The organism is Saccharopolyspora sp. NPDC000359 (genome assembly GCF_040300525.1).
Classification (GTDB): domain Bacteria; phylum Actinomycetota; class Actinomycetes; order Mycobacteriales; family Pseudonocardiaceae; genus Saccharopolyspora.
The window spans coordinates 1-51291 of sequence record NZ_JBEPDU010000051.1 but is presented as its reverse complement, the minus strand read 5'-3'; the positions used below and the strand labels follow the sequence as shown (position 1 = coordinate 51291).

47 protein-coding genes are annotated in these 51291 nt (G+C 71.8%); 22 read left to right on the top strand and 25 right to left on the bottom strand.

Annotation, left to right across the window (positions count from 1 at the left end; genetic code table 11):
* Positions 1–263: 263 nt before the first annotated feature.
* Together ABT324_RS27090 and ABT324_RS27085 are read right to left on the bottom strand one after the other, a co-directional pair.
* The gene (locus ABT324_RS27090) at positions 264–1046 is read right to left on the bottom strand and encodes a DeoR/GlpR family DNA-binding transcription regulator (protein ID WP_351183157.1); all 783 of its coding nucleotides are present in this window, start codon (positions 1044–1046) and stop codon (positions 264–266) included.
* An 85-nt stretch (positions 1047–1131) separates the two neighbouring features.
* Entirely contained in the window at positions 1132–2313 is a 1182-nt protein-coding gene (locus ABT324_RS27085; RefSeq protein WP_351183155.1) for a four-carbon acid sugar kinase family protein, read from the bottom strand.
* 432 nt (positions 2314–2745) lie between these two features.
* Here ABT324_RS27085 and ABT324_RS27080 point away from each other — a divergent pair, with 432 nt between their 5' ends.
* Both ABT324_RS27080 and ABT324_RS27075 read left to right on the top strand, forming a co-directional pair.
* Positions 2746–4314, top strand: coding sequence for a BCCT family transporter (locus ABT324_RS27080; RefSeq protein ID WP_351183153.1), 1569 nt, complete (start codon positions 2746–2748; stop codon positions 4312–4314).
* Between the two features lie 162 nt (positions 4315–4476).
* Positions 4477–4608 carry a hypothetical protein gene (locus ABT324_RS27075; RefSeq protein WP_351183151.1) on the top strand — a complete coding sequence of 44 codons (132 nt, stop codon included), beginning with the start codon at positions 4477–4479 and terminating at the stop codon, positions 4606–4608.
* 4 nt (positions 4609–4612) lie between these two features.
* On the opposite strand, the gene ABT324_RS27070 is transcribed toward ABT324_RS27075, so the two are convergent.
* The 7 genes from ABT324_RS27070 to ABT324_RS27040 all read right to left on the bottom strand — a co-directional run bounded on the left by ABT324_RS27070 (position 4613) and on the right by ABT324_RS27040 (position 13871).
* Positions 4613–8554: a HAMP domain-containing protein gene (locus tag ABT324_RS27070; RefSeq protein WP_351183149.1), complete on the bottom strand. Its 3942-nt coding sequence runs from the start codon at positions 8552–8554 to the stop codon at positions 4613–4615.
* A 24-nt stretch (positions 8555–8578) separates the two neighbouring features.
* Positions 8579–9235 (bottom strand): response regulator, encoded by a 657-nt coding sequence (locus tag ABT324_RS27065; protein ID WP_351183147.1) that lies wholly within the window; start codon positions 9233–9235, stop codon positions 8579–8581.
* Positions 9236–9367: 132 nt separating this feature from the next.
* Complete coding sequence (locus tag ABT324_RS27060; RefSeq protein WP_351183145.1) at positions 9368–9787, bottom strand: CBS domain-containing protein; 420 nt, start codon at positions 9785–9787, stop codon at positions 9368–9370.
* A gap of 68 nt (positions 9788–9855) precedes the next feature.
* Positions 9856–10989: an N-methyl-L-tryptophan oxidase gene (solA, locus tag ABT324_RS27055; RefSeq protein ID WP_351183143.1), complete on the bottom strand. Its 1134-nt coding sequence runs from the start codon at positions 10987–10989 to the stop codon at positions 9856–9858.
* A 101-nt stretch (positions 10990–11090) separates the two neighbouring features.
* Positions 11091–11327, bottom strand: a complete 237-nt coding sequence (locus ABT324_RS27050) for a hypothetical protein (RefSeq protein WP_351183141.1) — start codon at positions 11325–11327, stop codon at positions 11091–11093.
* Between the two features lie 41 nt (positions 11328–11368).
* Positions 11369–13627, bottom strand: coding sequence for a heavy metal translocating P-type ATPase (locus ABT324_RS27045; RefSeq protein WP_351183139.1), 2259 nt, complete (start codon positions 13625–13627; stop codon positions 11369–11371).
* A gap of 37 nt (positions 13628–13664) precedes the next feature.
* Positions 13665–13871, bottom strand: coding sequence for a heavy-metal-associated domain-containing protein (locus tag ABT324_RS27040; RefSeq protein ID WP_351183137.1), 207 nt, complete (start codon positions 13869–13871; stop codon positions 13665–13667).
* 203 nt (positions 13872–14074) lie between these two features.
* Between ABT324_RS27040 and ABT324_RS27035 the strand changes: the two genes are divergently transcribed.
* Entirely contained in the window at positions 14075–14230 is a 156-nt protein-coding gene (locus tag ABT324_RS27035) for a hypothetical protein (protein ID WP_351183135.1), read from the top strand.
* A 49-nt stretch (positions 14231–14279) separates the two neighbouring features.
* Here ABT324_RS27035 and ABT324_RS27030 read toward each other — a convergent pair whose 3' ends face one another.
* Positions 14280–14678: a cold-shock protein gene (locus ABT324_RS27030; protein WP_351183133.1), complete on the bottom strand. Its 399-nt coding sequence runs from the start codon at positions 14676–14678 to the stop codon at positions 14280–14282.
* 191 nt (positions 14679–14869) lie between these two features.
* On the opposite strand from ABT324_RS27030, the gene ABT324_RS27025 reads away from it, so the two are divergent.
* Positions 14870–16171, top strand: coding sequence for a flavin monoamine oxidase family protein (locus ABT324_RS27025; protein WP_351183131.1), 1302 nt, complete (start codon positions 14870–14872; stop codon positions 16169–16171).
* 5 nt (positions 16172–16176) lie between these two features.
* Here the strand turns inward: ABT324_RS27025 and ABT324_RS27020 are convergent, their stop codons facing one another.
* Positions 16177–16371: a hypothetical protein gene (locus ABT324_RS27020; protein ID WP_351183129.1), complete on the bottom strand. Its 195-nt coding sequence runs from the start codon at positions 16369–16371 to the stop codon at positions 16177–16179.
* A 280-nt stretch (positions 16372–16651) separates the two neighbouring features.
* Between ABT324_RS27020 and ABT324_RS27015 the strand changes: the two genes are divergently transcribed.
* From ABT324_RS27015 to ABT324_RS26995, 5 genes are all read left to right on the top strand, one after another.
* The gene (locus ABT324_RS27015) at positions 16652–17419 is read left to right on the top strand and encodes an enoyl-CoA hydratase/isomerase family protein (RefSeq protein WP_351183127.1); all 768 of its coding nucleotides are present in this window, start codon (positions 16652–16654) and stop codon (positions 17417–17419) included.
* 125 nt (positions 17420–17544) lie between these two features.
* On the top strand, positions 17545–18648 hold the full coding sequence (locus ABT324_RS27010) for a histidine kinase (RefSeq protein ID WP_351183125.1): 1104 nt from the start codon (positions 17545–17547) through the stop codon (positions 18646–18648).
* Complete coding sequence (locus tag ABT324_RS27005; RefSeq protein WP_351183123.1) at positions 18645–19298, top strand: response regulator; 654 nt, start codon at positions 18645–18647, stop codon at positions 19296–19298. Before ABT324_RS27010 ends, ABT324_RS27005 begins: the two co-directional genes overlap by 4 nt.
* Before the next feature lie 77 nt (positions 19299–19375).
* The gene (locus ABT324_RS27000) at positions 19376–20776 is read left to right on the top strand and encodes a 3' terminal RNA ribose 2'-O-methyltransferase Hen1 (protein ID WP_351183121.1); all 1401 of its coding nucleotides are present in this window, start codon (positions 19376–19378) and stop codon (positions 20774–20776) included.
* Positions 20776–23319, top strand: coding sequence for a polynucleotide kinase-phosphatase (locus ABT324_RS26995; protein ID WP_351183119.1), 2544 nt, complete (start codon positions 20776–20778; stop codon positions 23317–23319). Before ABT324_RS27000 ends, ABT324_RS26995 begins: the two co-directional genes overlap by 1 nt.
* A 4-nt stretch (positions 23320–23323) precedes the next feature.
* Here the strand turns inward: ABT324_RS26995 and ABT324_RS26990 are convergent, their stop codons facing one another.
* Together ABT324_RS26990 and ABT324_RS26985 are read right to left on the bottom strand one after the other, a co-directional pair.
* Positions 23324–24901 carry a FadD3 family acyl-CoA ligase gene (locus ABT324_RS26990; RefSeq protein ID WP_351183117.1) on the bottom strand — a complete coding sequence of 526 codons (1578 nt, stop codon included), beginning with the start codon at positions 24899–24901 and terminating at the stop codon, positions 23324–23326.
* Positions 24902–24986: 85 nt separating this feature from the next.
* Positions 24987–26384, bottom strand: a complete 1398-nt coding sequence (locus ABT324_RS26985; RefSeq protein ID WP_351183115.1) for a serine/threonine-protein kinase — start codon at positions 26382–26384, stop codon at positions 24987–24989.
* A 204-nt stretch (positions 26385–26588) separates the two neighbouring features.
* Here ABT324_RS26985 and ABT324_RS26980 point away from each other — a divergent pair, with 204 nt between their 5' ends.
* A complete protein-coding gene (locus tag ABT324_RS26980) occupies positions 26589–27767 on the top strand; it encodes a cytochrome P450 (protein ID WP_351183113.1) in 1179 nt (392 codons plus the stop codon).
* 1 nt (position 27768) lies between these two features.
* Here the strand turns inward: ABT324_RS26980 and fahA are convergent, their stop codons facing one another.
* The 4 genes from fahA to ABT324_RS26960 form a co-directional block, all read right to left on the bottom strand.
* Positions 27769–28938: a fumarylacetoacetase gene (fahA, locus tag ABT324_RS26975; protein WP_351183111.1), complete on the bottom strand. Its 1170-nt coding sequence runs from the start codon at positions 28936–28938 to the stop codon at positions 27769–27771.
* Positions 28935–29795, bottom strand: coding sequence for a hypothetical protein (locus ABT324_RS26970; protein WP_351183109.1), 861 nt, complete (start codon positions 29793–29795; stop codon positions 28935–28937). The genes fahA and ABT324_RS26970 overlap by 4 nt, the downstream gene beginning before the upstream one ends.
* Positions 29792–30991: a homogentisate 1,2-dioxygenase gene (locus ABT324_RS26965; RefSeq protein WP_351183107.1), complete on the bottom strand. Its 1200-nt coding sequence runs from the start codon at positions 30989–30991 to the stop codon at positions 29792–29794. The genes ABT324_RS26970 and ABT324_RS26965 overlap by 4 nt, the downstream gene beginning before the upstream one ends.
* Positions 30992–31089: 98 nt before the next feature.
* The gene (locus ABT324_RS26960; protein ID WP_351183105.1) at positions 31090–31614 is read right to left on the bottom strand and encodes a MarR family winged helix-turn-helix transcriptional regulator; all 525 of its coding nucleotides are present in this window, start codon (positions 31612–31614) and stop codon (positions 31090–31092) included.
* Between the two features lie 138 nt (positions 31615–31752).
* On the opposite strand from ABT324_RS26960, the gene ABT324_RS26955 reads away from it, so the two are divergent.
* From ABT324_RS26955 to ABT324_RS26930, 6 genes are all read left to right on the top strand, one after another.
* Positions 31753–32769, top strand: coding sequence for a LolA family protein (locus ABT324_RS26955; protein ID WP_351183103.1), 1017 nt, complete (start codon positions 31753–31755; stop codon positions 32767–32769).
* Positions 32766–33728: an ABC transporter ATP-binding protein gene (locus tag ABT324_RS26950; protein WP_351183101.1), complete on the top strand. Its 963-nt coding sequence runs from the start codon at positions 32766–32768 to the stop codon at positions 33726–33728. Before ABT324_RS26955 ends, ABT324_RS26950 begins: the two co-directional genes overlap by 4 nt.
* Complete coding sequence (locus tag ABT324_RS26945) at positions 33725–34564, top strand: ABC transporter permease subunit (protein WP_351183099.1); 840 nt, start codon at positions 33725–33727, stop codon at positions 34562–34564. The genes ABT324_RS26950 and ABT324_RS26945 overlap by 4 nt, the downstream gene beginning before the upstream one ends.
* Positions 34565–34957: 393 nt before the next feature.
* Positions 34958–36562 carry a flavin-containing monooxygenase gene (locus ABT324_RS26940; RefSeq protein ID WP_351183097.1) on the top strand — a complete coding sequence of 535 codons (1605 nt, stop codon included), beginning with the start codon at positions 34958–34960 and terminating at the stop codon, positions 36560–36562.
* Between the two features lie 50 nt (positions 36563–36612).
* Entirely contained in the window at positions 36613–37329 is a 717-nt protein-coding gene (locus ABT324_RS26935; protein ID WP_351183096.1) for a flavodoxin family protein, read from the top strand.
* Positions 37330–37380: 51 nt separating this feature from the next.
* Entirely contained in the window at positions 37381–38109 is a 729-nt protein-coding gene (locus ABT324_RS26930) for a methyltransferase domain-containing protein (protein ID WP_351183094.1), read from the top strand.
* Between the two features lie 172 nt (positions 38110–38281).
* Here ABT324_RS26930 and ABT324_RS26925 read toward each other — a convergent pair whose 3' ends face one another.
* The 3 genes from ABT324_RS26925 to ABT324_RS26915 are packed head-to-tail and all read right to left on the bottom strand — an operon-like array spanning position 38282 to position 39872.
* Positions 38282–39127 (bottom strand): helix-turn-helix domain-containing protein, encoded by an 846-nt coding sequence (locus ABT324_RS26925; RefSeq protein WP_351183092.1) that lies wholly within the window; start codon positions 39125–39127, stop codon positions 38282–38284.
* Positions 39124–39663 carry a DUF6879 family protein gene (locus tag ABT324_RS26920; protein ID WP_351183090.1) on the bottom strand — a complete coding sequence of 180 codons (540 nt, stop codon included), beginning with the start codon at positions 39661–39663 and terminating at the stop codon, positions 39124–39126. The genes ABT324_RS26925 and ABT324_RS26920 overlap by 4 nt, the downstream gene beginning before the upstream one ends.
* Positions 39660–39872 carry a hypothetical protein gene (locus ABT324_RS26915; RefSeq protein ID WP_235863867.1) on the bottom strand — a complete coding sequence of 71 codons (213 nt, stop codon included), beginning with the start codon at positions 39870–39872 and terminating at the stop codon, positions 39660–39662. Before ABT324_RS26915 ends, ABT324_RS26920 begins: the two co-directional genes overlap by 4 nt.
* A 331-nt stretch (positions 39873–40203) precedes the next feature.
* Between ABT324_RS26915 and ABT324_RS26910 the strand changes: the two genes are divergently transcribed.
* The 3 genes from ABT324_RS26910 (at position 40204) to ABT324_RS26900 (ending at position 42520) form a co-directional block, all read left to right on the top strand.
* On the top strand, positions 40204–40437 hold the full coding sequence (locus ABT324_RS26910) for a hypothetical protein (protein ID WP_351183088.1): 234 nt from the start codon (positions 40204–40206) through the stop codon (positions 40435–40437).
* A gap of 180 nt (positions 40438–40617) precedes the next feature.
* Positions 40618–41727 carry a carboxylate-amine ligase gene (locus ABT324_RS26905; protein ID WP_351183086.1) on the top strand — a complete coding sequence of 370 codons (1110 nt, stop codon included), beginning with the start codon at positions 40618–40620 and terminating at the stop codon, positions 41725–41727.
* A gap of 211 nt (positions 41728–41938) precedes the next feature.
* Positions 41939–42520: a CGNR zinc finger domain-containing protein gene (locus ABT324_RS26900; protein ID WP_351183084.1), complete on the top strand. Its 582-nt coding sequence runs from the start codon at positions 41939–41941 to the stop codon at positions 42518–42520.
* A gap of 31 nt (positions 42521–42551) precedes the next feature.
* Here ABT324_RS26900 and ABT324_RS26895 read toward each other — a convergent pair whose 3' ends face one another.
* Positions 42552–43190, bottom strand: a complete 639-nt coding sequence (locus tag ABT324_RS26895; protein ID WP_502949804.1) for a TetR/AcrR family transcriptional regulator — start codon at positions 43188–43190, stop codon at positions 42552–42554.
* A 102-nt stretch (positions 43191–43292) separates the two neighbouring features.
* Between ABT324_RS26895 and ABT324_RS26890 the strand changes: the two genes are divergently transcribed.
* From ABT324_RS26890 to ABT324_RS26880, 3 genes are read left to right on the top strand one after another with little or no spacing between them, the layout of a single operon-like run.
* Entirely contained in the window at positions 43293–44129 is an 837-nt protein-coding gene (locus tag ABT324_RS26890; RefSeq protein ID WP_351183080.1) for an SDR family NAD(P)-dependent oxidoreductase, read from the top strand.
* A complete protein-coding gene (locus ABT324_RS26885) occupies positions 44126–44545 on the top strand; it encodes a PPOX class F420-dependent oxidoreductase (RefSeq protein WP_351183078.1) in 420 nt (139 codons plus the stop codon). Before ABT324_RS26890 ends, ABT324_RS26885 begins: the two co-directional genes overlap by 4 nt.
* Before the next feature lie 54 nt (positions 44546–44599).
* The gene (locus ABT324_RS26880) at positions 44600–46093 is read left to right on the top strand and encodes a glycosyltransferase family 39 protein (protein WP_351183076.1); all 1494 of its coding nucleotides are present in this window, start codon (positions 44600–44602) and stop codon (positions 46091–46093) included.
* Positions 46094–46097: 4 nt separating this feature from the next.
* On the opposite strand, the gene ABT324_RS26875 is transcribed toward ABT324_RS26880, so the two are convergent.
* The 4 genes from ABT324_RS26875 to ABT324_RS26860 all read right to left on the bottom strand — a co-directional run bounded on the left by ABT324_RS26875 (position 46098) and on the right by ABT324_RS26860 (position 51058).
* Complete coding sequence (locus ABT324_RS26875) at positions 46098–47561, bottom strand: PrsW family intramembrane metalloprotease (protein WP_351183074.1); 1464 nt, start codon at positions 47559–47561, stop codon at positions 46098–46100.
* Between the two features lie 163 nt (positions 47562–47724).
* On the bottom strand, positions 47725–47934 hold the full coding sequence (locus ABT324_RS26870; protein ID WP_351183072.1) for a hypothetical protein: 210 nt from the start codon (positions 47932–47934) through the stop codon (positions 47725–47727).
* Between the two features lie 332 nt (positions 47935–48266).
* The gene (locus tag ABT324_RS26865; RefSeq protein ID WP_351183070.1) at positions 48267–49760 is read right to left on the bottom strand and encodes a CoA-acylating methylmalonate-semialdehyde dehydrogenase; all 1494 of its coding nucleotides are present in this window, start codon (positions 49758–49760) and stop codon (positions 48267–48269) included.
* Complete coding sequence (locus tag ABT324_RS26860) at positions 49757–51058, bottom strand: aspartate aminotransferase family protein (RefSeq protein ID WP_351183068.1); 1302 nt, start codon at positions 51056–51058, stop codon at positions 49757–49759. Before ABT324_RS26860 ends, ABT324_RS26865 begins: the two co-directional genes overlap by 4 nt.
* Positions 51059–51291 lie beyond the last annotated feature (233 nt).

Sequence of the window (51291 nt, the reverse complement as noted above, 5' to 3'; positions counted from 1 at the left end):
CAAACAGGGGCTGGGGCCCGGATGTCAAGCCTGAAACCCCGCAGTGACGGCCGCCAGGCCGGGCTTGACATCCGGGACCCAGCCCCCACAACCCCCCCAAACCACGGGGATGACCACCCCGCACGACACAACCGGCAACAAGCCCCAAGCACCTTGAAAACTCAACAGCGAACAACCCAAAACCAACCCCGAACAGCCACCGCAAAGGGTCCAAGCAGCCAAGTCAAGTGAGTCGAACAACCGGCCCCGAAGCGATGAGACCCTCAGACCACGACGACATCGACACCAGGAAGAGCACGAAACGCCGCAACCTGCTCCTCCGTCGCACCGAGGTCGGTGACAAGGGTCCAACGAGACGGCAAGGGAGCCCAAGCGTTGAACGGAGCAACGCCGAGCTTGCTGCTGTCGGCCAGCACGAACAGTTCCCGCGACTGAACCACCATCTGCTCCTTCAGCCGCGTCTGGCACAGGCTGGCCTCGCAGATGCCAAGGCGAGGGTCCAACCCGTCAGCCCCCAGGAACGCTTTGTCAGCAGTGAGCCGCGAAAGGGTGAGTTCGGCCAGCGGTCCCACGAAACCCTGGCTGATGTGGCGCACTTCCCCCGCCAAGGCGATCAGCCGCACGGCGTCGGCGTCGGCGAGCTCGGTGAGCGTGGTGACTCCGTTGGTGATCACCGTCAGGCCAGCTCGGTCTCGGAGGTGGCGGGCAAGGCGTCCAGTGGTCGTCCCTGCGTCCAAGATCACCGTCTCCGCCGCACCGATCTGCCCGGCTGCCCACCTCGCGATGCGGTCCTTCTCCGCTGTGGCCAGGGCTGTGCGCTGACCGAGGGACTGCTCGGGCGTGGTGGCAGGCATCGCACCTCCGTAGGTGCGGGCCAGCTTGCCCTGCTCCGTCAGCAGCGAGAGGTCCCGCCGAATCGTCGACTGGGTGACCGCCAAGGAATCGGCGAGCTCCTCGACCTGCACCGCGCCGCGTTCAGCCACCAGGCGCTCAATCAGGGCACGACGCTGTCCGGCGGTCATCCGCTGCCCGGTATCCGTGCTCACCTCGGCACCTCCCGCCTCAGCTATGGCGTGCGGCGGCGATCCCCCGTCCCGCATCGGTCACGGCTCCTCCTGCGGGCGGTGGGACTCACCAGTAGTCCCTCTTGGACCGGGCCGCGGTGACCGCCCGGTGCAACGTCTCCGGCGTGCCGAAGCCACCGGCTTTGGTGATCACATACCCGGGCTGCGGTTCGGTGCGCGCCAGCACCACACCTGGTTCGAGCTCGTTCAGCAGCCGCAGACCAGTGACACCGCGTCGGCTCAGCACTGCTCGGGCGGTTTCGCCGCCGGTGAGCACCAGCAGCGCTGCTTCGCTGGTCGCGGGGGCGCACACCTCGGCGAGCGCGGTGTTCAGCCGGCGAGCGACGCTGACGTCGACCGGGCCGTCCACGGTGACCACGACGTCGCCCGTCTCCAGCGCGTCGCGGACCTGTTCGGACATTCGCGCGAGCGCTGCGGCGTTTGCGTCGAGCAGGTTCCGCACCGATAACCGCCGGGTGTGCGGGAAGTGCTCCGACAAGAACTCGGCCTGTTCGCGGGAAACCCCGTTGGCGCTGCCGACCACGGCGAGCGCGTGGCCGTTCACCGGGGGTGGTGGCTCCACCTCGCGCCCCGGGCGCAGTTGCTCGGCCAGCGCATCAGCCAGGCCCGCCGAGCCCACCCAGCAGGGCTGGTCCGGGGCTGCCATGCCCGCCGCCGCCACCGCCCGCAGGTCACTTTCCGCCACCGCGTCGCAGACGACGACGTCGACCTCGGCGAGCAGTTCCGACACGCGGGCTCGCAACGCTGCGCCATCCCCTCGAACCGAGGCCAGCGCCACGTGCTTCACCGAAAGCGGCTTGAGCGCCGAGGCGATGTCCACCGGGGGCTCGTCCGGTTCGGCCGCCCACGCGTCGGTGTGGTGTAAGGGGGTGCCGTTGATGTGGACGACACCACCGAGGACGGTCCGCCCAGTTGCCGGGGACGCCGGGCAGACCAGCACTCCCGCGCCAGCGGCGTGCGCCACGACCGCGCCGATCTCGGCCGCCAGGTTGCCGCGCAGCGTCGAGTCGACCTTCTTGAACACCACCCGCCCGTCCGCGTGGCCGCGCAGCGCCGCCGAGACCCGCTCCGCCGCCTGTTCAGGAGTCACGTGCCTGCTGTCCGTGTCGGCAACGAAGACCTCGGCGTCCCCGGCGTCATCCAGCGCCAACAGGGTGCGCATTTCGCGCAACGCGAAGGGAACACCGGAGTCACCGGCACCACTGAGGTCGTCCGCCACAACCAGCACTCGCGATCCCATGGCCACCTGCTTTTCTGCTCGCCACAGCCCAATTCGGCCATCCGCCACTCGCCCACCGCGGCAACGGGATCACCTTAGACACGCTTGCGCGATTCGCGCAATACTGCGTATACCAGCGTCCAGAACACGCAACGGTAACGGGGCTGACCAGGCCTTCAGCCCGGGTGCGGTAGGCTTTCGAACCCGGCGGGGGGCCAATCCCGTGCGGCACCTGCCCTCCCCGCCCAGTCGAGGTTCCGCCGAACCTCCGGCCGCGATCGCCGACAGGAAGAGCTTCCACCAGTCCCCACCTGCGCCCGCCGTGGACGCGCACCACGCCGTCCGGTCCTGCGGCGCACCGCCCTCTCCTTCCTGTTCGGACGCTGCGCGCCGTCTGCGCGCGCCCGCAACGGGGAGCCCCGTTCCACTGGAGTCCCATTCATGGCGCAAGCCAACTCACCATCGTCCCCACCCAACCGGCTGGGTGCGGTCTTCTACACGTCGGTGGCGCTGTGCGCGCTGTTCGTGCTGTGGGCCACCTTGTTCACCGACAGCCTCGACACCGCCACCACCACCGCGCTGAACTGGATCACCGGCTCGTTCGGCTGGGTGTACCTGGTGGCGAGCCTGGCCATGCTCGGCTTCCTGGCGCTGCTGGCGTTCAGCCGCTTCGGGCGCATCCGGCTCGGTGCGGACGACGACCGGCCGGAGTTCAGCACGATCAGCTGGCTGGCAATGATTCTGGCCGCCGTGATGGGCATCGGCCTGGTCTCCTACGGGGTGTCCGAACCCATCGCCCACTTCGCCGACCCGCCGCACGACCTGGCCGCACCGGGCACCAAGCATGCCGCGGTGGTCGCGATGCAGTACTCCTTCTTCGACTGGGGTTTGCACGCCTGGGCGATCTTCGCGGTGTTCGGCATCGCGCTCGGCTACTCGACCCACCGCAAGGGCCGCAAGGGCCTGATCAGCCCGATGCTGCGGCCGCTGCTGGGCGACCGCGTCGACGGCCCGCTCGGCAAGGCCATCGACGTGCTGGCGATCTTCGCGACCCTGTTCGGCACGACCACCTCGCTCGGCCTGGGCGCGCTGCAGATCAACGGCGGTCTGGCCCGGGTGTTCGGCGCATCCGGCGGCACCGGCACCCAGGTCGTGATCATCGCGGTGGTCACGCTGCTGTTCACGGTGTCCGCGATCACCGGCCTGCACAAGGGCATCCGCTTCCTCAGCGAGACGAGCATGGGCCTGACCGTGGTGCTGTTCGGCTTCGTGCTGGTGCTCGGGCCGACCGGTTTCGTGTTCAACCTGCTGGTGGAGTCGATGGGCCAGTACGCCGGGGACTTCATCCCGATGAGCCTGCGCACCGGGATCTTCGGCGAGCTGGGCTGGATGCAGAGCTGGACCTACTTCATGCTCGCCTGGTGGATCTCCTGGGGCGCCTTCGTCGGGGTGTTCCTGGCCCGCATCTCCAAGGGGCGCACCATCCGCGAGTTCGTGCTGGCGGTGCTCGGCGTGCCCAGCGCGGTGTTCTTCCTCTGGTTCACCGCCTTCGGCGGGTCGGCGATCTTCCACGACGCGTTCCGCGGCGGGCAGATCGCGCAGGCCGCGGCCGAGGACTCCAACAACGCGATCTTCGCCATGCTGGAGACGCTGCCGTGGCCCGCGGTGACGTCGGTGATCGCGATGGCGCTGGTGCTGCTGTTCTTCGTCTCCGGCGCCGACGCCAACACCTACGTGCTGAGCATGCTGTCCTCCGACGGCGCGGCCCGGCCGCGGACGTCGGTGCTGACCCTGTGGGGCGCGCTCACCGGGCTGACCGCGATCGTCCTGCTGATCGCAGGCGGGTTGGACGCCCTGCAGAACACCGTGATCGTCACGGCGGCACCGTTCGTGCTGGTGATGATCGCCCTTGCGGTGTCGCTGTGGCGGGAGTTGCAGCAGGACCCGCTGTTCTCCCCCGAGGTGGAACCAGAGCTGGCCGCAACAGGGCCGAAGGACCCGAAGATGTGATTTCCGCCGACGTGCGAGCGCCGGGTGGGGAATCGAACCGCCCCACCCGGCGCAGCGGTGCACAGGAGCAACACCCGTCGTCGATGGCGCCGCACCACCCACTTCCACCTGCGGTTATCGTGTTCGGATACAGCCTGCGAGCAATCGACGTTGGGAGCCGCCATGGCTGATCCGCACGGCATCGACCACTTCGACGCCACCTTCGCGCGCGACCTGGTGTGGGCGCAGCGCTTCCGCGAGCAGCTCGCGGACCTGCCCACCACCCCCTGCGAGGAGTCCGAGCAGGTCGACTGACCACTCACCCGGGCTCGGGCGGCTCCTCTTCGGCGACGAGGTTGGCCGGCAGGTGCGCGGAGAGCAGGTCCAGCAGCTTGTTCACGTCGACGGGCTTGCTCATGCACTCGGTGGCACCGGCCGCGATGCTCTGCTCCCGATCGCCCTTCATCACCTTCGCGGTGACCGCGATGATCGCCAGGTCCCGGTAGCGCGGCATCTCCCGGATGATCCGGATCGTGGCGTTGCCGTCCATCTCCGGCATCATCACGTCCATCAGCACGATCGCGACGTCGCCGTGCTGCTGCAGCGTGCTGAGCCCGGCCACCGCGTTGTCCGCGTGCACCACCTGCAGGCCGTGCTGCTCCAGGAGCGTCTTGATGGCCTGCACGCTGCGGTAGTCGTCGTCGACCACCAGCACCTTCTCGCCGTTGAACCGCAGTGACGTGTGCTCCTCGGGTTCGTCGGCGACCCGCAGGTGCTGGTGGCCTTCCTGGCGGATCAGCTCGGTGGGGCGCATCGGCGGATCGATGCCCTCCGCGGAGACGTCCAGGCTGCTTTCGGCCGAGCTCGGCGGGTGGGCCCGGGCGACCGGGCGCTCCACCTCCACCGTCACGTGGGACTTGGTCTCGACCGGGAGGTAGAGGGTGAAGGTGCTGCCCTGGCCGGGTTCGCTGCGCACCTGCAGCTCCCCGCCGAGCAGCGCGGTCAGCTCGCGGCTGATCGACAGGCCCAGCCCGGTGCCGCCGTACTTGCGGACCGTGGTGCCGTCCACCTGCTGGAACGCCTCGAAGATCAGGCTCAGCTTGTCGGCCGGGATGCCGATGCCGGTGTCGCGGACCGAGAACGCCAGCCGCTGGTCGGCGCGCTGCAGGCCTTGGGTGGTGACCTCGGTGGGTTGGGCCAACCGGATGCGCAGCTCGACCCGGCCCTTGTCGGTGAACTTGACGGCGTTGGACAGCAGGTTGCGGACGATCTGCTCGAGCCGGTTGCGGTCGGTGCGCACGGTCGGTGGTGCCGAAGCCGCCACGATGACCTCGAAGTCCAGGCCCTTGTCCGCGGCCAGCGGTCGGTACAGCGATTCGACGTGCGCGGCCAGTTCGGCCAGCTCCACGTCCTCCACCAGCAGGTGCATCTGCCCGGCTTCGACCTTGGACAGGTCGAGCACGTCGTTGATCAGCTGCAGCAAGTCGGTACCGGCCTGGTGCATGGTCTTGGCCAGGTCGATCTGCTGGGGGGTCAGGTTGCCCTCCATGTTGTCGGCCAGCAGCTTGGCCAGGATCAGCACGCTGTTGAGCGGGGTCCGCAGCTCGTGGGACATGTTGGCCAGGAACTCCGACTTGTAGGCCGAGGCCTGGGACAGCTGCCGGGCGCGTTCTTCGAGTTCCTGCCGGGCCTGTTCGATCTCGATGTTCTTGAGCTCGATGTCGCGGTTGCGGCTGGCCAGCAGCGCGGCCTTCTCCTCCAGCTCGGTGTTGGACCGCTGGAGCTCGGTCTGCTGCTGCTGCAGCTGCTCGGAGCGGGCTTGCAGTTCCCTGGCGAGGTGCTGGGACTCGTCCAGCAGCGACTCGGTGCGCGAGTTGACCACGATGCTGTTGACGTCGACGCCGATGGTCTCCTTCAACCGCTCCAGCAGGTCGAGGTGCACCGGGGTGAACTCGGCGACCGAGGCTAGTTCGATGACCGCGAGGACCTCGCCCTCGAACAGCACCGGCACGACCGCCACGTTCGTCGGGGTGAGCTCGCCGAGCCCGGTGCCGATCCGGATGTGGCCGGGCGGCGCGTCGCTCACCACGATCGAGTTGCGGTCGACCGCCACCTGGCCGACGAGCGACTCGCCCGGTTCGAAGCGCAGTTCGCGGTCGTCGCCGGGTGGGCGGCCGTAGCAGGCGGTGCGTTCCAGGACGGTGCGCCCGTCGGCCTGCTCCTGGCGCAGGAAGAACGCGCCGTACTGCGCCGAGACCAGCGGCGCCAACTCGCTCATGATCAGCTGCGCGAGCGCGTTGAGGTCGTGCTGGCCCTGCATCAGCGCCGACATCCGGGCCAGGTTGGTCTTGAGCCAGTCCTGCTCCTGGTTGGCCCGGGTGGTCTCCTTCAGGTTGTTGATCATCGCGTTGATGTTGTCCTTGAGCTCGGCGACCTCACCGGAGGCGTCGACGGTGATCTGCCTGGTCAGGTCGCCTTCGGTGACCGCGGTGGCCACCTGGGCGATGGCCCGGACCTGGGTGGTGAGGTTGCCGGCGAGGCGGTTGACGCTCTCGGTGAGCCGCCGCCAGGTGCCGGAGACGTCGGCGACCTCGGCCTGCCCGCCGAGCTTGCCCTCGGTGCCGACCTCGCGGGCCACCCGGGTGACCTCGGAGGCGAAGGCGGAGAGCTGGTCGACCATCGTGTTGATGGTGTTCTTGAGCTCGAGGATCTCACCGCTGGCGTCGACGTCGATCTTCTTCGACAGGTCGCCGCGCGCGACCGCGGTGGTGACCTGGGCGATGTTGCGCACCTGGTTTGTCAGGTTGCGGGCCATGGTGTTGACGTTGTCGGTCAGGTCCTTCCAGGTACCGGCGACGTTGGGCACCCGCGCCTGGCCGCCGAGGCTGCCCTCGGTGCCGACCTCCCGGGCCACCCGGGTGACCTCGTCGGCGAAGGCGCGCAGCGTCTCGACCATCCCGTTGATGGTCTCGGCCAGCGCGGCGACCTCGCCCTTGGCCTCCACGGTGATCTTCTTCGACAGGTCTCCCCCGGCCACCGCGGTGGCCACCTGGGCGATGCTGCGCACCTGGCTGGTCAGGTTGTCGGCCATGATGTTGACGTTGTCGGTCAGGTCCTTCCAGGTCCCGGCCACGCCGTGCACCCGCGCCTGGCCGCCGAGCTTGCCGTCGGTGCCGACCTCCCGGGCCACCCGGGTGACCTCGTCGGCGAACGCGGAGAGCTGGTCGACCATCGTGTTGATGGTGTTCTTCAGCTCCAGGATCTCGCCGCGCGCGTCGACGTCGATCTTCTTCGACAGGTCGCCGCGCGCGACCGCGGTGGCCACCTGGGCGATGCTGCGCACCTGGTTGGTCAGGTTGCGGGCCATGAAGTTGACCGAGTCGGTCAGGCCCCGCCAGGTCCCGGCCGCGCCGGGCACCTCCGCCTGGCCGCCCAGCCGCCCCTCGTTGGCCACTTCGCGGGCCAGCCGGGTGACCTCGTCGGCGAACGCGGAGAGCTGGTCAACCATCGTGTTGATGGTCTCCTTCAGCTCCCGCGTCTCACCGGAGACCTCGACGGTGATCTTGCGGCTGAGGTCGCCGGCGGCGACCGCCTTGGCCACGTGGGAGATGTCGCGCACCTGGCTGGTCAGGTTGTCGGCCATGCCGTTGACCGCGTCGGTCAGGTCCCGCCAGGTGCCCAGCAGGCCGGGGACCTCGGCCTGGCCACCGAGCTTGCCCTCGGTGCCGATCTCCCGGGCCACGCGGGTGATCTCCTGGGCGAACAGCGAGAGCTGGTCGAGCAGCTGGTTGACCGCGGTGCTCAGCCCGGCCATCTCGCCGGGCAGCTGCCCGTCGGATTCGCGGCGCGGCATCCGCTGCGTGAGGTCACCGCGGGTGAGGGCGTCCACCACGCGGTTGAGCTCGGCGACCGGCGCCAGCAGGTTGCGCAGCATGCCGTTGACCGCGTTCGCCGCGGCCGCCCAGCCGCCCTGGCCAGCGCCGTCGAAGTCGACGAGCTCGATGGGCCATTCGCCGCGGTCGGCGGCGGCGCTGACCCGCTGCAGCTCGCCGACCAGCAGTTGGTTGCGCTCGGCCAACTCGTTGAACACGGCCGAGATCTCGGCGGCCAGGCCACCACCGCCGGGCACCAGGCGGCGCCGGAAGTTGCCGTCCCGGAGTTCCCGCAGGGCCATCGCGAGCCTGGTCAGCAACGCGTCGTCGCTCATCCGCGGCGCGGCCACCAGTTCCGCGGCCGCGGTGTCCGGCGGTCGTGACGACATGACGGCCTCCCCGCCGCACGCTGCTCAGCGCTTGTTGCGCGAATCCCGGTCGAGTCGCAGTTCGGTGGCCAGCACCGCCGCTTCGCTGCGGTGCCGCATGGCCAGCTTGGCCAGCATCTGGGACACGTAGTTCTTGATGGTCTTCTCGGCGAGGAACATGCGCTTGGCGATCTCGCGGTTGGTGAGCCCTTCACCGATCAGTTCCAGCACTTGCCGTTCCCGCGCGGTCAGCACCCGCAGCGGATCGGCTTCCTCCTGCTCCTTGCGCAGCCAGGCCAGCATCGCCTCGGTCTTCTGCTGGCTCAGCAGCGACTGACCGGCTCCGGCGGTGCGGATGGCGCTGACGAGCTCCTGGCTGACCACGCCTTTGAGCACGAACCCGGCGGCCCCGGCCATGATCGCGTCCATCAGCGCGTCGTGGTCGTCGAAGGAGGTGAGCATCAGGCAGCGCAGCCCGGGCAGCTGCGACTGCAGTTCCCGGCACAGCTCCACGCCGTTGCCGTCGGGGAGCCGCACGTCCAGCACCGCGACGTGCGGGTCGGCTTTGGGCACCCAGGCCAGTGCTTCGGCGACGCCGGCGGCTTCGCCGACCAGTTCCAGGTCTTCCTCCGCACCGATCAGCGCAGCGATCCCGCGGCGGATCACGTCGTGGTCGTCGACCACGAACACCCGTGTCGTCATCCGCTTCCGCCCCCTTCGCCCTGGCTCTTCGGGGAGGGCACTGACCAGGATAGGTAGCGCGCCGGGCGACCGCTTCCCGGAGCGCAGCGCGCAGCGCCCGGCCGACGAAAGCCGGGTGCTGGGCGCTGTTGCTCACTTGCTCGCGTAGACGCTCTCCACGAAGTGCGCCAGCTGCTCGTCGGTGAGGTGGCGGGCCAGGTCGGCCTCGCTGATCATGCCGACCAGCTGGTGCTCGGCGATGACCGGGATCCGGCGGATCTGGTGCTCCTCCATCATGGACAGCACCTTGGTCACGTCGGATCCGGCGTCGACCCAGTACGGCTTGCCCTGGGCGAGTTCACCGGCCTTCATCTCGGACGGGTCGCGGCCCTCCGCGCAGCAGCGCACGACGATGTCGCGGTCGGTGATGATGCCGTGCAGCCGGTTGTCACGCCCGCAGATCGGTAGCGACCCGACCTTGAGGTCGCGCATCATCTGCGCGGCCGTGTACAAGCTGTCGTCCTCGTTGATGCACTTGGCCCCTGAATGCATGATGTCGCGCGCCGTGGTCATGGTTGATCCTCTCGACAGCGGTGCCGGTCGCCCTCGCAGTACCCCGCACCGCCCGGGGCCGAAACAGCTCAGAACCGGCTCGGCGACAGGAACTCGTAGCGCGGGTCGGCGGTTCCGGCCAGCACGTCCGCCACTGCCGCGGCGATGCCCGGGGCGTACTTGAAGCCGCGCCCGGAGTGCCCGGTGGTGACCGCGATGCGGTTCCCGACGCGCCCGACGAGGGGGCGGTCGTCGCGGGTGTAGAGGTCGGTGAAGGCGTCGGTGCGGAGTGGCTCCGGGTGCAGGCCGGGCAGGAACTTGCCCACGACGTCGGAGACCTGGTGGACTTCGGCCGCGCTGTGCCGTCGTTCGACGGCTTCCGGGTTGGGCACGGGGTGCGCCGTGATGACACCGGCGACTTTGACCATCACGTCGTCCACCGTGGGCATGCCGTAGACGTGCTGGCCGTCGCGGTGGTGGATGAAGATCGGGAACCGGTCGGGCCGGTAGGCGTCGATGTCCTCGGTGCCGAACCAGCTGAGCAGCACCCGGCGTGATTCGACCGCGCTGGCCAGGCGCGGCGGGAGGAAGCGGGTGGCCCACGAACCGGCGGCCACCACCGCCTGCCCGACCCGGTGCGACGATCCGCCGGCGGTGCGCACCAGCACGCTGTCGCCGTCTTCGACGAGTTCGGTGACCTCGGTGTAGCGCAGCACCTCGGCCCCGGCGCGTTCGGCGACGCGCGCGGCGCTGAGCACTGCCTGCTCGCAGCGCAGGTAACCGGCCTGGTGGTCGAGCACGGCGACCTCGCCGTCGCGGAGGTCGTGCTGCGGGTAGCGCTCGGCCACTTCAGCCGTGGGCAGGACGTCGACCGGGACCGCGGTGTCGCGCGCGCTGGCGAGCAGCCCAGCGATGTAGTCGCCTTCGGGATCGCCGATGGACAGTCCCCCGCACTGCGTCAGGATGTTCGTGCCAGCCTCGTCCTCGAGCTCGCGCCACAGCCGCAGGGAGTCCCGCAGCAGCGGCACGTACTGGTGGCCTTCGGCGTAGGCCAGCCGGAACAGCCGGGTTTCGCCGCCGACGGCTCCCCGGTCGTGTCCCGGTGCGAACTGCTCGAACGCGAGGACCTGCACGCCGCGCCGGGCGAGCTGCCAGGCGAGCGTGCTGCCCATGGTGCCGGTTCCGATGATGCCGACCTGGGCGTCCAGTTCCGCTGCTGCCACGTCCCGCCCCCATCCTGATCGCAGTTGGCGCACCACTGTTACCCGAGGGGCTGGCGGGAGGCAAGGGAGCTGGGCGGTCCTCTGTGGAGTGGACCAGGTGGTCAGTGCTGGCGCATGAACCGGTCGAAGGCGGCGTTGGCCGCGGCCCACTCGTGGGTCAGCAGTTCGGTGGGCGCGCCCTTGCTCGGCTCGGCGTCGACGGTGACCACGAACCCCGGTTCGGACACCCGGCGGCGCAGCTGCACCAGGTGTCCACCGGCGGAGCGGCCGAGCCGCTCGCCGTTGTCCTTGGACTCGACCTGGCCCGGCTCCAGGTCGGACGCGTTGAACCTTGCCATGCCCCTGTTGTAACCCAATCCGCCCGCCGGGGCACCCGCCGCTACTTCAGCGGCGCGCTGGCGACCGCGCTGCGGAAGGTGCGCAGCCGAAGGCTGTTGGTGACGACGAAGACGGAGCTGGCGGCCATCGCCGCACCGGCGATCATGGGGTTGAGCAACCCGGTTGCGGCCAGCGGCAGCGCGGCGACGTTGTAGGCGAAGGCCCAGAACAGGTTGCCCTTGATGGTGCGCAGGGTGCGGCGGGAGAGCCGGATGGCGTCGGCCGCGGCGCGCAGGTCGCCGCGGACCAGCGTGAGGTCGCTGGCTTCGATGGCCACGTCGGTGCCGGTGCCCATCGCCAACCCGAGGTCGGCTTGGGCGAGGGCGGCGGCGTCGTTCACGCCGTCGCCGACCATGGCCACGACCTTGCCCTCGGCTTGGAGCCGTCGCACGACCTGGACCTTGTCCTGGGGCAGGACCTCGGCGATGACCTCGTCGATGCCGACTTCGGCGGCCACCGACCGGGCCACGGCCTGGTTGTCGCCGGTGAGCAGGACCGGCGCGAGGCCCAGCGCGCGCAGCTGGGCGATGGCTTCGGCGGAGGTGGGTTTGATGGTGTCGGCGACGACCAGCACCGCGCGGGCCTGCCCGTCCCAGGCAACGACGACCGCGGTCCGGCCGTGCTCCTCGGCCGCTGCCTTGACCTCGACCAGCTCGCCGGGCATTCGCACGTCCTGCCCGTCCAGCAGCGCCGAGCGCCCGACGAGCACCTCGCGCCCGTCGACGGTGCCCTGCACGCCAAGCCCCTCGACGTTGGTGAAGCCTTCGACGGTGGGAAGTTCACCGACCTGTTCCTGCGCACCGCGGGCGATGGCTCGGGCGATCGGGTGCTCTGAGCCGTGCTCCAGCGCACCGGCCACCCGCAGCACTTCCGCCTTCGCCGCGCCGTCGGCCACGTGCACCTCGACCAGGGCCATCTGCCCGGTCGTGACGGTGCCGGTCTTGTCCAGCACGACGGTGTCGGCTCGGCGGGTGGATTCCAGTACCTCCGGGCCCTTGATCAGGATGCCCAGCTGGGCGCCGCGCCCGGTGCCGACCAGCAGCGCGGTCGGCGTGGCCAGCCCCAGCGCGCACGGGCAGGCGATGATCAGCACCGCCACCGCAGCGGTGAACGCCGCCGCGGCCCCACCGCCCGAGACCAGCCAGGAACCGAGGGTGGCGACCGCGAGCGCGATCACCACCGGAACGAACACCGCCGAGACCCGGTCGGCCAGCCGCTGGACCTCGGCCTTGCCAGTCTGGGCGTCCTCGACCAGTTGGGCCATCTGCGCCAGCTGGGTGTCCGAGCCGACCCGCGTGGCCCGCACCACCAGGCGGCCACCTGCGTTGACCGTCGCCCCGACGACGCGGTCGCCGGGGCCGACCTCCACCGGCACCGACTCGCCGGTCAGCATGCTCGCGTCGACCGCCGAGCTGCCCTCGTCGACCACGCCGTCGGTGGCGATCTTCTCGCCGGGGCGGGCCACGAACCGGTCGCCGACCGCCAGCTGCTCGACCGGGACCCGCACCTCACGACCGCCCCGCAGCACCGCGACGTCCTTGGCGCCCAGTTCCAGCAGCGCCCGCAGCGCCGCCCCGGCACGCCGCTTGGACCGGGCCTCGAAGTAGCGCCCGGCCAGAATGAAGGTCGTCACCCCGGCCGCGACCTCGAAGTAGATCGCCCCAGCGCCGCTCATTCGCTGGATGGTCAGTTCGAAGGGATGCGTCATGCCCGGCGCCCCGGCAGTGCCGAACAGCAGCGCGTTCAGCGACCACAGGAACGCCGCCAGGGTGCCCATCGACACCAGGGTGTCCATGGTCGCCGCGCCGTGCCGCAGATTGGCCCAGGCGGCCCGGTGGAAGGGCAGCGCACCCCACAGCACCACCGGGGTGGCGAGCACCAGCGAGGCCCACTGCCAGTAGGTGAACTGCAGAGCCGGGACCATCGCCACCGCGATCACCGGCACCGACAGCACCGCCGAGGCCACCAGCCGCCGCCCCAGCGAACGGGTCGAGTCCTCGGGCTCGGCCGCCGGTTCGGGCTCGGGCAGGCTGGCGCCGTACCCGGCTGCCTCGACGGTGTCCACCAGCCGCCGCGGGTCGAGCCCGTCCGGGAAGGTGACCTTCGCCCGCTCCGTCGCGTAGTTCACGGCGGCCGTCACGCCGTCGAGCTTGTTCAGCTTCCGCTCGATGCGCGCCGCGCAGGAAGCGCAGGTCATGCCGCTGATCGCGAGTTCGACCTGCGCCTGGGCGCGGGGGCTGGTGTGGTGCACGTCGGTCATCTGGACCAGTCACTCCCTCCCGGGCAGCGGCCGCGGGTCACGAGGCCAGCTGGTACCCGGCCTCTTCCACCGCGGCGCGCACCCGGTCGACGTCGATCTCCTGGTCGCTGGTGACGGTGACCGCACCGCTCGGCAGGTCGACCTGGACACCAGTCACGCCGTCGATCTCGCCGACCTCCTCGGTCACCGACCGCGCGCAGTGCTCGCAGGTCATGCCGGTCACGGTGTAGGTCGCCTCGCTCATCTGCGTCCACCTCTCCACGCTGCTGCGCGCCACCTGGGGCGCCTCACCAACTTTTATACCCTTAGGGGGTATGGGGGTCAAAGGGCGGGGTGTGATGCGGGTCTCGACCGGAGCGCCCAGCGAGCGAGGGCCGCGGTCGGCATGCTGAGCTCGAACCGTGATCGCCGACCGGCGACGCACCACCGCTCCACGGAGGAAGCACCTTGAGCACCGAACCCGAGCGCCCGACGAGCGGCGAGGCCGAGCCGGGCAGGCACCGCCACGCCGCGCCGGAAGGCGCCGCCGTGCACCCGCTGATCGACCTGTCCCGCGACCCGCACCCGGGGGTGCCGGACCACGCCAAGCCGGACGAGGGCTGAAGCAGCCCGCCCACCCGCGCCGAGCGCCGGGCCCGGCGCGGGTGGGCGGCTAGGCCTCCACCCAGCCGTGCCGCACGGCCACCTGGGTGAGCTTCTGCCGCACCTGCAGGATCTGCTCGGCGGTCATCGTCGGCGACGCGCTCAGCAGCGACTCGGTGATCAGCTCGTGGAACTCCTTCGCCGAGAGCACGTCGAAGAGCTCCTCCTCGGGCAGCTGGGCGGCGTCCCCGGCCTGCGCCGCGGCGTGCCGCACGATCCGCACGTTGGACGCCTTCGGACCGCGGTCGCTCTCCTCCAGGTCGAATTCCACCACCACGCCCGGGGCGACCAGCCGCTTGTCGAAGGTCAGGTCGTTGACGTGGATGAACACGTCCTCGCCGCCCACTTCGGGGGCCACGAAACCGTAACCGCGGATCTCGTCGAACCGAACGACCTTGCCCGTAACCATCAACCAGTTCCCAACTTTCACCACGAACCCCGCACCCCATTCGCGGGGGACCGGCATTGTAGCGCTCGACCCGGCGCCGACGCCAATCAGTCCACAGAGGACGAAATTCCGCTCGATCGGCGGATACGGACCCCGGTGACGAGCGAACAGAATGCGCTACCGACCCATCCCGAGCGCGGGGAGGCTGCGCAATGGACTCCTTCGACGTCGTCGTCATCGGTGCCGGGTTCGCCGGGCTCGTGGCGGCCCGCGAGCTGGCCCTGCGCGGGCACGCGGTGGTGGTGCTCGAGGCCCGCGACCGCATCGGCGGGCGGACCTGGACCGACGAGCGCCTGGGTCGGCGGCTGGAGATGGGCGGCACCTGGGTCCACTGGCTGCAGCCGCACGTCTGGAGCGAGATCACCCGCTACGACCAGCGCATCGAGCCGAGTCCGAGCTCGCAGGCGGTCCACTGGGTCGCCGGGGGCAGCGCGCACCGCGGCAGCCCGGAGGAGTTCGACGCCCTGATCTCACCTGGCATGGACCAGTTGGCGCGGGACAGCCGCGCCTGGTTCCCACTCCCCTACGAACCGCTGCACCGGGCCGACCTGGACCAGGTCGACCACCTCTCGGTCGCCGACTACTTCGCGGGGCTCGACCTAAACCCGGTGGAGCGGGAGGTGACCGAGGGCGTGTGGGCGGAGCACTTCAACGGCCCGGCCGCGGTCTCCGGGTACACCCAGGCCATGCGCTGGTGCGCCGCGGCCTCCGGCAACTGGCAGCTGCTGCACCAGGCCACCTCGGGTTACCGGCTGACCGGCGGCACCGCGGCGCTGGCCGGGGCTATCGCCGCCGACGGAGGCGCGGAGCTCCGCCTCGGCTCGGTGGTCGCCAGCGTCTCGCAGGACTCCGGCGGCGCGACGGTCAGCACCACCGACGGCACCAGCGTCCGGGCCCGCCGGGTGATCTGCACGCTGCCGCTCAACGTGCTGGGCACGGTCGACTTCCAGCCCGCGCTCCCCGCGACCAAGCTGGCCGCCAGTGCCGAGCGCACCGCTTCGCAGGGGCTGAAGACCTGGATCCGGGTGCGCGGCGAGGTCGCGCCGTTCACCGCCTACGCGCCCGACAGCCACGATCTGACCTTCGTGCGCCCCGAGTACACAGTGGAGGGCGACACGCTGCTGGTCGCCTTCGGCACCCGCGCTGCCGACCTCGCCCCCGACGACGTCGACGGGGTGGCCCGGGCGCTGCGGGTGTGGCGCGACGACCTGGAGGTGCTCGAGGTCAGCGGCCACGACTGGATGACCGACGACTTCTCCCGCGAGACCTGGCCCATGCAACGGCCGGAGCAGTTGACCCGGTACCTGGCCGCGCTGCAGCAACCGCACGGGGTCGTGCGCTTCGCCGGGTCGGACCTGGCCACCGGCTGGGCGGGCTTCATCGACGGCGCGGTCGAGAGCGGTCTGCGCGCCGCCAGGGCTGCGCGGGAGGAGCTGCGCAGCCCTGGCGGCTGAGCCGCTCACAGCCGCGGGAGCGGGATGCTGGGCCGTTCCGAACGCGTGGGCCCGTGCTCGACGTAGTCGGCGGCGAACCGCATGCCCGCTTGGTACGCCTCGATCCGCGCGCGGCCGATCTCGGCTTCGATGTCCTCGGGGTTGAGTTCCTCGGCCAACGAACGCACCTCCGTCAGGCGACGGTTGGTCACCTCATCCATGTCCGCTCCTGTCCTTCCGCATCGGCTCATCCCTGATCCTCGCCACTCCGCGCCAGGTTTGCACGATCGGGTGGGTGAAATGCCCGAGCTCGGCCCGGGTCCGCACCGAGCGCTACGGAGTGACTGCACTGCGTCACCGCTCGGCGGTAGCCCGCTCGCGTGGACGCCCGGGGTTGGGTGGAGCACAACGCCTCGTTCCCGGCGGGGTGATCGGCCAGGATGAGATCGGATCGGACCGGGCGGCACCGCGCGTGCCCACGAGCAACGGAGCGACTAGTCGATGAGCAGCGCCAAGGGCAGGTTGGACCTGGACGTCGTCGGGCACACCGCATGGATCACGATCGACCACCCGCAGCGGCGCAACGCGATGACCGCGAGCATGTGGCGGCAGGTCCCGGAGCTGCTCGCCGAGGTCGTCGAGGACGCCGCGGCGCGCGTCGTGGTGCTGACCGGGGCCGGTGGCGCGTTCTGCGCCGGGGCCGACATCTCGGAGCTGCCCGCGATCGAGGGGGCGGCGCAGAACCCGACCGTGGCCGCCGAGCGCGCCCTGGTCGACTGCCCGCTGCCCACCATCGCGATGATCAACGGGCTGTGCGTCGGCGGCGGCTGCCAGCTGGCCGCGGCCTGCGACATCCGGGTGTCGGCGGCTTCGGCGACCTTCGGCATCACCCCGGCCAAGCTCGGCATCGTCTACCCGCCGTCCAGCGTCGCCCGCCTGACCGAGCTGGTCGGGCCGTCGGCGGCGAAGCTGCTGCTGTTCTCGGCGGACTTCTTCGACGCCGCGCACGCGCTGCGGATGCGACTGGTGGACGAGGTCGTCGACGACCCGCGGGCGCGGGTGAGCGAGCTGGCGGCCACCATCGCCTCGCGATCGCAGCTCACGGTCCGCGCTTCCAAGGAACTGGTCGACCTGGCGCACCGCGGGCTGCCCCTCGACGAGCGGGCCGGGCAGTGGCAGCGGGCGTCGGCCGAGACCGGCGAGAGCGCCGAGGGCGTTGCTGCCTTCCTCGAACGCCGCCCGCCGCAGTTCCCCTACGGCAACCGATGACGTCCACATCGGACCGGTCACCAGAGGTACATTGATCCCGGACCGGCGGCTACGTCGAGGGGAGTAGGCCGATGTCCGCTTCCGAGCCGACTCCCCCGGAGCTCGGGTCGGCCAGAATCCACCGCATGCCGACGATGCGATCGTGGACCTCGGACGCGGCCCTCGCCGTCGCGGTCACCGCCATCGGGCTGGTGGGCACCACCATGGCGAACCGGTGGTCGGAGCTGGCATCACGGCCGTTGGACGTCCTCGGACTCGCCCTGGTGGCCGCCGCGGGCCTGGGCCTGGTGCTGCGGCGCTGGCAGCCCGTGATCACCGCCGGGGTGGTCGCCGTGCTGACCTCCGCCTACCTGGTGCTGGGCTACGCCTACGGCCCGATCCTGCTGTCGCTGCTGGTGGCGGTCTACTCGCTGGCCCGGCACCGGCCGCTGGCCACCTCGGCGCCGGTCGCGCTGGGCGTGCTCGCGGTGCTGCTGGTGCACGTGTTCACCAGCAGCTCCGGGTTGCCGGGGCTGCTCGGGGTGGTCCCGGGTTCGGCGTGGGTCGCGGTGCCGTTCGCGGTGGGCAGCGTGGTGCGGGTGCAGCGCGAGGCGGTGGCGCGGGACCGGGCCGAGCAGTTGCGGCAGCGGTTGGACGACGAGCGGTTGCACATCGCGCAGGAGGTGCACGACGTCGTCGGGCACGGGCTGGCCGCCATCAAGATGCAGGCCGACGTGGCGCTGCACGTGCTGGCGAAGAAGCCCGAGCAGGCGGCGGTGGCGCTGGAGGCGATCAGCCGGACCAGCAGCGACGCGCTCGACGAGCTGCGCGCGACGCTGGCGGTGGTGCGCCGGTCCGGCTCACCGGCACCGGGCCTGGCTCGGCTGGACGACCTGCTGCAGCGCATGCGCGAGGCCGGTGTGTCGGTGCAGCTGCGCACCGTCGGCGAGGCGCGGCAGCTGCCACCGGTGGTCGACCTGACCAGCTACCGGGTCCTGCAGGAGTCGCTGACCAACGTGCTGCGGCACAGCGACGACAAGCACGCCGAGGTGACCGTCGAGTACGCCGCGGAGGCGGTGGAGCTGACCGTGGTCAACCCGCTGCCCGGCTCGACCGGCGGTGGCGGCGGGCTCGGCCTGCCCGGCATGCGACAGCGGGTGGCCTCGCTGGGCGGCGAGTTCGAGGCCGGGCCCACCACGGACCGCCGGTTCACCGTCCACGCCCGCCTGCCCACCGGGGGAACCCCATGATCTCCGTGCTGATCGTCGACGACCAGGACCTGGTGCGCATCGGGCTGCGCACCCTCATCGACAGCGAGGACGACCTGACCTGCGCCGGCGAGGCGGCCGACGGGCTGGCCGCGGTGGCCGCGGTGCGCGAGCACCGGCCGGACGTGGTGCTGATGGACGTGCGGATGCCCGGGGTCGACGGGCTGGAGGCCACCCGGCGCATCTCCGCCGATCCCGAGCTGGCCGCGACCCGGGTGATCGTGCTGACCACCTTCGAGGTGGACGAGTACGTGTTCAGCGCGCTGCGCGCCGGGGCCAGCGGCTTCCTGCTCAAGGACACCAAACCGGTCGACCTGCTGCGCGCGATCCGCTTGGTCGCCGACGGCGACGCGCTGCTCGCACCGTCGGCCACGCGCCAGCTGGTCCGCGAGTTCGTCTCGATGCAGCCGCGGGCGCGCCGCCCGCACCCGCAGCTGCACACGCTGACCGAACGCGAGCGGGAGGTGCTCGGCCTGGTCGCCGAAGGCCTCAACAACGAGGAGATCGCCGAGCGGCTGGTGGTCAGCCCGGCCACCGCGCGCACCCACGTGAGCCGCGCGATGGTCAAGCTCGGCGCGCGCGACCGGGCCCAGCTCGTGGTGTTCGCCTACCAGTCCGGGCTGGCCGACTGAGCCGTCCACACTGGACTGAACGGGAGAAATCGCGAAAACCAGTTCACCGAGGCAGGCGGTTGGGCCAGAATCGTCCCGTGCTCGTCACCGTCACCACCACGCACCGACCCGCGACCGACCTGGGCTTCCTGCTGCACAAGCATCCGGACAAGGCGCAGGCGTTCCCGGTGGCCGGCGGCACCGCGCACGTCTTCTACCCGACCGCCGGGCCGGACGAGTGCACCGCCGCGCTGCTGCTGGACGTCGACCCAGTCGGCCTGGTGCGCGGCAAGCACAACGACTCGTTCGCCCTCGGGCAGTACGTCAACGACCGGCCCTACGCGGCCGGGTCGTTGCTCGCGGTGGCGTTGGGGTCGGTGTTCCGCACGGCGTTGAACGGGCGCTGCGACGCCCGGCCGGAGCTGGCCGCGACCCCGATCCCGCTGCGGGTCCGGATCCCGGCCCTGTCCTGCCGCGGCGGGAGCGACCTGGCGGCACGGCTGTTCGCCCCGCTGGGCTGGCAGGTCGAGGCGGAGCCGGTCCCGCTGGACCCGCAGCTGGCGGGCGCGGGTGACTCGCGGTACGTGGACCTGCGGCTGTCCGGGGACCTCCGGGTCTCCGACGCGCTCAAGCACCTGTACGTGCTGATTCCGGTGCTGGACAACGCCAAGCACTACTGGGTCGGCGACGACGAGGTGGACAAGCTGCTGCGCGCCGGGGACGGCTGGCTGGCCGAGCACCCGGAGCGGGAGCTGATCAGCAACCGCTACCTCGCGCACCGCAAGTCCTACGTGCGTTCCGCGCTGGCGCAGCTGGCCGAGTCCGGCGATCCCGAGGCCGAACTGGACAACGCGCTGGCCGAACCGGTGGTCGCGGGAGTTCCCGAAGCCGAGGTGCCGCTGGCGGTGCAGCGGCGCGGGAGCGTGGTCGCGGTGCTCAGGTCCAGCGGCGCCAGGCGCGTGCTGGACCTGGGTTGTGGTGGCGGGGCGCTGCTGGCGGATCTGGTGCAGGAGCCCGCGTTCACCGAGATCGTCGGCGTGGACGTCTCGGCGCGGGCCCTGGAGCGGGCCGAACGCCGGTTCCAGCGGTTGCCGGAGCGCCAACGCGAACGGCTGGTGCTGCGCCAGTCCGCGCTGACCTACGTCGACGCCGAGCTCGCCGGTTACGACGCCGCGGTGCTGATGGAGGTCGTCGAACACGTCGACCCGACCCGACTGCCCGCGCTGGAGCACGCGGTATTCGCCGCCGCCCGGCCGGGCACCGTCGTGGTGACCACCCCGAACGTGGAGTACAACGTGCGATTCGACACCCTGCCCGCCGGGCGCCTCCGGCACCCCGACCACCGGTTCGAGTGGACCCGGGCGCAGTTCCAGGAGTGGGCCGCCGGGGTCGCCGAGCGGCACGGGTACACCGTGCAGCACCTGCCGGTCGGGCCGGTGGACCCGCAGGTGGGCCCGCCGACCCAGCTTGCCGTGCTCACCAGGGCGGAGGTGTCCTGATGCGACTGTCCATCCCGGACATGTCCCTGGTGGTGCTGATCGGCGCGTCCGGTTCGGGCAAGTCGACGTTCGCCCGCACCCACTTCGCGCCGACCCAGGTGCTCTCCAGCGACTACTTCCGCGGCCTGGTCGCCGACGACGAGAACGACCAGTCGGCCAGCGCCGCCGCCTTCGACTCGTTGCACTACGTCGCGGGCAAGCGGTTGGAGGCTGGCCGGATCACCGTGGTCGACGCGACGAACGTACAGCGCAGCGCGCGGTCCAGCCTGGTCGCGCTGGCCCGCGAGCACCACGTGCTGCCGGTGGCGATCGTGCTCGACCTGCCCGAGTCGGTGTGCCAGGCGCGCAACGCCGAACGCCCGGACCGCGACTTCGGTCCGGGCGTCGTGCGCAGGCACCGGGCCGAGCTGCGCAAGTCGCTGAAGTCCCTGCAGCGCGAGGGGTTCCGACGGGTGCACGTGCTGCGCAGCGTCGAGGACGTGGCGGCGGCCAGCATCGAGGTGGAGCCGCTGCTCAACGACAAGCGCGCCGAGACCGGACCGTTCGACGTGATCGGCGACGTGCACGGCTGCCGGGCCGAGCTGGAGGAGTTGCTCGGCGAGCTCGGGTACGTCATCGAGCGCGACGCCGAGCAGCGGGCGGTCGGCGCGCATCACCCGGCGGGTCGGCGCGCGGTGCTCGTCGGCGACCTGGTGGACCGCGGGCCGGACACCCCCGGGGTGCTGCGCCTGGTCATGGGCATGGTCGCGGCTGGTGACGCGCTGGTGGTGTGCGGCAACCACGACGACAAGCTGGCCCGCGCGCTGCGCGGGCGCAACGTTTCGGTCGCGCACGGGCTCGCCGAGTCCCTGGCCCAGCTGTCGGCCGAACCGGCGGACTTCCGCGAGCAGGTGGCGGAGTTCTGCGGCGGGCTGGTCGCGCACTACGTGCTCGACGGAGGCAAGCTCGTGGTCGCGCACGCTGGGCTGCCCGAGCGCTACCAGGGCCGGGCCTCGGGCACCGTACGTGGTTTCGCGCTGTACGGCGACACCACCGGGGAGACCGACGAGTTCGGGCTGCCGGTGCGCTACCCGTGGGCCGAGGAGTACCGGGGCGAGGCGGTGGTGCTCTACGGCCACACGCCGACCCCCGAGGTCGAGTGGATCAACCGCACGATGTGCCTGGACACCGGCTGCGTGTTCGGCGGCAGGCTGACCGCGCTGCGCTACCCGGAGCGGGAAGTCGTGTCGGTGCCCGCGCAGCGCGTCTGGTACGAGCCGGCGCGGCCGTTCCTGCCGCCCGGCGAGCTGCCGGAGCCCGCCGCGCGCCGCGAGCCGCACGTGCTCAACCTCGACGACGTCGCCGGGCGGCGGAGCGTGGAGACCCGGCACCACGGGCGGATCTCGGTCCAGCCGGAGCGCGCGGCTGCGGCGCTGGAGGTGATGAGCCGCTTCGCGACCGACCCGAGGTGGCTGGTCTACCTGCCGCCGACCATGGCCCCGGTCGCCACCTCGAAGCGGCCGGACGTGCTGGAGCACCCGGAGGAGGCGTTCGCCGGGTACCGCGCGGCCGGGGTGCAGGACGTGCTGTGCGAGGAGAAGCACATGGGCTCCCGCGCGGTCGTCCTCGTCCGCCGCGACGACTCGGCGGGCCGGTTCGGCATCGAGGGCCCCGGGGTGGTGCACACCCGGACCGGCCGGCCGTTCTTCGGTCCCGAGCAGGAGGCGGAACTGCTCGCCGGGGTGCGCGCGGCGGTGACCTCGGCCGGGTTGTGGGACGAGCTGGACAGCGACTGGCTGCTGCTGGACGCCGAGCTGATGCCGTGGAGCGCGAAGGCGGGCGCGTTGATCACCGAGCAGTACGCCTCGGTCGGCGCGGCCGCGGAAGCGGTGCTGCCGCCAGCGCTGGAGGCGCTGACCGCGGCGGCCGAACGCGGCGTCGAGATCTCCGACCTGCTGGCGAAGACCGGCGCGCGAGCGGGCAATGCCGGTGCCTACCGGGACGCCTACCGCCGGTACTGCTGGCCCACCGAGGGTCTGCGCGGTGTCCGGCTGGCGCCGTTCCAGCTGCTGGCGACCGAGGGCCGGACCTACCACCGCCGCGAGCACAGCTGGCACCTCGCGCTCGCGGACCGGCTCGTGCGGGCCGACCCGGAGGTGTTCGCCGCCACCCGCCGATTCGCGGTGGACACCACCGACCCGGCCTCGACGGCCGCTGGCACCGCCTGGTGGGAGGAGCTGACCGGGGCCGGTGGCGAGGGCATGGTCGTCAAGCCCGCGGCCAACCTCACCCGGGGCCACCGCGGTCTCGCGCAGCCGGGGGTGAAGGTGCGCGGGCGCGAGTACCTGCGGATCATCTACGGCCCCGACTACACCGAGCCGGACAACCTCGACCGGCTCCGCCAGCGGGCCCTGGGCCGCAAGCGCGGCTTGGCCACCCGCGAGTACGCCCTCGGCTTGGAGGCGTTGGAGCGGCTGGCGCGCGGTGAACCGCTCTGGCGGGTGCACGAGTGCGTCTTCGCCGTGCTGGCCCTGGAATCCGAGCCGGTGGACCCGCGGCTGTAGCGGTTCACCGCAGGTCGCGCAGCAGGCGCTTGAGGATCTTGCCCGAGGGGTTGCGGGGCAGGTCGGTGCGGAACTCGACCTGCCGGGGCCGCTTGTAGTTGGCCAGGTGGTCCCGGCAGTGCGCCAGGACGTCCTCGGTCGACAGCTTCGAGCTGCCGACCACGAACGCCTTGCCGACCTCGCCGAGCCGCTCGTCGGGCACCCCCACCACGGCCACCTCCGCGACGCCGTCCAGCCGGGCCAGCACCTGCTCGACCTCGGCCGGGTAGACGTTGAAACCGCCGCAGATGTACATGTCCTTGAGCCGGTCGGTGATGCACAGGTAGCCGCGCTCGTCCAGGACCCCGACGTCGCCGGTGTGCAACCAGCCGTCGGCGCCGAAGGCCTGCTGCGTGGCGGCTTCGTCGTCGAGGTAGCCCAGCATGACGTTGGGCCCGCGCACCTGAACCTCCCCCGCCTCTCCCGGTGGTCTGGGGGTGCCGTCCGGCCCGGCGGTGCGGACCTCGAGCCCGGCCGCGGCGCGCCCGCAGGTGCGCGCCACCGTCTCGTCGTCGTCCTCCGGTCGGCACATCGTCGCCACCACCGCTTCGGTGAGCCCGTAGGCGGTGAGCACGGTGTCGAAGCTCAGCTCCCGCTGCATCCGCTCGACCAGGACGACCGGGACGGTGGCCGCGCCGGTCACGGCCAGCCGCAGGCCGGACAGGTCGCGGTGCGCGCGGTCGGGGTGGTCGAGCATCGACTGGTAGATGGTGGGCGGTCCGGGCAGCACCGTGACCCGGTCGGCTTCGACGCGCCGGAGCACCTCGGCGACGTCGAAGGTCGGTTGCGGCAGCAGGGCGGCGCCGCGCAGCAGGCAGGCCAGGACACCGGCCTTGTAGCCGAAGCTGTGGAAGAACGGGTTGATCACCAGGTAGCGGTCGGTGCTGGTCAGCTCGCCGTGCTCGGCCCAGGCCCCGGCGACCCCGAGCGCTTGGCGGTGCGCGCTCATCGCACCCTTGCTCCGCCCGGTCGTGCCGGAGGTGAACAGGATGTCGCTGACGTCGTCGGGCGCCACCGCGGCCGCCACCGCGTCGGCCTTCGATGCGGGGACCGCGGCCGCCAGCTCGTCCAGGTCGCTCCAGCGGCGGGTTCCGGGCACCGGTGGCAGCTCCCCTTCGACGGGGATGCGGATGGTGGTGCGCAGCTGGTCCAGCGGCCCGCCGTTGGCGGCGTGCAGTTGCGCCAGCCGGTCGGCGCCCAGGAACTCCCCGGCGATGAACAGCGCGCGGGCCTGCGAGCGCCGGACCACGTCGAGGGTTTCGGCCCCGGTGAAGCGCGTGTTGACCGGCACCAGGGTCGCGCCCGCGTGCAGCGCGCCGAGCGCGGCCAGCACCCAGTGGTGGGTGTTCGGCGAGCACAGCGCGACCCGGTCGCCGGGCCGGACGCCCTCGGCGATGAGGGCCCGCGCCACGGTCCGCACTCGCTCCAGCAGCTGGGCGAAGCTGATCCGGACCGGGCCGTCCAACAGCGCGTCGGAGTCCGGGAAGCGCTGCGCGGCGGCGCCGACCGCAGCGGGGATGGTGAGCGGTTGGCTCCCTGGCACACGACCACCTCCAAGCAAGTGCTTGGTAAGTTAACCTCCCGAGCGCTTGCTTGGCCAGTGGTGCGCCGACGACTGCCCCAACGGCCTACTGGCCGATCGGCACGAAGTCCGACCAGGGGGTGTCGTCGATCTTGACCTGGGCGTCCCAGAGCTCGACCCGGAAGTGCACCCGGCTGTCCTCCCGCAGGTCGAAGTTGCAGTCCACCGGATCGCCCTGGGAGTTGTGGTCGGCGCACTCCACCACCCGGCCGTAGTCGGTCTCGGCGACCGCCTTGATCCACATGCCGTCCTTGTCGGTGTCGTGCGCGAACAGGTGGTCGCCGATCGCCTCGAAGCACCCGGTGCCGCGCTCCCGCCCCTCGTAGCGGATCCCCTGGCACCACTTGGTCTGCGCCGGTTCCGCTGGCGCCGTCTCCGGGTCCCCGCCCGGCTCGACCTCCTCGGACACCGGCTGCTCCAGCGAGGACGCATCGGACGTCGGGACGGTGGGTTTAGCCAGCGAGGTCGGCGCGTCGACCGGGACGGCCTGCCCCGGCTCGGTGCGCGTGGCGGTCGCGAAGACCACCGACCCCGCGATGACGGCGAGCACTCCCGCGCCAGCGGCCAGGTGCGGCCAGCGGACCCGGCGCTGCGCGGGGACCGGCGCGAACGCGCCCGGGAGGGCGGTCACGCTGGTCAGCGCCTGGCGGGCGGCCCGCGCCAGCTCACCAGCGCTGCCGTAGCGGTCGGCCGGGTCCTTCGCCATGCCGCGGGCGACGATGTGGTCGAACTCCCGCGGGAGGTCGGCACGGATGGCCGCGGGTTTCGGCGGCTTGTGGTTGAGGTGGGCGTTGACCAGCGAGGCGGCGGTCTCCCCGGCGAAGGGCTTCGCGCCGGTCAGGCACTGGTATAGCACGCAGGCCAGCGAGTACACGTCGGCCCGGTGGTCCACCGGGCCGTCCTCGAAGCGCTCCGGGGCCATGTAGGCCAGGGTGCCCACCGCGTAGCCGGTGGAGGTCAGGTTCCCCGAGGCCCGCAGCGAGGCGGCGATGCCGAAGTCGACGAGGTAGGCGAAGCCGTTGTCGCCGACCAGGATGTTGGACGGCTTGACGTCGCGGTGCACCAGGCCTTCCGCGTGCGCGGCGTCCAGGGCCTGCGCGACCTGCTCCAGGATGACCACCGCGTCGGCGGGGCGCATCGGGCCGCGGGCCGCCAGCAGCGAACCGACGTCGGTGCCCTCGACCAACCGCATGTCCAGGTAGAGCCGCCCGTCGATCTCGCCGTAGGCGTGGATCGGGATGACGTGCGGTTCGCGCAGCCGCCCGGCCGCGTGCGCCTCCCGCTTGAAGCGGTCTCGGAACTCCTCGTCGGCGGCGAGGTTCGCGGCGAGCAGCTTCAGCGCGACGACCCGGTCGTGGCGGGTGTCGTAGGCGCGCAGGATCTCGCCCATGCCGCCGCGGGCGATCAATCCTTCCACGCGGTAGGGGCCGAACTGCCACTTCACGGTGCGCAACTCCTCAAACCGACGTCCCGGCCATCCTATGGGGTGAGCTTGGGCGTCCCGACGAGCGCCGCGACCGGGACGTCGGCACCGCTGGTGAACATTCGACTACGAAACCACCACCCCCGGTTCACCCGCCGCGCCCGGCCTGTTAGAAGAAGTGGATCATGCTTTGGCCTCCCGGATGCGGAAAGGACCGGTCCCCCGATGTCGACCGACGCACGCAAGATCGATCGCGGTGAGCAGCTGGGCGGGTGCCCGGTCAGCCGGGGCGCCGACGGGGTCTGGCTGGTCCGGGGCCACGCCGCCGCGCGCGCCGCGCTGCGCAGCACCGACACCGTCCAGGCCGGGCTCGGGGTGGAGACGGTGGAGAAGATGCCCGGCAAGGTCCGGCGCCCGGTCCTCTACCGGGACGGTCCCGAGCACCGCGAGCACCGGCGGCAGACCGCGAAGTACTTCACGCCGCGCCGGGTGGACGAGGCCTACCGGGGCATCATGGAGCGGGTCTCCGACGAGCAGCTGGCCAAGCTGCGGCACACCGGCCACGCGCAGCTGTCCGAGCTGAGCTTCAACCTCTCCATCGACGTGGCGTGCGCGGTGATCGGGTTGACCGAGAGCCGCCCGGGCCTGGCGCAGCGGCTGGAGCGGTTCTTCCCGGAGGAGTTCGGCGAGCCGGGCTTCACCAGCCTCAACGGCCTGTACTGGGTGTGGCGGCAGGCCCGCAACTGGTCGAGCATCTTCGTCAGCGACGTGCGCCCCGCGGTGCGCGCTCGACGCGCGCGGCGCCGCGACGACCTGATCTCGCACCTGCTCGACGAGGGCTGCACGTCCGCCGAGATCCTCGGCGAGTGCATCACCTTCGCGGCCGCGGGCATGGTCACCACGCGGGAGTTCATCAACCTGTCGGCCTGGCACCTGTTCACCGACGACGCGCTGCGCGAGCGCTACTGCGCCGCGGAAGAGGCCGAGCGGATCGCGATCCTGCACGAACTGCTGCGCCTGGAGCCGGTGGTCGGGCACCTCAGGCGGCGCGCCACCGCGCCCGTGGAGCTGCCCGGCGAGGACGGCGAGACCGTCACGGTCCCGGCCGGTGAGGTGATCGACATCCAGGTCAGCGCGACCAACACCGACGAGCGCGCGGTCGGCGAGGACCCGCTGGCGGTGTGCCCGGCCCGCCCGCTCACCGACGCCACCGCGCCGGGGATGTCCTTCGGCGACGGGGCGCACAAGTGCCCGGGCTCCACCATCGCGGTCCTGGAGACCGACGTCTTCCTCAGCAAGCTGTTCGCCCTGCCCGGCGTCGCGATGCGGACGCCACCGCGAATTTCCATGAACGACGCGATCGGCGGCTACGAGCTCCGCGGCATGGTCGTGGAGCTCCAGTGACTCAGCAGGCGGGCAGGACGCGGCCGGTCACCTCGCCGAAGCCGATCCTGGTGCCACCGGCACCTGGTGCGGTGGCGGTGATGGTGACCTCGTCGCCGTCTTCCAGGAAGGTGCGCTCCTGGTCACCCAGGCGCACGGGATCCCGGCCACCCCAGGTGAGTTCGATGAAGGCGCCGCGCTGGTCCGCCTCCGGACCGGAGATGGTGCCCGAGGCGTAGAGGTCGCCAGTGCGGGTGGTGGCGCCGTTGACCGTCAGGTGCGCCAGCATCTGCGCCGGGGACCAGTACATCTCGCGGTAGGGCGGGCGGGAGACCTCGTGGCCGTTCCAGGACACCGAGAGGTCGACGTCCAGGCCCCACGGCTCGGTTTCGGCCAGGTACGGCAGCGGGGCGGGGACCTGGGCCGGGGTCGCCACGCGCGCCTGCTCCAGCGCGAGCAGCGGGACCACCCACGGCGAGATCGAGGTGGCGAAGCTCTTGCCGAGGAACGGCCCCAGCGGCACGTACTCCCAGGCCTGGATGTCGCGGGCCGACCAGTCGTTGACCAGCACCGCGCCGAACACCCGGGTGGCGAACTCCCCGGTGGGCACCGGGGTGCCCAGCTCGGAACCGGTGCCCACGACGAACCCGAGCTCGGCCTCGACGTCCAGGCGGCGGCACGGGCCGAACGTCGGGGCGTCCTCGTCCGGCGCCCTGCGCTGCCCGCGGGGACGCACGATGTCCGTCCCCGACACCACGACCGTTCCACCACGCCCGTGGTAGCCGACCGGGAGGTGCTTCCAGTTCGGCATCAGCGGTTCGGCGTTCGGGCGGAACAGCCGCCCGAGGTTGGTCGCGTGGTGCTCGGAGGCGTAGAAGTCGACGTAGTCGGCGACCTCGATCGGCAGGTGCAGGCGCACCGCGGAGACCGGGTGCACCGCCGCGTCCGGCACCTCACCGGTGACCAGCTCAGTGACCTGCTGCCGCACCCGCACCCAGCGGTCGTGCCCCTGGGCCATGAAGGCGTTCAGCGTCGGCTGCGCGAACACCCCGTCGCCGAGGGTGGCGGCCAGGTCCACGACGGAATCACCCACCCGGACACCGACGCGCGGTTCGGTCCCGGGCGTGGAGAACACGCCGTAGGGCAGGTTGGCCAGCCCGAACAACGAGCCGTCCGGGATGTCGACGATCACCGGTGTCCTCCTCCGCTGAGCACCTCGGCCGGGACCAGGCCGAGGTCGACCAGTTCGGCCAGGGGTTCGGCGATGCTGCAGGTGCCGAAGGACAGGAAGCGGTCGCGCGCCGCGGTGACCCGCACCCGGTCCAGGTCCGCGACCCGCTCGGCGACCTTGCGCGCATCCCGTTCGGCCAGCACGGCGGCGATCTCCGGCTCCTCGGCGAAGTCCACCGCGGCGTCGGTGGCCAGCAGCAGGTTCAGGTGGCCGTGCTGCTCGAAACCCGTTGCCGGGTCGGTGCCGCGGACGGCGTGGTGCAGGCCCGCGGTGGCCTTGAACGGGACCCCGGCCTCGACCACCGCGCGGATCGCGGCGGCGAGCTCGGCCTCGTCGGGGTGCTGCTCGGCCCTTGCCCCGCCGGTGCGGAACTTCGCGCGGTAGTGGATCGAAGCGCAGGTGCCGATGACCTCCGCGCGGCGCTCGTCGCGGGGTACCTCCACGAACACCGCCACGTCCTCGTCCACGCCCACCGCGTCGAGCGCCGCGAAGAACTCCGCCGGTCCCTGCCCGTCGGGAACCGCGACCTCCAGCGCGCGCAACCGGACCGGCAGGGGTTCCAGCGCGGCGAGCACCGCCGGGAGCTGTGCCGGACCTCGCGGGGCGGTGACGGAGAGGTCCAGCTGCTGACCGGGCTCGATCAGCCCGGGCAGCTCCTCGACCGCGGGGGCGGCCAGCACCAGCGGCCCGACCAGCTCGGCGTACGGCGACGCGGTGTGCCGCAGGTGCGCGGCGACGGCGTCGGGCAGTGGGGTGCGGCCAGGCGGGAAGACCGCCGCGTCGTCGCACCAGCCCTTGGCGAAGTCCGGGATGCTCACCCCTGCGGCCCCCGCCCCGACCAGGTCCAGGCGTAGCCCGGGTCCTCAGCGGCCCGGCCGCCCTCGCCGAGCTCCAGCGGGCGGAAGGTGTCGACCATGACCGCGAGCTCGTCGAAGTACTCCACGCCGATGCTGCGCTCGTAGGCACCGGGCTGCGGGCCGTGCGAGTGCCCGCCGGGGTGCAGCGAGATCGAGCCCTGGCCGATGCCGGAGCCCTTGCGCGCCTCGTAGTCCCCGCCGCAGTAGAACATCACCTCGTCGGAGTCCACGTTGGAGTGGTAGTAGGGCACCGGGATGGACAGCGGGTGGTAGTCCACCTTGCGCGGCACGAAGTTGCAGATCACGAAGTTCTGGCCTTCGAAGACCTGGTGCACCGGCGGTGGCTGGTGCACCCGGCCGGTGATCGGCTCGAAGTCGGCGACGTTGAAGGTGTGCGGGTACAGGCAGCCGTCCCAGCCGACCACGTCGAAGGGGTGCTCCGGGTGGACGAACCGGGTGCCCACGATGCCGCGGCTGCCCCGGTGCTTGACCAGCACCTCCACGTCGGTGCCCTCGGCCAGCAGCGGCTCGGTGGGGCCGTGCAGGTCGCGCTCGCAGTAGGGCGAGTGCTCCAGCAGCTGGCCGAACTTCGACAGGTAGCGGCGCGGCGGGGTGATGTGCGAGTTGGCCTCGATGCAGTACGCGCGCACCGGATCCGCGCCCCGCGGCACCCAGCGGTGGGTGGTCGAGCGCGGCAGCAGCACGTAGTCGCCCTGCCGGAACGGCAGCACCCCGAACACGGTCTCGACCACGCCCTCGCCGGATTCGACGTAGACGCACTCGTCGCCGGTGCTGTTGCGGTACAGCGGGGAGGTCTCGCCCGCGACGACGTAGGAGATTCGCACGTCGGCGTTGCCCAGGACCAGCCGTCGACCGGTGACCACGTCGTGGCGCTTCCACTCCTGGCCGCCGAACAGCTCGTGCAGCTTCAGGTGCCGCGGCCGCAGCGGGTGGTTGGGCTCGGTGTCCAGGTCCGGCAGTTCCCAGGTCGTGGAGTCGACCAGCGCCGAGGGGAGGTTGCGGTGGTAGAGCAGCGAGGAGTCGCTGGAGAAGCCCTCCTCCCCCATCAGCTCCTCGTAGTAGAGGCCGCCGTCGGGTCCGCGGTGCTGGGTGTGCCGTTTCGGCGGAACGTCGCCGACCTGCCGGTAGTACGCCATCGACCTCGCCTCCTCGCAGCGGCCCGGGTGCTCCGGCACCCCGGCGCAAGTGGTCAATGTATTGACGGCTTCCACGCACCGCAACAGCCACGGCACCGTCAGTTGCGACCGCGGACGTCGAACTGGTCGCGGTTGGTGATCAGCTTGTTCAGCAGCATGACCAGGATGCGCTGCTCGGCCTCGGTGAGCACGCTGGTCCACTCGTGCTCGCGCTCGTTCTGAGCCCGGAACACCTCTACCACCTCCCGCTGCCCCCGGTCGGTCAGCGACAGCAGCACGGAGCGGCCGTCGTGCTCGCCGGGCGCCCGGTCCAGCACCCCGTCGGCCACCAGGGCCTTGCTCAGGTTCGAGACCGCGGCCCGGCTCATCCCGGTGAGCTCGGCGACCTTCTTCGCCTCCAGCGGCCCGGCCAGCCAGGTGACGAACAGCAGCCGGAAGGCCGACCAGGAGCGGCCGCGCGGGCGGTGCACCGCCGCTTCCAGGTCGTAGGTCACGGTGGTGGAGGCCCGGTCGAGGGCCAGCAGCACCTCGGTGGCCAGCTGGTGCTGGAACCCGTGCTCCGCGGCCAACCGGTCGTTGGCCAGCTCCACGAAGGACCAGAAGTCCAACTCGTCGGCCGCCATCACACCTCCCGGGGAAAGTAAACACGTTTACCATCTCAGGCGGTGGACCGGGGCACCGGCTGAGCCCGCTCTCAGCGTCTCAGCGTTGTCTCAGCGCACATCAGCCACGCTGGGCGCAGGACTCGACAGGAGGACTCGATGAAGCGCAGGAATGTGGTGCTCACCGCGACCGCCGGTACCGCCGCCGGAGTGCTGGGCCTGACCGTGCTGGCGCTGCCCGCCGGTGCCGGTGCGGCCCCGGTGCTGCCGCCAGTGGCCCCGGAGCAGCTCGTGGAGTCGGTGATGCGCGCCGAACCCACGGCGCTCACCGGCACGGTGTCGGTGGACAACGCCCTCGGCCTGCCCGCCCTGCCCGGCGGGGAGGCGGCGCAGCTGCTCGCTGACGGGACGAACCGGTTCCAGGTGTGGGCCGACGGCCAGGGCCGCCACCGCGTGTCGGTGCCCTCGCCCAGCGGCGAGCTGACCGTGGTCGACGACGGCACGACCACCTGGGAGTGGAACTCGAACAACCGGACCGCGACCCGGAGCGAACACCCGCAGCGCGCCGAGCACGGCGCCCCAGCCGATCCGGGCGCGGCGGCGCGCGGCATCATCGGCGAGCTCCGCAAGACCAGCGAGGTCTCGGTGGACGGCACGGCGAGCGTCGCGGGCCGCGACGCCTACGAGCTCGTCCTGACCCCGAAGCCGACCGAGCGCACGCTGCTGCGCCAGGTGCGGATCGCGGTCGACGCCGAGAAGCGCGTTCCCCTGGAGCTCTCCGTGCTCACCAACGGCTCCGCAGACCCGGCGTTGCAGGTCGGGTTCACCAGCGTGGACATGGCGGCGCCGGACCCGGGGCTGTTCCGGTTCACGCCACCGGCCGGTGCCGAGGTCGAGGACGCCGAGCAGCGCGCCCCGCAGTTCGACCAGCACGCGGTGCCCCGGCACCAGGTGGTCGGCGACGGCTGGGATTCGGTGTTGCTCGCCGAGGTCCCGGCCAGCGAGGAGCTGCGCCAGGTCGCGGAGCGGGCCGGCAAGCCGATCAGCGGCCCGTGGGGCAGCGGCTGGGTCGTCGGCACCGCGGCGGGCAACGCCCTGCTGACCGCGGACGGCCGGGTCGCGGTCGGCGCCGTGCCCGAGCAGGTGCTCACCGCTGCGCTCGGCGAGGCCCGATGACCAGCGCGGTTGACGCGGTGCGGTCGTCGTCCGCGGTTGCGGGCGGCGACCTCGCCGCCCGCACCACCGGGCTCCGCAAGACCTACGGGCGGACGGTCGCGGTGGCCGGTGTCGACCTCGCCGTTCCGCGAGGCGGGGTGGTCGGCGTGCTCGGCCCCAACGGTTCGGGCAAGACCACCACGATCAGGATGCTGCTCGGGCTCACCGCGCCGAGCGCGGGGACCGTGGAGCTGCTCGGCCAGCCGCTGCCCGAGCGCGCTGGCCGGGTGCTGCCCCGGGTCGGCGCGCTGGTCGAGGGACCGGGTTTCCACCCGTTCCTGTCCGGCCGGGAGAACCTGCTGCGCTGCGCCGCGATGGAACCGGCCCTGCGCGGCCCCGAGGTCCGCGAGGTCGTCGAGCAGGCGTTGGAGCGGGTGGGGTTGAGCGCCGCAGCGGGCCGCCGGTACCGGGGTTACTCGCTGGGCATGAAGCAGCGGCTCGGCCTGGCGGCGGCGCTGCTGGTGCCGCGCGAGCTGGTGGTGCTCGACGAGCCGACCAACGGGCTGGACCCGGCGGGCACCCGTGAGATCCGGCGGATCATCGCCGACCTGCACGCGGCGGGCACCACGGTGCTGGTCTCCTCCCACCTGCTGTCCGAGATCGAGGCGACCTGCACCCACGTCGCGGTCCTGCACCGCGGTTCGCTGGTGGCGCAGGGCGAGCTGGCGGGCATGCTGGAATCGGGCGCACCCCACCTGCTGGTGTCCACTTCGGACTCGCCCGGCGCCGTCCGGGCGCTGCGGGACGCGGGCGCGCAAGCCCGCGAGGAGAGCGGCGTGGTCCGGGTGGAGCTGTCCGGTGCGGAGTCCGAGGAGGTGATCGCGCTGCTCGTGCGGGCCGGGGTCCCGGTGCGCGAGGCGCGCCGGTCCCGGACCGGGCTGGAGGACCTCTTCGCGCGACTGACGGAGGAAGACCTGTGACCGCGATCGACGTGCGGACCTCCGCACCCCTGGGCCGCCAGCTGCGGGCCGAGGTGCGGTGGGTGCTGCGCCGCCCGCGCAACCAACTCGCGTTGGGGATGCTGGCCGCGCTGCCGGTACTGCTGGGCACCGCGATCGCGCTCACCGGCGGGCCCGGTGGTGGCCGCGGTGGGCCGTCGGTCCTGGCGGCGGCCGCGGGCAACGGGCTGGTGCTGCCGGTGGCGGCCCTGGGGCTCGCCCAAGCACTGCTGCTGCCGCTGGTCGTGGCGATGGTCGCCGCCGACGCGCTGGCGGGCGAGTCGGCGCACGGGACGCTGCGCGGCCTGCTGCTCGCGCCGGTCGGCCGGGTGCGGCTGGTCGGCGTCAAGGCGTTCGGCGTGCTGGTGCTGGCCGTGCTCGCCGTGTCCGTCGTGGCGATCAGCGGTGTGCTCACCGGGTTGGTCGTCGTCGGCGGCGGTGACCTGGTGACGTTGTCCGGCTCGACGGTTCCCTTCGGGTCCGCGCTGGGCCGGGTGGCACTGGCGGTCGCGTGGTCGGCGGTGCAGATGGCCGCCGTCGGCGCGGTCGCGCTGGCGCTGTCGTCGCTGACCGAGCACCCGCTGGTGGTCGTGGTCGCCACGATGGGCGCGCTGATCACCTTCGGCGTGCTGAGCACCATCCCGGCGCTGAACTGGCTGCAGCCGGTCCTGATCACCACCGACTGGTCGGCGGTGCTGGGCGTGCTGCGCGACCCGATCGGCTGGGACGAGATGACGACCGGCCTGCTGCGCGCGGGCTGCTACCTGGTCATCGGGGTGTCCGCGACCGTGGTCCGCGTGGTCACCAAGGACGCCTGAGGTCAGCGGAGCACGGCGCGGAGCTCCATCCACGCGGCTCTCAGCAGGAGACGGGTCGTGCTCGGTTGCCGCCACGATGTGCTCGTCGAGCGCAGCCGGTGTAGGCGCACGTGAAACCTTCCGCTCGCTGGGTCGGGCGCTGCGGCGCTCGACCCGTTCCCCGACGCCTGGCGGGACCCCGTTGTCCTGCCAGGCCGCGCCCGGCCGGGACCGCCCCGTCCGTTCCGCGCGACCGATACCTTGCCCTTTCCGTCGCGGCCAGGCAAGGAGCTCTTCGCCGCCGGGGTTCGACGTTGCCCCGTCGCGATCACCGGTGCATGCTCGACGGGCATTCGACCGCTTCACTCGGGCCGAGCACGGCGCGAGCACCGCCGAGCAGAGGAGTGCGACCGGATGGACGAGGGCCGCCCGCAGCACGACGTCGTGGTCATCGGCGCCGGGTTCGCCGGGATGTACATGCTCAAGACCTTGCGCGACCAGGGGTTCCGGGTGCGCGTGCTCGAGCGGGGCGGGGACGTTGGCGGCACCTGGTACTGGAACCGGTACCCCGGCGCGCGCTGCGACATCGAAAGCCTCTACTACTGCTACTCCTTCTCCGACGAGCTGCAGCAGGAGTGGCAGTGGTCCGAGCGCTACCCGTCGCAGCCGGAGCTGCTGCGCTACGCCCGCCACGTCGCCGAGCGCTTCGACCTGCGCCGCGACATCTCCTTCCGGACGGAGGTGCGGGCGGCGAACTACGACGAGGTGCACGACCACTGGGTGGTGCGCACCGACGACGCGGTGCTGACCGCACGGTTCCTGATCACCGCCGTGGGCTGCCTGTCGGCCACCAGCACGCCCGACTTCGCCGGCCTGGACACCTTCCGGGGCAAGGCCTTCCACACCGGGCGTTGGCCGCACGAGGAGGTCGACTTCACCGGTGAGCGGGTCGGCGTCATCGGCACCGGGTCGTCCGGGATCCAGGCCATCCCGGTCATCGCCGAGCAGGCCGAGCACCTCACCGTCTTCCAGCGCACCGCCCAGTTCAGCATCCCGGCGCACAACCACCCGCTCAGCGACGAGGAGCAGCGCCGGGTCAAGGCCGACTACGCGAGGTTGCGCGCCGAGGCGCGGATGTCGCCGTCCGGGATCCTCAGCGAGCGGTTCGAGGTCAACGCCCTGGACCTGCCCCGCGAGGAGGTCCGGGCCGAGATGGAGCGGCGGTGGCGCATCGGCGGGACGACGTTCTGCACGGCCTACCCGGACACGCTGCGCTCCCTGGCCGCCAACGAGCTGCCCGCGGAGTTCGTCCGCGAGAAGATCCGGGCCACCGTGCGCGACCCGGGGACCGCCGAGCTGCTGTGCCCCCGGGATCACCCGATCGGAACCAAGCGAATCTGCGTGGACACCGACTACTACGCCACCTACAACCGGTCGAACGTGTCACTGGTCGACCTGCGCCAGCACCCGATCACCGAGATCACCCCGACCGGGCTGCGGGCCGGTGAGCGGGAGTTCGAGCTCGACGCCATCGTGTTCGCCACCGGCTACGACGCGATGACCGGGCCGTTGACCCGCATCGACGTCCGCGGGACCGGTGGGCGGCGGCTCGCCGACGAGTGGGCCGCCGGGCCGCGGACCTACCTCGGCCTGGCCTGCGCGGGCTTCCCGAACCTGTTCACCATCACCGGTCCGGGCAGCCCGTCGGTGCTCAGCAACATGATCGTGTCCATCGAGCAGCACGTGGAGTGGATCTGCGCGCACCTGGTGCACCTGCGCGACAACGGCGTCCGGCGCACCGAAGCCCAGGCGCAGGCCCAGCGCGAGTGGGGTGAGCACGTCAACGAGGTGGCCGCCGGGACGCTCTACCCGCGCGCCGCGTCGTGGTACATGGGTGCCAACGTCCCGGGCAAGCCCCGGGTGTTCATGCCCTACATCGGCGGCGTGGGCGCCTACCGGGAGATCTGCGACCGCGTCGCCGCCGACGGCTACCGCGGGTTCCAGCTGACCGCCGGTTGATCCGGTTGCCCGCTCCCGCCGCCGGTGTTGCACTCGCCTGCGGGGGGGCGATGACTGTGACCGAACCGGCGTTCGACAACCTGCGCGCGTTGTTCATCAACTGCACGCTCAAGCGGTCACCCGAGCGCAGCAACACCGAAGGGCTCGTCGAGCTCAGCGCCGGGATCATGCGGCGCAACGGCGTCGAGGTCGACCACGTCCGGGCCGTCGACCACGACATCGCCACCGGGGTGTGGCCGGACATGACCGAGCACGGTTGGGCGACCGACGAGTGGCCGCAGCTCTACCAGCGCGTGCTGGCGGCGAACATCCTGGTGCTGGCCGGGCCGATCTGGCTGGGCGACAACAGCTCGGTGACCAAGCGCGTCGTGGAACGGCTCTACGCCTGCTCGTCGCTGCTGAACTCCGCCGGCCAGTACGCCTACTACGGCCGGGTCGGCGGCTGCCTGATCACCGGCAACGAGGACGGCGTCAAGCACTGCGCGATGAACCTGCTCTACAGCCTGCAGCACCTGGGCTACACCATCCCGCCGCAGGCCGACGCGGGTTGGATCGGCTCGATCGGCCCTGGACCGTCCTACTTGGACCCGGAATCGGGCGGACCGGACAACGACTTCACCAACCGCAACACCACGTTCATGACCTACAACCTGATGCACCTGGCCGCGATGCTCGACCGGGCCGGGGGCGTCCCCGCGTACGGCAACCAGCGCACCGAGTGGGACGCGGGCTGCCGCCCGCACTTCGAGAACCCGGAGCACCGCTGACCCCTGGCCCCGGAGGCGGCGGCTGCCTAGGGTGCTCGGGAGGAGGTGCGCATGCGACCGACGCCCCCGGTGTTCACCCGAGTGCTGCCCCTGCTGACGTCCCCGCCGGAGCAGCCGGACCTCGACCGCGGCTACCTGGACCTGCTCGGCGGTCGGCCGGAGGCGCCGTCCGGTCCGATCCAGAGCTTCTGGGAGTCCGGGTTGGGGTCGGGCCTCTACGACCACGCGCAGTCGCTCGCCCGCCGGGTGATCCCGGGCTGGTTCCGGCTGCCCTCGCGGGCCCGCCCGCCGGTCGGCGGCCGAGTGCTCGACATCGGCTGCGGGCCGGGCAACTTCACCGCCGCGCTCGGGAACCGGGTCGGCCCGTCCGGGCTCGCCGTCGGCCTGGACGTGTCCCGCCCCATGCTGGCCCGGGCGGCGCGCACCGCGACGTCGGACAACGTCGGCTTCGTCCGCGCCGACGCGCGCGAGCTGCCGTTCCCGGACGGCACCTTCGACCTGGTCACTAGCCTCGCCGCGCTGCAGCTGATCCCCGAGCCGGAGCAGGTGCTGGCCGCGGCGTGCCGCGCGCTGGTGCCCGGTGGGTGGCTGGCCGTGATGGTCCCGACGCCGCACGACGGGATGCTGCACGTGGTCTCGCGGTTGTCCGGAAACCGCACCGGGCTGTCCTTCTTCGACCCCGACGACCTCGCCGAGCAGCTGGATTCCGCCGGGATGGGTGCGGTGCACACCCACCGGAGGGGCCCGGTGCTCTGGTTCAGCGCCCAGCGCACGGCCTGACCCGCCCGATCAGGCCCGGCGGAGGCCATCGCGTCAGGCGGGTACCTCGGCGGCGCGGCCCTCGACCTCGCTGGGGACGCGGCACCACTCCCCTGGCTGGCAGCGACGTTCGCCGCAGCGGCCTTCGCGATGACGGCGCGGCGCAGCGCCTTCTTGGACCGGTGATGCTGTTTCAGCTCTCGAGCGCGCTGTAGCGCTCGATCAGCCGCTGCAGCGCGGCGCGGGCGTCGGGCCCTTCGAGGGAGGCCGCCAGCAGCACGTCGAAGAGCCGGTGGAAGCGGTCCAGGTCGTCGGCGTCGGTGATGGTCATCTCCGTGTTGACCGTTTCCACCAGGGCCATGTCGTCGATGATGGCGAAGCCGTGCTGCGGCACCGCGCTCAGCTGGACGTCCATCGGCAGCACCGCCAGGCGCAGGGTCGACATGCCCGCCAGCGCCAGCAGCCGGTCGAGCTGGCCCACCATCACCTGCGGTGGGGCGATCGGGTGCCGCAGGCCCGCTTCCGCGCACACGATCTGCACCTCGGTGCGCGGCCGGTAGAGGACCTCCTGCCGGGCCATCCGCCGCTCGACCGACTCGGCGATGTCCAGCTGGTTCTGGTGCAGCACCGCGACGGCCTCGAACATGTGCCGGGCGTACTCGGCGGTCTGCACCAGGCCGGGCACCATCGAGATCTCGAACAGCCGGATCCGCTCCGCGTCGTGCTCAAGCTGCCTGCCGTACTCCTGCCGAGCGCTGTTGCCGGTGCGCAGCTGGCGCTTCCAGCTCGCCGCTTCCAGCCGGATCTCGCGCAGCTCCTGCCGCAGCTCGGCCTCGACCTCGTCGCCAGCCCCGGTCAGCCGGCAGTAGACCACCACGTCGGAGTCGGCGACGGACTGCTTCGCGGTCTCCACCCGCGAGACCTTCGACGGGGTCCACCCGGCCCGCTGCGCGAACTGCTTGCCGGACAACCCCGCTTCCAAGCGCAACCGCCGCAGCGCGTCGCCGAACGCCAAGCGGCGGGTGTCGAAGTCACTCACCAGCGCCTCCCGATCAGCTCGTGCCGGTAGGCGAACAACGGCACCGCGTGCTCGCACGCGGTGCCCCACCAGTTCCGGTACCTGGTCACCTCCCCCGGGTCGGCGATGATTTCGGTGCCAGCGAACTGCTGGTCCTCGAAGTGCATCAGCGCCACCCGCGCCTCGTCGAAGAGCCAGAAGTCGTGCGCGGGCAGTCCCAGCGACCGCGCCCGCGACTCGGTGAGCACCCGCACGTCCTCGCCCGCCGCGACGTTGGCCCGGCCGACGTCGAGCTGCCACAGCTGGTACTCGGTCGGCGGCTCCCGGAAGACGCGGACCCGGGCGATCAACCGCCCCGCCCGGGTCGCCTCGGCCACCTGGTCCAGCCAGGGGCGCAGCCAGGTCAGGTCGTCCGGTTCACCGGCCCGCCAGCGCCGCCAGGGTTCGGCCTCGGCTGGCTGGCGGTAGGTGCCCTGGCACTCCCACCGCCACGCCCGGTACCGGAACGAACGCAGGAGCTCCTCGAACTCCGCGCCCGGTAACACCCAGGAGCTCACGGTGCCGCCTTCGGCACGAACACGTCGAGCAAGGCGGCCGGTACCTCCACCGCCGTCTCGTGGTCGGGCAGGCCTCGTTCGCGCAACGCGGCCAGCGCCTCCGGATCGGTGACCTTGTAGCCCTGAACGACGTAAGTGCCCTGGTCGGTGCTGTAGAGCGTGGGGCAGGTACCGGCGTGGGACGTCGTTCCCTGGAAGGTCAACTTCACCTGTTCCTCCTCATGCGGAAGATTCCTGCATCGTCCGTGCAATACGTGCATTCGGTCAAGGGTCGGGGCGCAGCGCAACTCGGACAGCCGATCCGGGTGATGCGCAGATGCCGTGATCCACTCGGCCGTTCGGCTGGAATTCCGGAAGGATTGCGCGAATTGCTTGAAATGCCCTCGCGACCTTTCCCATACTCGAGATCAACCGGGGGCGATCAGGAGACCGAGAGGCGGGCGAGCACGTGAACATCAGCCGGTTCCCGATGGGCACGATCCCCCTCCCGCCCGCCTCTCGCCTGGCCCCGGTGACCTCGAGCCCGCGGGGAGCAGCGGCGTGATCGAGCTGCAGCAGACCGAGCGGCACTACTGGTTGCCCGCGCCGAACCCGGAAACGGGCATCTTCGAGCGGCACGCCTTCCACGGCCGCCGCTGGGAGGGCCAGCCCTCCGACGTCGCCGCGTGCGGCACCGAGGTGGCGATGGCGGTGCCCAGCGAGATGGACTGGCGCACCGCGCCGACCTGCATGCGCTGCAACGCGGTCCTGAAGAACCGGCGAACCGCGCCGTGACGCGGCTCACGAACCTCCGGCCCGGTGCTGAACCCCGACTCGCACCGGGCCGGACCCACCAATCTCCACAGTGGACAGAACCAGCGGACGTGGCGCGTCCGGGCGAATGACAAACCCGCGCGGGAGCCGGAAACTGGCTGAGCTGGCGCACCTTCGGCCAGCCCACCCGAGGGAGGTCCGATGCGCCGCGGTCGGCCGCCGACGTTCGGCGTCGAGGAGGAGTTCCTGCTGCTGGCACCGGGGACAGGCCGTCCCACGCCGCACGCCCCGCACGTCCTGCGCGAGGTCGCCGGGAACGGTCGCACCTACACCGCCGAGCTGGCCACGTTCCAGCTGGAGTTCAACACACCCGTCTGCCGCACCGCCGACGAGGCGCACCGCGAGCTCACCGCTGCGCGGCAGGAGCTCGCCGTCGCCGCGGACCGGCACGGGGCACTGCTGGCGTCCACCGGGTTCTCGCCGCTCGGCCTGCCCGATTCGCTGCCGCTGACCGATTCGCCCCGGTACCGCGACATCCGGGACCGATTCGGCCAGCTGCTGGACTCGCACACCGCCGCCGGGTGCCACGTGCACGTCGGGATGCCCGACCTGGCCACCGCCCTGGCGGTGTCGGACCACCTGCGCCCGCACCTGCCCGCGCTGCTGGCACTGACCGCGAACTCGCCGTTCTGCGGCGGGCGCGACACCGGGCACGCGAGCTGGCGCAGCGTGGTGTGGTCGCGGTTGCCCTCGGCCGGACCGCCTCCACTGCACCGCGACCAGGACTCCTACCAGCGATCCGTGCAGCTGCTGCTGAACAGCGGCGCGGCACTGGACCGGGCGATGGTCTACTGGCTCGTCCGCCCGGCGGTACATCTGTCCACATTGGAATTCCGGGTCGCGGACGCGGTCGGCACCGCCGAGGAGTCGCTGCTGCTGGCGCTGCTGGTCCGCGCGCTGGCGACGACCGCGCTGCACGATGCCGCAGCGGGGCGCCCGGCACCTGAGCTCCCCGACCAGCGGCTGCGGCTCGCGCTCTGGCGAGCGGCGCACGACGGGCTGGAGGGCTGCGGCCTGAACTCCGACGGCGACCTGGTCCCCGCTCGCACCCTACTGGAAAAGCTGCTCGCAGAAGCACAACCGGCGCTGGAGACCAGCGGTGACGCCGACCGGGTTGACGAGCTCCTCGGTCGCGTGCTCCGCTGCGGGAGCGGCGCGCACCGCCAACGGCGGGCGCACGAACGCCGACACGAGATGACCGATGTGATCACCCTGTTGACCGAGCAGACCCGGGCCGGACTACCGGACTAGCCCGACAGGACGCCCGCGAGCAGTCCGGGGCGGACGCAGGAACCGCGCCCCGCAGCGGTTTGCCGGTCCTGGAGGCGGGAGGGCCGCGATCACCAGCTGCGACCGCGGCCCGACCCCTGCCCCCAGGGGCAATATCTAATGCCCGAAAGTCCTATCGTGGATTAGACCAGGTGCCCGCGACCGGGTCAAGGACTCCACTACCATCGGCAGCATGAAACCGCAGCTGCCGCTGATCGGTGAGCCGCTGGCCCTCGACCTGGTCAACACCAGGGTGGTCGTCCCGAGCGGTCCGGTCGACATGATGGCCACCCCCGCGGAGCTGTGGGAGTGGTTGACGCGTCAGGCCGCCCGGCTGACCATGCCCACCCGGGCGGAGCGGACCTCGCTCGACGAAACCGACCTGGCGGCAGTGCACGAGGTCCGCGAGCACACCGCGCGCACGCTCGCTGCCATCCGGCACGGCAGGCGGCCACCGGCCGACGCGCTGCGCGGCCTCAACGAGGCGCAGCGCGCCTCCCCCGGCATCCACCAGCTCAGCTGGCGCGGTGGTGCGCTGATCGGCACCGTCGACCGACCCGGGAGGCTGGGGCTGCGGGTGGCCGCCAACCTGGCCGAGGCCGCAGCCGAGCTGCTCACCGACCCGATCATCGAAGCGCTGCGCGAGTGCGAGGAGCGCAACTGCGTGATGCTGTTCATCGCGACGAACCCGCGGCGGCGCTGGTGCTCCGCGGCGATCTGCGGCAACCGGGTGCGCGTCGCCCGCTACTACCAGCGCCACAAGGCCAGCGCCTGACCAGGTCCGTCCACTGTGGCCCGCGGGCGGCTCACGGCGCGAACGCGCGCAGGAAGGTGTCCGCGGCAGCCGCGGCGAGCTCGCGCAGCTCAGTACCGGGCACTTTCCGCGTGCCGAACCGGGCCCGCGCCTCCACCGGCCCGGTGAGCAGTGCGGTGAACTGCTCGGCGGCCACCCCCGGGTCGCAACTGCGCAGGTGCCCGGCCAGCATTAGCCTCGCCAGCCGATCGGCGAGCGCCTCGGTGACGCGGTCAGCGGCCCGCCCCCGGACGATGTCGACCAGGTCCGGGAACCGGCCGAGCTCCGCGTGGAGCAGTCGGCGCAACGCCCAGGAGCGTTCGTCGCAGTAGCACTCCAGCAGTCGGGAACCGACCTTCTCCAACACCGGGCGCAGGTCCCCGTCGCCGCGCAGCTGCTCGACGACGGCGAGGTTGCGCTCGAGCGCCCGGTCCGCGTCGGCCCCGACGGCCTCCCGGAAGAGGGTCTGCTTGTCACCGAAGTGGTTGTAGACGGTGGGTTTGGCCACGCCCGCCTCGGCGGCGATCACCTCCACCCCGGCCTGGGCGTAACCCTCGCGGGCGAACACCCGCATCGCCGCGCCCAGGATGGCCTGCCGCTTGTCGATCCGACCGCGCGCGGTGTTCCTGCTCGATGCGCTCACGAGGCGCATCCTACTTGAACCAGCCGGTTCACTTGCCTGAACCTTGCGCTCCTACACGGCTGGCATTTAGTTTGAACCAGTCAGTTCAAATTATGATTCACGGGAGTTGCATTGCGGAAGTTCGCCATCACCGGCGGCACCGACGGCATGGGTAGAGCGCTCGCCCTCGCCCTCCTCGAACGGGGCCACCACGTCGCGGTCATCGGGCGCAGCCCGGCGAAGGGCGCGCAGCTGCTCGACGCGGCGGCGCAGCTGGGCGCCGGGCACCGCGCCCGGTTCATCCCCGCCGACCTGAGCCTGATCAGCGGCAACCGCGCGGCGATCGCCGCGATCCGCGCCGAGTTCAGCGAGCTCGACGGACTGGTGCTCGGCGCCCGGTACTACCGGTCCGACCGCGTCGTGACCGCGGAGGGCTTCGAGAGCACCTTCGCGCTGTCCTACTTGAGCCGGTACGTGCTGAGCCACGAGCTCTCCGACCTCCTCGACGCCGCCCCCATGCCGGTGGTCCTCAACATCTGCGGGCCCGGTTCCCACGGCGAGGTCCGCTGGGACGACCTGCAGTTGGGCGCCCACTACCACGGGCAGACCGCGCTGTCCCAGAGCGGACCGCTCAACGACCTGCTCGGCGTCAGCTGCGCCCGCTCGTCCCAGCGCGCGCGCTACGTCCTGTACGGCCCCGGCCTGGTCAACACCTCGTTCGCCGGGCAGTACGACGCGGCGGCCGCGGCGCAGATCGACGCCATGCGCACCCGAGCCACGCCGGTCACCGAAGCCATCACCCCGATGCTGGCGGTCCTGGACCAGCCCCCAGCAGCACCGCTGAGCGCTTACTCCCTCGGGCGACCGCTGAGCCTGGACGGCCCGGGCTTCGACCCCGGGGCGGCACAGCGCCTGCACCGCACGACGCAGGCACTGCTGGTCGCGCACGAGCAGGAGGGGGCGGCGTGACATCAGCGGTTTCCCCGACGAGGCTGGCGGAGCTGCTGGACTCCCGGGTCTTCGGGATCGTGGCGACGGTCCAGCCGGACGGCAGCCCGCAGCAGACCGTGGTGTGGGTGGCGCGCGAGGGCGAGGACGTCCTGTTCATGTGCGCGGTCGGCAGCCGCAAGGAGCGCAACCTGCGCCGCAACCCGCGGATCACCGTGCTGGTGAGCTCGGCCGGGGCACCGCACACCTACGCGGCCATCCACGGCACCGCGACCTTCGAACCGGAGCGCGCCGAGCAGCTCCGCGAACAGCTGGTGCGCAAGTACATCGGCAAGTCCTGGGTCCAGCACATCACCGACACCCCGGAAGCCGGGGCGGACCGCCGACCGGTCACCGCGGTCCGCATCACACGGCGGAAGGTCGTCGGGCGCCTGTGAGGCGAACGAGCGGGAAGTAGGCTGCGCCGGGCGAGGACCAGGGAGGGGGAGCCGATGTCCACCAGCGCCACCACCGGAGCCGGCGGGGCCACCACCGACCGGCTCCCCCGCCCGGTGCCGCCCTTCGCCCGGGTCCCGGTGCTGGTGCTCGCCGCGCTGGTCACCGCGCTGCTGGTGGCGTTGGCCCCGCGCTACGACATGGTCACCGACGAGCTCTACTTCCTGGCCGCCGGGAAGTTCCACCCCGCCTGGGGCTACATGGACCAACAGCCGCTGGTGCCGCTGCTGGCCGCATTCCTGGACACCACGTTCCCGGGATCGCTGATTGCGTTCCGGCTGCCCGCGGCGCTGGCCACCGGGCTCGGGGTGGTGCTCACCGCCCTGATCGCCCGCGAGTTCGGCGGCCACCGCAAGGCCCAGTTGCTGGCCGCGGCGGCGTACCCGCTCTCGCCGTGGCTGCTGCTCAACGGCCACTGGCTCACCGCCTCCACGATGGAACCGCTGCAGTGGACGGCGATGCTCTGGCTGCTGGTGCGGTGGGTCCGGCTGCACGACCGCGGCGTGCAGCGGGACCGCCTGCTCATCGGCATCGGGATGGTCGCCGCCCTCGCCGTGCAGACCAAGTTCCAAGTGGTGGTGCTGTGCGCAGCGCTGCTGCTGGCCATGACCGCCACCGGGCCGCGCGCGGTGTTCACCCGCCCGGCGCTGTGGGCGGCGGTGGCGATCCCCGCGGTGACCGCCGTCCCCACGCTGTGGTGGCAGGCCACCCACGGCTGGCCCGCGCTGGAGATGGGCACCGCGGTCAACGACGAGAACGACCGGCTCCTGCTCGTGCCCACCGCGCTGTTCTACGCCGGTGCCGTGGTCGGCGCGGTGCTCTGCTGCTACGGCCTGGTCGTGCTCCTGCGGTCGCCGGTGCACCGGTACCTGGGCTGGGCGGCGCTGGGGGTGCTGGTGTTCTTCCTCGGCGCGGGCGGGCGCCCGAACTACGTGGCCGGACTGTTCGGCGTCCTGTTCGCCGCAGCGGCGGTCGGGGTGCAGCGCCTCAGCGGCACACTGCTGTGGCCAGCGTGCGCGATCTCCGCGGTGCTCCCGCTGGCGATGCTCCCGGTCTACCCGCTGGACTTCCTGGCCCGCCACCCCGAGCTCCCCAGCTACCCGCGCCTCTACGAGACGGGCTGGCCGGAGCTGACCGAGGAGGTCGCGCACGCCTACCGGTCACTCCCGCCCGAGCAGCAGCGCCGAGCGGTGATCGTCGCCGAGAACTACTACCTGGCGGGCGCGCTCGAGGTGCGCGGCCGGGCAGCGGGCCTGCCCAGCGTGCACAGCCCGCACCGGGGTTACTGGTTCTTCGGCGCCCCGCCCGAGGGCGCCGACGTCGTGCTGCACGTCGGCAGGCGGTCGCTGGCCGACCACTTCGGACGGTCGCAGCGGCTCGGGACGGTGGAGTCGGACCTGGTGAACATGGCTCGGGGCAACGAGATCACGCTCTACCAGGACCCGCTCCAGCCGTGGTCCGAGCTCTGGCCCCGGCTGCGCACCTCCTGACCGCTCAGCGCTGCGGCCAGGGCCCACCGGGACGCGGACCGCCCGGCCCCGGCGGCCCCGGCGGCTGCGGCGGACGCCCCGGCGGACGGTGCCCAGCAGGCGGCGGCTGCTGTCCGGGCGGTTGCGGGGGCTGCTGCCCGACAGGCGGTTGCTGCGCGACGGGTGGCTGCGGGGGCTGTTGCCCGGGCGGGGCCTGCGGTGGGCGCTGCCCCGGGTGCGGCGGCTGCCCGGTTGGTGGTGTCGGCGGGCGCTGCTGGTAGGTCGGCAGCTGCGCCAGCTCCGCGGGCAGCTTGAAGAACCCGGACTGCTCCTGGCGCGGCGCCCACGGCGGCGGCGGGGCCTGCGGCATCCGCCGGAAGAACGCGTCGCGGGCCATCCGCATCAGCGCCAGGATTGCCTCCCGGCGGGCGAAGAACTTGTCCGGCGGGATGGTCGCCTTCTCCGCGTGCGCGTGCAGCAGCGCGAGCTCGGTCGCGGCCAGCTGGTAGTCGCCCATCGCGCGCGCCCCGACCGCGCCCGCCTGCGCCCGCGCCCAGTGCCGCGCCTGGCGGCGTCCGGGCATGCTGCCCAGCATCTGCAGGTCGTTGGGCTGCACCAGCCCGCTCGGGATGTAGGCGGGCAGGTACCTGCCGATCAGGCGCACCAGCCGCCTGCGGTCCTTGACCAGCACGACCACCAGGACGATCAGCACCGCCAGCTCAATCAGGTAGGCCAGCACCATGCCCGGGAAGCCGAGCAGCGTCAGACTGCCGTTCCACGTCGCGTGCAGCAGGACCCCGCCGAGCCAGCCGCCGATCACGGCGAACACCCGCCCCGAACCGCTGTGCGTGGCGGCGTAGGCGACGCCGAGGCCGATGATCGAGGTGTAGAGCGGGTGGCCGAGCGGGGAGACCACGCCACGCAGCACCACCATGAACGCCAGCGAGCCGTCGTCGATGCCGCGCATGTAGTACAGGACGTTTTCCACCATCGCGAAGCCCAGCCCGCACATGCTGGCGTAGACGATGCCGTCGGTGGGCCCGTCGATCTCGTGCCGCCGCACCACCAGCAGGTACAGCAGCAGCGCACCCTTGAAGCTCTCTTCGACCACCGGCGCCACCACCGAGGCGGTGACCCCGTCGGCGCCCTCCGGCCCCAGCGCCGGGACCAGCAGCGCGCCGGTCACCGAGTTCACGATCAGGGCGCCGATGATGGCCACGCCCGCGCCCCAGCCGAAGGACAGCACCAGGTTGATCCGCGGCTCCGGTTCCAACCGGTCCACCAGCAGGATCAGCGCGACCAGCACGATCGCCGTGGGCAGCGCCAGCAGCGTGCCGACCACGACGTTCACCGGACCGCCGGTCAGCAGGTAGAAGGCCACCGCCAGCAGCAGGCAGGCACCGGAGACCACCAGGCCGACGATCAACGGCACCGGTGTCCGGTTCGAGCTGTGGCCGTCCAGGACCGATTGGGGTTTGAGCACGGACATGCGGGTGAGCGTAGGAGATCACCCCCGGCCGCATCCGCCGCTTCGGCCCATTCGTCAGCCGGATCACCCGGGGGCGCCCGATTCGGGCGGAACCACCCCGGAACGCGACTTCGTCCTCGTTCATCCGGATGCGGCGCCGCTGACCGGCTGCCCTGGCGCGTCCTCAGACCGGCGGTTGAGTGCCAGCCAGGGTTCCGTCGCCGCCGCACTGCGGGCAGCCCCGCCACTCCGCCAGCGTCATGCCGGTCATGAGCTCCTCGGTCGCCTGGATCATGTACAGGCGCGGGTCGCTGACCTTCTTGAACCCCCCGCAGGTGAAGCAGATCGCGTTCGGACCGGCGTCGAACACCGGCGGCTGGCCCTGCTCGGTCATGCTTCGATCCTCACCTCGGCGGTGGCCAGGGGTGGCGCTGGCGGCCAGGCGTGGCCCGGCAGTGCCGGCAACGCGTCCACCCCACGGCGGTGCAGCTCTCGCCGGTGTCCAACGAGAAGAACCCACGCGGCAACCTGACCTGGCCCCGGCCCATGCAACCCCGGCAGATGCCACCCGGCTCGGTCTCAGCGGTCACGTCCGCCTCCCGAACTCGCGAACCGGGCATGTCCCCACCATCGTATCGGCTGAACGCCCACCCGGGGCGAGCGGGATCACGCGGCAGCACGGCTCCGGGGAGCTCCCCGCGGCGAGCTCCCCGGAACCGTCGACGCTCAGGTGCTCTGCGGGAATCCGAGGTCGACGCCGCCGTGGGAGGGATCCGGCCAGCGCGTGGTGACCACCTTGGTGCGGGTGTAGAACTGGATGCCGTCCGGGCCGTAGGCGTGCGCGTCGCCGAACAGCGAGTCCTTCCAACCGCCGAAGGAGTAGTAGGAGACCGGCACCGGGATCGGGACGTTCACCCCGACCATGCCGACCTCGACCTCCTCGCAGTACTGCCGAGCCGCCCCGCCGCTCTCGGTGAAGATCGCGGTGCCGTTGCCGTAGGGGTTGGCGTTGAGCAGCTCGATCGCGGCGTCGTAGCTGGGCACCCGCAGCACGGAGAGCACCGGGCCGAAGATCTCGTCGGTGTAGATGGACATGTCGGTGCCGACATGGTCGAACAGGGTCGGACCGAGCCAGAAGCCGTCGGCACCGCCGTCGACCCGCGCCCCGCGGCCGTCCACCACCAGCTCTGCCCCGGCGGCGACCCCGGCCGCCACGTAGGAGGTCACCCGGTCCCGGTGGGCGGCGGTGACCAGCGGCCCCATGTCGCAGCCGCGGCGCCCGTCACCGACGTTGAGCTTGCCGATCCGCTCGGCGATCTTGGCGACCAGCTCGTCGCCGACCGGGTCGACCGCGACGACCGCGGAGACCGCCATGCACCGCTCCCCCGCCGAGCCGAACCCGGCCGAAACAGCGGCGTCGGCGGCCAGGTCCAGGTCCGCGTCGGGCAGCACCACCATGTGGTTCTTGGCGCCGCCCAGGGCCTGCACCCGCTTGCCGTTGCTGGTGCCGGTCTCGTAGACGTGGCGCGCCACCGGGGTGGAGCCGACGAACGACACCGCCTTGACCACCGGGTGCGCCAGCAGCGCGTCGACGGCGACCTTGTCCCCGTGCACCACGTTGAGCACGCCGTCGGGCAGCCCGGCCCGCTGCCAGAGCTGGGCGATGAAGTTGGCCGCCGACGGGTCCTTCTCGCTGGGCTTGAGCACCACGGTGTTGCCGCAGGCGATCGCGCCGGGCACGAACCACAGCGGGACCATGGCCGGGAAGTTGAACGGCGAGATCACCCCGACGACACCGACCGGCTGGCGCACCGAGTGCACGTCGACGCTGGTCGAGGCGTTCTCCGAGAACCCGCCGCGCAGCAGGTTGGGGATGCCGCAGGCGTACTCGACGTTCTCCAGGCCGCGCTGGACCTCGCCCGCGGCGTCGGAGACCACCTTGCCGTGCTCGGCGGTGATGATCTCGGCCAGCTCGTCCTTGTGCTGGTTGAGCAACTCGCGGAAGGCGAACAGCACGTTCGTCCGCTTGGCCAGCGACGTCCGCCGCCAGGTCTTGAGCGCCTCGGCGGCCTTGACCACCGCGGCGTCCACATCGGATCCGGTGGCGAACGCGACGTGCTTGGCCACCGCGCCGGTGGCGGGGTCGAAGACCTCGCCGGTGCGCTGCGGGGGCGCGTCGTCGAACTCGCCCGCGATCCAGTGCCTGATCAGTTCTGTCATCGGTGGAGCTCCTGCTCGGCCAGCGAGGTGGTTTCGGTGAGGATCTGCAGCGCCTGACCCGCTTCATCCTCGGTCAGCGTCATCGGCGGCGCCAGGCGCAGGACGTTGCCGTGGAGCCCGCCCTTGCCCACCAGCAGACCGCGTTGCTTGGCCAGTTCCATCACCCGTCCGGCGGCCGCGGGCGCGGGCGTGCGGGTGCCGGGTTCGACCAGCTCGATGCCGATCATCAGGCCCTTGCCACGCACGTCGCCGATCAGTCCGCAGCGCTCGGCGTGCGCGCGCAGCCCGTCGAGCAGGCGCCCGCCGAGCTTGGCGGCGTTGCCCTGCAGGTCGTGGTCCAGCAGGTACTCCAGGGCGGCCGCGGCACCACCGGTGGAGACCGGGTTGCCGCCGAAGGTGGAGATGGAGTTGGCGGTCAGGCAGTCCATCAGCTCTGCTTCGGCGACCACACCGCCGATGGCCAGCCCGTTGCCCAAGCCCTTGGCGAAGGTCATCGCCGCCGGGGTGACGCCGTGCGCCTGGATGCCCCAGAAGTGCTCGCCGGTGCGACCCCACCCGGTCTGCACCTCGTCGGAGATCAGCAGGATGCCGTACTCCTCCAGCACCTCGGCGAACGCGCCGAACAACCCGTCGGGCGGGGTGGCGAAACCACCGACGCCCTGGATCGGCTCAGCGATCATGCACGCCACGTCGCCCGAGGTGGTGGTCTCGATGACCTCGCGCAGGTCCTCGACGCAGGCGGCGATGTAGTCGGCGTCGGAGAGGTCCCGGAACGGGCTGCGGTAGCGGTAGCCGCCCTGCACGTAGCTGACCTCGAACGGCGACAGCGCGCTGGCCGACCAGCCGCGGTTGCCGGTGACGCCGAGGGCGCCGAAACCCCTGCCGTGGTAGGAGTTGCGCAGTGCGAGCACCTGGTGGCTGCGCCGGTGCTGGGTGGCCAGCATCAGCGCGGTCTCGTTGGCCTCGGTGCCGGAGTTGGTGAAGAACACCTTCGGGTTGGCCATCCCGGACAGCTCGCCGATCCGCTCGGCCAGCTCCACCTGCTTACGGATCAGGTACAGCGTGGAGGTGTGCAGCACGCCGCTGTCGACCTGGCGGCGGATCGCGTCGCTGATCTCGGCGATGTCGTAGCCGATCGCGTTGGTCAGGACCCCGGCGAAGAAGTCCAGGTAGGTGTTGCCCGCCGCGTCGGTGACGTGGCGCCCCCGCCCGCTGACGATCTCGATGGGTTCGTCGTAGTAGAGCGCCAGCCAGCTGGGCATGACCGCGCGGTGGCGGGCCAACAACGATTCCGACATAGCTCCCCGTTCCGTCGTGCCGATGCGGCCAGTCTGGCCCGCCGGGCGGTCCGCGGCCATGGACACCCTGTGCCGAACTGCCCGCTCCGGCCGTACGGTGTGTGCACCGAGGAGGTGCGATGAAGTTGATGTCGCCGGACGTGCTGGCGCTGCCGACCGTGTCCGAGGTGCTCGACCTGCCGGTGCTGCGGCGCGGCAAGCCGCGGGTGGTCGCCGGGGCGTCGGGCCTGGAC

Bases quoted from the DNA above. Each gene is read 5' to 3' on its own strand.
- ABT324_RS27045 (WP_351183139.1), bottom strand. From the start codon at position 13,627: ATGACCGACGTGCACCACACCAGCCCCCGCGCCCAGGCGCAGGTCGAA.
- ABT324_RS27015 (WP_351183127.1), top strand. From the start codon at position 16,652: ATGAGCAGCGCCAAGGGCAGGTTGGACCTGGACGTCGTCGGGCACACC.
- ABT324_RS27065 (WP_351183147.1), bottom strand. From the start codon at position 9,235: ATGACGACACGGGTGTTCGTGGTCGACGACCACGACGTGATCCGCCGC.
- ABT324_RS26860 (WP_351183068.1), bottom strand. From the start codon at position 51,058: ATGTCGGAATCGTTGTTGGCCCGCCACCGCGCGGTCATGCCCAGCTGG.
- ABT324_RS26995 (WP_351183119.1), top strand. From the start codon at position 20,776: ATGCGACTGTCCATCCCGGACATGTCCCTGGTGGTGCTGATCGGCGCG.
- ABT324_RS26935 (WP_351183096.1), top strand. From the start codon at position 36,613: ATGACTGTGACCGAACCGGCGTTCGACAACCTGCGCGCGTTGTTCATC.
- ABT324_RS27025 (WP_351183131.1), top strand. From the start codon at position 14,870: ATGGACTCCTTCGACGTCGTCGTCATCGGTGCCGGGTTCGCCGGGCTC.
- ABT324_RS26960 (WP_351183105.1), bottom strand. From the start codon at position 31,614: ATGGCGGCCGACGAGTTGGACTTCTGGTCCTTCGTGGAGCTGGCCAAC.
- ABT324_RS26865 (WP_351183070.1), bottom strand. From the start codon at position 49,760: ATGACAGAACTGATCAGGCACTGGATCGCGGGCGAGTTCGACGACGCG.
- ABT324_RS27060 (WP_351183145.1), bottom strand. From the start codon at position 9,787: ATGACCACGGCGCGCGACATCATGCATTCAGGGGCCAAGTGCATCAAC.
- ABT324_RS26955 (WP_351183103.1), top strand. From the start codon at position 31,753: ATGAAGCGCAGGAATGTGGTGCTCACCGCGACCGCCGGTACCGCCGCC.
- ABT324_RS27010 (WP_351183125.1), top strand. From the start codon at position 17,545: ATGCCGACGATGCGATCGTGGACCTCGGACGCGGCCCTCGCCGTCGCG.
- ABT324_RS27075 (WP_351183151.1), top strand. From the start codon at position 4,477: ATGGCTGATCCGCACGGCATCGACCACTTCGACGCCACCTTCGCGCGC.
- ABT324_RS26900 (WP_351183084.1), top strand. From the start codon at position 41,939: ATGAAACCGCAGCTGCCGCTGATCGGTGAGCCGCTGGCCCTCGACCTG.
- ABT324_RS27070 (WP_351183149.1), bottom strand. From the start codon at position 8,554: ATGTCGTCACGACCGCCGGACACCGCGGCCGCGGAACTGGTGGCCGCG.
- ABT324_RS27030 (WP_351183133.1), bottom strand. From the start codon at position 14,678: ATGGTTACGGGCAAGGTCGTTCGGTTCGACGAGATCCGCGGTTACGGT.
- ABT324_RS26950 (WP_351183101.1), top strand. From the start codon at position 32,766: ATGACCAGCGCGGTTGACGCGGTGCGGTCGTCGTCCGCGGTTGCGGGC.
- ABT324_RS27080 (WP_351183153.1), top strand. From the start codon at position 2,746: ATGGCGCAAGCCAACTCACCATCGTCCCCACCCAACCGGCTGGGTGCG.
- ABT324_RS26895 (WP_502949804.1), bottom strand. From the start codon at position 43,190: ATGCGCCTCGTGAGCGCATCGAGCAGGAACACCGCGCGCGGTCGGATC.
- ABT324_RS26870 (WP_351183072.1), bottom strand. From the start codon at position 47,934: ATGACCGAGCAGGGCCAGCCGCCGGTGTTCGACGCCGGTCCGAACGCG.
- ABT324_RS27040 (WP_351183137.1), bottom strand. From the start codon at position 13,871: ATGAGCGAGGCGACCTACACCGTGACCGGCATGACCTGCGAGCACTGC.
- ABT324_RS27005 (WP_351183123.1), top strand. From the start codon at position 18,645: ATGATCTCCGTGCTGATCGTCGACGACCAGGACCTGGTGCGCATCGGG.
- ABT324_RS26905 (WP_351183086.1), top strand. From the start codon at position 40,618: ATGCGCCGCGGTCGGCCGCCGACGTTCGGCGTCGAGGAGGAGTTCCTG.
- ABT324_RS27050 (WP_351183141.1), bottom strand. From the start codon at position 11,327: ATGGCAAGGTTCAACGCGTCCGACCTGGAGCCGGGCCAGGTCGAGTCC.
- ABT324_RS27020 (WP_351183129.1), bottom strand. From the start codon at position 16,371: ATGGATGAGGTGACCAACCGTCGCCTGACGGAGGTGCGTTCGTTGGCC.
- ABT324_RS26930 (WP_351183094.1), top strand. From the start codon at position 37,381: ATGCGACCGACGCCCCCGGTGTTCACCCGAGTGCTGCCCCTGCTGACG.
- ABT324_RS26880 (WP_351183076.1), top strand. From the start codon at position 44,600: ATGTCCACCAGCGCCACCACCGGAGCCGGCGGGGCCACCACCGACCGG.
- ABT324_RS26940 (WP_351183097.1), top strand. From the start codon at position 34,958: ATGGACGAGGGCCGCCCGCAGCACGACGTCGTGGTCATCGGCGCCGGG.
- ABT324_RS26875 (WP_351183074.1), bottom strand. From the start codon at position 47,561: ATGTCCGTGCTCAAACCCCAATCGGTCCTGGACGGCCACAGCTCGAAC.
- ABT324_RS26965 (WP_351183107.1), bottom strand. From the start codon at position 30,991: ATGGCGTACTACCGGCAGGTCGGCGACGTTCCGCCGAAACGGCACACC.
- ABT324_RS26980 (WP_351183113.1), top strand. From the start codon at position 26,589: ATGTCGACCGACGCACGCAAGATCGATCGCGGTGAGCAGCTGGGCGGG.